We start from the raw sequence: 56,126 nt of genomic DNA, 5'->3' as shown, positions 1-56,126 counted from the left end.
GGTGCGCGGCGGGTGGACCGGCCCTGGGCGCGGGCCATGGCGTAGGCGGCCTGTGGGCCGGTCCACAGCGACGGCAGCAGCACCAGCGACACCGGGATGGCGGTGAGCACGATGAACTGCTGCAGCACGCTGATCTGGCCGGCGCCCATGTACAGCAGGATGCCCGCCATCAGCGCCATGGCGATGCCCCAGAAGGCGCGCACCAGGGTACTGGGGCGGTCGTGGCCGGAGCCCACCACGGCGATGGCATAGCTCATGGAGTCGCCGGTGGTGGCCACGAAGATGGTGGTCAGCACCAGGATCGCCAGCGCCATCAGGGTGCCGCCGGGCAGCGCCTGGGCCACGGTGAGGGTGGCCACGTCGAACTGGAAGTTGTTCAGTGCCTCGGTCAGGTCGATCACCCCGGTCAGCTGGTAGTGGATGCCCGAGCCGCCGAGCAGGGTGAACCAGACGGTGGTGGCGATGGGCGCCATGATGGCCACGGCCAGGATCATCTGGCGGATGGTGCGGCCCCGGGAGATGCGCGCGACGAAGATCGCCATCAGCGGACCATAGCCGATGAACCAGGCGAAGAAGAACACCGTCCACCACTGCATCCACCAGTCGGGGGCGGTCTGGGCGGTCATGGTGGCCATGGTGAAGAAGGAGGTCAGGTAGGTACCGAAGCCCTGGGTGAAGGCATTGGTCAGGAACAGCGTCGGGCCGAAGACGAAGATCACCGCGGCGATGGCCAGCGCCAGGAAGACGTTGAAGCGGCTGAGCAGCTGGATGCCGCGGTGGATGCCGGTGATCGCCGAGGTGACGTAGACCACCGCCAGCGCGACCAGGATGGCCAGTTGGGTGCCGTAGCCCTCGGAGACGCCGAACAGCTCGTGCAGGCCGAAGCTCACCTGGGTGGCCAGAAAGCCGATCGGGCCGACGGTGCCGGCAACCACGGCGATCACGCACAGGGCATCGACCACGCCGCCGAAGGTGCCGCCCATGATCCGTTCGCCGAGCACCGGGTAGAGCAGCGTGCGGGGCTGCAGCGGTTGGCCCTTGTCGTAGTGGGCATGGGCCAGCACCACGGCGGTCAGCGAGCCCAGCACCGCCCAGGCCAGGAACCCCCAGTGCATGAAGGACTGGGCCAGAGCCCCGGCCACGGCCTCGGCCGTGCCGGCCTCGCTGCTGAAGGCCGGCGGGGTGACCACGAAGTGATAGACCGGCTCGCCGGCGGCGAAGAAGACGCCGCCCCCGGCCAGCAGGGTGCACATGATGATCGACAGCCACTTGAAGGTGCTGATCTCCGGGGTGGCGAGGTTGCCGATCCTGGCACTGGCGGCGGGCGAAAAGGCCAAGCCGATGCCGATAAAGAAGGTCAGTAGCAACAGCAGCTGGAAGTAGGACCCCAGGGTGCTGGCGGTCCAGGCGAAGCCGGCGCCGATGGCGTCGGCCACCATCTCGATGTCATACAGCGACAGGGCGACGAAGAGCAGGATGAACCCCACGCTGAGGCTCAGCACGATGGGGTCACCCAGGCGGTGTTCCCGCGGCGCGTCGGCCGTCGGGGTAGCGGTGTTGTGTTGTGTCATGTCGTTGGCCTCTGCTGGCGGCCCCTCGGGAGGGCCTTTGTTCTTATCCGATGGCGTGTCAGGGGCAGGTCAGGCGGCAGCCTCCTCGAGCGCCGCTGCCGGCACCGTGGTGCGTTCCAGCAGCTCGACCCAGTTCTGACCCATGATGCGGCGGATCGATGCCTCGTCGAAGCCGCGCCGACGCAATCCTGCAGCCAGGTTCGGGAAGTCGCGATTATCCCGGAACCAGGACAGGGGGCGGGGCCAGTCCGCGTTGGCCTTGCTGCCCTCGCCGTAGTCCATCTCCTTGGACCAGCGACCGTTGCGCATCCACTCCAGCACCGAGGTCGGTTGCGCCTGGCACAGGTCGGTGCCGATGCCGATATGCTCGATGCCCATCAGGTCGGCGGTGCGGGCGATCATGTCGCAGAAGTCCTCGAGGGTGCAGTCGGGCCCGTTCTTGAGATGGAAGGGGTAGGCGGAGAAGCCCAGCAGGCCGCCCGACTCGGCGATGGCCGCGAGGACCTTGTCCGACTTGTTGCGCCTGGCCGGGTGGAAGGAACTCGGGTTGGCATGGGAGATGATTACCGGACGCTCGGAGAGTTCGACGGCCTCCAGGGTCGACCGCTCCGCGCTGTGGGACATATCGATGACCATGCCCACCCGGTTCATCTCACGGATCACCTGGCGCCCGAAGCGGGTGATACCGCTGTCCTCGGCTTCGTAGCAGCCGCAGGCCAGCAGGCTCTGGTTGTTGTAGGTCAGCTGCATGATCAGCAGCCCCAGGTCGCGCATCACCGCGACCATGTCGATGTCGTCCTCGATGGGCGAGCAATTCTGGGCGCCGAGGAAGATGCCCACCTTGCCGGCCTGGCGGGCACGGGCGATGTCCGCCGCCTGCCGCACCGGCATGATCAGGTCGCCATGCGCCTCGAAGCGGCGGTTCCACTCGCCCAGGCGTGACAGGGTCTCGCGGGTGTTCTCATGATAGGCCAGGGTGGCGTGGACGGCGTCGACGCCACCCTCGCGCATCTGCTCGAAGATCTCCCGGGACCAGTTCGAGTACTGCAGGCCATCGACGGTGAGCATTTCCTTGGACATGGGGCGTCTCCTCAGGCCTTGACGTAGGAGGTCTTGACCACGGTGTAGAACTCGCGAGCGTAGCGGCCCTGTTCCCGGGGGCCGAAGCTGGAGTGCTTGCGGCCGCCGAAGGGCACGTGATAGTCGGTGCCGGCGGTGGCCAGGTTGACCATCACGCAGCCGGTCTCGGCACGGGCCTTGAAGTCGCTGGCGAGCTTCAGCGAATCGGTGATGATGCCCGCGGTGAGGCCGAAGTGGGTGTCGTTGAGGGTGGCGATGGCCTCCTCGTAGTCGCGCACCTTGATCACGCAGGCGATGGGCCCGAAGACCTCCTCGCGGTTGATGGCCATGTTGTTGGTGGTGTCGACGAACAGCGTGGGGGCCATGAAGTAGCCCTCGGTGTCCCGCTCGAGGCGCTCGCCGCCGAAGGCCAGGGTGGCGCCATCGGCCTTCGCTCGCTCGACCCAGGCCAGGTTGGACTCCAGCTGGCGGGCGTCCACGGCGGGGCCGAGATGCACGCCCTCCTCCAGTGCATGGCCGACCCGGATCGTCTCGAGCTTAGCGATCAGCTTGTCGACGAAGGCATCGTGCACGGCCTCGGTGACGATCAGTCGCGAGGAAGCGGTGCACTTCTGGCCGGTGCCGGAATAGGCGCCGGCGAAGGCGGCCTCCACGGCCAGGTCCAGGTCGGCGTCGTCGGCGACGATCAGGGCGTTCTTGGAGCCCATCTCCAGCTGGCACTTGACCAGGTTGCCGGCGGTGGCGGCGGCCACGCGGCGGCCCACGTCCAGCGAGCCGGTGAAGCTCAGGGCCTGGATCTCGGGGCTCGAGATGAGCGCATCGCCGACGCTCGAGCCCGGCCCCATCAGCAGGTTGAAGGTGCCGGCGGGCAGCGCCTGGCGGCTGATGATCTCGGTCAGCGCCCAGGCGCTGGCCGGCACCAGGTTGGCCGGCTTGAAGATCACGGCATTGCCGAAGGCCAGTGCCGGGGCGATCTTCCACACGGCGGTGGCCATGGGGAAGTTCCAGGGGCTGATGATGCCCACCACGCCCACCGGCTCGCGGCGGGTATCGACCTCGATGCCCGGACGCACGGAGTCGACCCGCTCGTCGATCTGGCGCAGCACCTCGGCGGCGTAGTAGTGGAAGAACTGGCCGGAGCGAAAGACCTCGCCCACACCCTCGGCCAGGGCCTTGCCCTCTTCCCGCGCCAGCAGCCGACCCAACTCGTCCTTGCGGGCGATCAGCTCGTCGCCGATGGCCATGAGCACGCCGTAGCGCTGCTCCAGCCCGCTGTGGCGCCACTCGGCCAGGCCGCGCCTGGCGGCGGCGATGGCCTCGCCGACCTGCTCGACGCTGGCCTGGGCATAGTGACCGATCACGTCGCCGGTGTCGGACGGGTTGCGGTTGGCGATGCTGTCCTGGCCCTCGACCCAGGCGCCGTCGATGTAGAGGGAATGAACGTGGGACATGGAAACCTCCTTGATGACGTTGCCGTCATGCTAGGCGAGGGTCCAAGATAAGGATAATCAATAATCAAGATGAATCGATCAGGGTTTCTTACCGACAGGCGAGGAGGGAGGGCATGCTGCCGGAGCTCAAGATCCAGCCGTTGCGCTATGTGCTGGCCATTGTCGATGCTGGCGGCTTTCACGCCGCGGCACGCCAGCTGCATCGCACCCAGCCGGCCGTGTCCATGGCGGTGCGGGAGCTCGAGCAGCGCCTGGGGGAACCGCTGTTCGAGAAGGGCGGCAAGGCCACCCTGACGCCCTTCGGGGCCTACTGCCTGCCGCGCTTCCGCGAGCTGATCACCCAGCACGATCGCCTGAGCCGGGAACTGCTGGCCCAGGTCCACCAGCAGGCCGGGCACGTCGACATGGCCGCGGTCCCGTCGGTTGCCAGCCGCCTGATGCCGCGATTGCTCGGCGACTTCATCCACCGCTACCCCGAGCTCCGGGTCAGTCTCCAGGACGGCAATGCGGAGTTCGTCAGGCGCCTGGTCGCCGGCGGGGAGGTCGAACTGGGGATCACCAGTCTCTGGCAACAGGATGACAGCCTGGCCTTCACGCCGCTGATGCGTGATGCCGTCGGCGTGGTGTGCCGGGATGACCACTCCCTCGCCGGCCGGGACAGCCTGAGCTGGGAGGCGCTGCAGGGACAGGTACTGATCCGCAACGGCACCTCGCGGCTGCTGGAAGGCACCGACGCCGAGCCGCTGCTGGTCGAGAGCGCCTTCGACATCTCCAACATGATCTCGCTGACCGCCATGCTGGTGGCGGGAATCGGCATCACCACCCTGCCGCGCCTGGCCTTCCCCGAGGAGTACGAGCGGCTGCGTTTCATCCCTCTGGTGGATCCCCAGGTCGAGCGCGAGCTGGGCCTGCTGCGCTCGGGGCAGCGCAGCCTGTCGCCGGCGGCCCAGGCCATGGAGGCCTTCGTCATCGAGTCGCTGCGGCCGGGTGCCGCCGCCGGGCCATGAGTCAGGCCAGCGACATCAGGGCGGCCACCAGCCGGTCATCATCGAAGTGGGAGGCGCCTCTCGCGGCGACCAGGGGGGTGTCGATCAGGGTCACGCCCAGCTCGGCCAGGAAGTCGGCATCGAGGTGGCCGGCATAGTCGCCGTGCCGACTGTCGATGAGGATGACGTCGAGCAGGGCAGTGGCGGGACAGTCCTCGCCGGTGTCTCGGCGCAGGGTCTCGAGCAGGGTCGCGACCAGCCCGGGCAGGTCCTTGCCGACCTGTTCGGGGTCATGCCCCGGGTTGGGGATGAACACCTTCGGGCAGGGATTGTCGCGGATGGCCCGGCCGATCCCGGCGGGCAGCAGGTTGGCGAGCACGCTGGAATAGAAGCTGCCGGGGGGGTAGCAGATCAGGTCGGCGGAGGTGATGAGCCGGCGGCTTTCCTCGGGCAGTGTTGCCGTGACCGGAACATGCGCGTCGCCGCTGGCGGAGAGGTCGAGTCGCGCGATGGGGGTGTCCAGCGGCGGGACCTCCTTGCCGGTGATGCGGTGCTGGCCGAGCACCCGGCGGCCATCCGCCAGGGTGGCCGCCAGGTGGTAGTCATGGTCGACGACCGCGCGGACCGTGCCGCGCGCCTGCACCAGCTCGGCGGCCTGGCGGGCCATGGGGGCCAGCTGCCGCCGGCCGGCCAGGTAACCGCCGGCCAGGATCAAGTTGCCGATGCAGGCCCCGCGCAGCTCGAAGGTCGCAGGCATCGCCTCCCGAAAAACGTCGAGCTGGCGGCAGAGCGGCCGGCGCAGGGCGGGGGTGAGGTCGCTGACCAGGACATGGTGGCCGCGGGCAAGTGCCTCCAGGGTGGCCCGCAGGTCCTCCGGCGTCGCTTCCATGGGCAGGCGATGGGCGAAGAGACGGCAGACCTGCGAGTGGTCCGGGGCGGTCTCGTCCGCCAGGGCCATCAGGCGGCTGCGCAGGTCGCCGAGGGCCGGCATGCCGAAGGCATGGCGCAGCATGGCCGAGCTTCCGCCGGAATCGAAGGGCGTCACCAGGTGGACGGTATTGTGGCTGTAGCGCTGCAGCTTGCGTGAGACGCCCGCCAGCGCCGACCCCCCGCTGAAGAACAGCAGCCTGGGCCCCTGTTCCGGGGCTTGCCGGTAGCGTCGGACCCGCAGCGAGTCGGGCACCTGGTCGGTGCGGGGCGGCCGGATTTCCATCATGCATCCTTTCCTTCGGCTGGGTGCCTGCCTGGCTGGCGACGTTATCGCGTCGTGCTGGCCTTGTCGCCTATCGATGCCCGCTTGACCCGCCGTCAACGGAGGAGCCACGCCGGTATGGCAGGATTTGACCGCGAAGACGGCAAGAAGTGACATCCGGCAGTCAGGGTGACCCGTTCGCGACGGGCTCATGGCGCCGACATGGGTAGATTCTACGGCAAGAGCGTGCACCTCTGGCGGGAAAATGACACACGAGAGAAGGCGGGACGTCCCGAGGATGCCATGGCGATGGACGGGCCCCTGGCCTCGGGGGAGCGCGCCGGTAGCCTTGCCGCTGGCTATCATGAGATCACCCGCGACCGATGGTCGACGGCGAGCCATGCGGCGAGGCGCCCCTCCGTCGACGTTGGCGGGGATACCGTGTCACGGCGGGGTGAGGTGATGGCGACGCCGCCGCCCTGTCGAGGACCATCACCCCTTCCATGGAGAGCACCTATGGCTTGGGAGCTGCTGCTGCTGCGCCACGGGAAGTCCGACTGGTCGACACCGATGAGCGACATGGCGCGGCCGCTGAAGAAGCGCGGCAAGCGCGGTGCCCGGCGCATGGGGGCCTGGCTCGCCCGGCAGGGACGGGTACCGGAGCGCATCCTGACCTCGCCCGCCGAGCGTGCCAGGGCCACCGCCGAGAGGTGCGCCGAGGCGATGGGCCTGCCCGGCGACGCCGTGGTGATGGAGGCGAGCCTGTACGAGGCCGGGCCCGAGGCGCTGGCGCAGACGGTGTCGCGCTACCCCGCCACGCTCTCGCGGCTGATGGTGGTCGGCCACAATCCCGGCCTCGAGGCCTTCCTGGTCTGGCTGTTGCCCGAGCCGCCCGCTGTGCCCGACGACGGCAAGCTGCTGCCCACCGCCGGCTTGGCTCGCCTGTCGCTCGACGGGCCCTGGTCGTCGCTCGATGCCGGAAAAGCGCGCCTGGTCGAGATCCGGCGGGTGAGGGAGCTGCCGGGGGATCTGCCCTAGTCGGTTGCGCTCATCGCCCGAGGAGCGGCCCCTTGCCCACGCGGGGTGCTGCGGGAGTTCGCGCGGCAGGAGCGCCTAGTCCGCCGGACCGATGAGGTGCTTGACCTCCAGGTAGCCGGCAAGTCCCCAGGGACCGAGTTCGCGGCCGATGCCGCTGATCCCGAAGCCGCCCCAGCTGGCCTCGGGCATCACCAGCTGCTCGCTGTTGAACCAGACGCTGCCGGCGCGCAGCGCACGGCCGACCCGGCGGGCGCGGTCGGTGCTCCCCGAGATCACGGTGGCGGCGAGACCGAAGGCCGAGTCGTTGGCCAGCGCGATGGCCTCGTCCTCGCTCGCGACGCTTCGGGCGCAGAGCACCGGGCCGAAGATCTCCTCTTTCCAAAGCCGGCTGTCGACGGGCACGTCACGGTACAGTGTCGGGGCGACGAACTCGCCCTGGGCCGGGAGCTCGCGGTGGCGGGCGTCGCGCACCGCCGTGAGGCCCTCCTCGGCGGCAATGGCCAGGTAGCCTTCCACGGCCTGGCGCTGGCGGGCACTGGTCATGGGCCCCATGTCGGTGGCCTCGGCCAGGGGATCGCCCAGGCGGATGGCGTCGATGCGCGTGGCAAGCGCCGCATAGAGTGCCTCGGCCAGCGACGCATGAACGATCAGCCGCGAGGTGGCCGAGCAGATCTGGCCGGAGTTGAAGTAGATGCCGGCCATCACCCAGTCGGCGGCCGCCTCGACGTCGGCATCGTCGAGCACCAGGATCGGCGACTTGCCGCCGAGCTCCAGCGACACCCCCCGGGAGCCCTCGGCGGCGGCGCGCATGACCTTCTCGCCCACCGCGTTGCTGCCGGTGAAGGACAGCTTGTCGACACCGGGGTGGGCGGTGAGCGGCGCGCCGATGCCCTCGCCGTCGCCGTGTACCAAGTTGAGCACCCCGGCCGGCAGGCCGATCTGGAGGGCGATCTCGGCCACCGCCTGCTCGGGCAGCGGCGTCACCTCGGAGGGCTTGAAGACGATCGTGCAGCCGGCGGCCAGCGCCGGGGCGATCTTCCAGGCGCTGGTGACCAGCGGAAAGTTCCAGGGGGTGATCAGGCCCACCACCCCCGCGGGATCCTCGTAGGTGCGGGCCTCGATGCCGGCCATGCCGTGCTCGATGCGGCGCCCCTGGCGCGCCTCGAGCGCCCGGGCCTGGCCGGCGTAGTAGCGGTAGCAGGCGATGGCGTCGTCCAGGTCGATGCCGGCTTCCGCCAGTGCCTTGCCGTTGTTGGTCGCCGAGAGGCGCATCAGCGCCTCGCGGCGCTCGGTGAGGGCGTCGGCAAAGGCCTCGAGATAGGCGGCCCGGCGCTCGCCGCCCAGGGCCTGCCAGGCGGGCAGGGCACGGCGGGCGGCGGCCACCGCGGCGTCGACGTCGGCCGCATCGCCGGCGGTGAGCTCGGCAATCTGGCACTGGCGATAGGGATCGGTGACCGCCAGGCGGCGCCCGGCCCGGCTCTCGATCCACTGGTTGTCGATGAATTGCTTGGTCAATCGTTGCACGGCAAGGCTCCGGTTGGGCCGACCAGCGAGGCCGGCCTCGGGCAAAAAGGGATCAGTCGACGGCGGTCTGCCAGGCGGCGGCATCGATCTCGATCAGCAGGGGGCCATCCGCGGGCCGGGTGGCCAGGGCGTGCGCCAGCTCGGCGGGAGCGGCGACGCGGGTGGCCAGGCAGCCGAAGCCCTGGGCCAGGGTCAGGAAGTCCGGGGCCCGGATGTCGACGCCGAGGCGGGTGACGCCGGCGCTGTCCATGAAGCGGCGGATCTCCTCGTAGCCCTGGTTGTGCCAGAGCAGGATCACCACCGGCAGGCCCTCTTCCACGGCGCAGGCCAGCTCGCTGAGGGTGAACATGATGCCACCGTCGCCGACCAGGGCAACCACCGGCAGGTCGGGGCGAGCCAGGCTGGCCCCCAGGGCCGCCGGCAGGCCGTAGCCGAGGGTGCCGTAGCCGGTGGAGGCGTTGAAGAACCGGCGCGGGGCGGGCTGGGCGACCAGGTGGTTGGCGGCGTAGGTGGTGGCGCAGGAATCGCCGACCAGGATCGCCTCGGGCAGGGCCTCGCGCAGGGTCGCGAACAGCGGGACATAGGCGGCGAAGGCCGGATCCCGTGGCAGGTCCAGGGCCGCGAGGGCGGCCCGAGTGCGGGCGCCCCCGTCGCGGGCCAGGCGCACGCCGGCGAAGCGTGCCGCCAGGGCCTCCAGGGCCTGGTCGGCGTTCGCCACCAGGGCCAGGTCGGCGGCCTGGTTGCGGGCGAGCTGCTGGGCGTCGATATCCACCCGGATCAGCCGGCCGTCCAGATGGAAGCCGTCGTCGAACACCACGTCGTAGTCGGTCTCGCCGAGCTCGGTGCCGATGGCCAGCACCACGTCGGCCTCCCGGGCCAGTGCGCGCACCGCGGGCAGCGAGGCATTGGCGCCCAGGTCGAGGGGATGGTCGCGGCCCAGCAGGCCCTTGGCGTTGATGGTGGTGACGGTGGGCGCGTCCAGGGCCTCGACCAGCGATCTTGCGGCCTGGGGGGCATCCACGCAGCCGCCGCCGAGCAGCACCAGCGGCCGGGCGGCGGTGCCGAGCCAGTCGACGGCCTGGGCCAGCGCCGCCTCGGCCGGGGCGGCTGGCGCCAGGGCGCGGCGTTGCCAGGTGCGGGGGGCGCGTACCGGGGCGTCGAACAGGTCGATGGGGATCTCGATATGCACCGGCCCCGGGCGGGCCCCCTCGAACACCGCGAAGGCTCGGGCCAGGGTCTCCGGCAGGGCGTCCGGGTCGAGCAGCGTCTGGCTGAAGCGGGCGACCCCGGCGATCAGCTGCTGCTGGCTCGGCAGCTCGTGCAGCCGGCCCTGGCCCCGCCCCAGGGTGTCGCGGCGGCTGACGCTGGAGATCACCAGCATCGGCACCGAGTCGGCCAGTGCCTGGCCCATGGCGGTGGCGATGTTGGTCATGCCGGGGCCGGTGATGATGAAGCATACCCCCGGTCGGCCGGTGGCTCGGGCATAGCCGTCGGCCATGAAGCCGGCGCCCTGCTCGTGGCGGGGCGTCACGTGGCGCAGGCCGCTCGCCTCGCCGCCCGCCAGGCCGCGGTAGAGCTCCACGGTGTGCACGCCGGGAATGCCGAACACGGTATCGGTGCCGTAGGTGTCGCGCAGCAGGCGGATCAGCAGTTCGGCGCAGGTCATCGGTGTCTCTCCATTCAGGGGCATGGGGGTGTCCTCAGCCCACCAGCCAGTGGCCCATGACCACGATGATCGGCAGGGTGATGGCGGTGCGCAGCAGGAAGATGGCCACCAGCTCCCAGAGCTTGAGCGGGATCTTGGACTTGAGCAGCAGGGCGCCGATCTCCGACATGTAGATCAGCTGGGTCAGCGACAGGCAGGCAATCACGAAACGCGTCAGCTCGCTCTCGATGTCGCTGGCCAGCACCGCCGGCAGGAACATGTCGGCGAAGCCGACCAGGGTCGCCGGGGCGGCCGCCTCGGCCTCGGGCACCTGCATCCACTCCAGCACCGGCACCATGGGATAGGACAGCCAGGTGAACAGCGGCGTGAACTCGGCCAGCACCAGGGCCACGGTGCCGATGGCGATCACCAGCGGCAGCAGGCCGAAGAAGATGTCGGCGACGTTGAACAGCGCCAGCTTGGCCAGCCTGACCGGCCCCGGGGCCTTCTCGGCGCGGGCCACGGCGACTCCCAGGCTGTAGCGCAGCAGGTTCTGGTTGCCGGTGTTCTCTTCCTGGATCTGGCAGCCTGCCGGCTCGTAGTAGCTGTTCGGCTTGCGTGACAGCGGCGGCAGCCGCGGCACGATGACGGCGGCGACGAGGCCGGCGACGACCACGGTGAGGTAGAAGGGCACGAACAGGTGGTTGATGCCGATGAAGCTGGTCACCAGCAGCGCGAAGGCGATGGAGACGATCGAGAAGTTGGTGGCGATCGCCGAGGCCTCGCGGCGGTTGTAGAAGCCCTGTTCGTACTGCTGGGTGGTGATCAGCACGCCGACGGTGCCGGAGCCCATCCAGGAGGCCGTGGCGTCGATGGCGCTGCGCCCCGGCAGCCCGAAGATGATGCGAAAGGGCGTGCGCACCAGGCTGCCGATGAACTCCATGAAGCCGAAGTCGACCAGGAAGGGCAGCAGGATGGCGGCGAAGAAGAAGAAGGTCAGCAGCACCGGCGCCAGGTCGTTGAGCATCACGCCGCCGGTGAAGGAGGCGGTGATGATCTCGGGGCCGACCTGGAAGTAGGTCATCAGCGCGAACAGGGCGCCGAGCGAGCGCATGATCACCCACAAAGGGGCGACGTCGAACAGGTCGCGCAGCATGCCCTCCCGGGCCCAGCCGGGCCGGGTGAGCTTGACAATGCCGGTCAGCAGCACCGACAGGCACAGCACCAGGGTGGCGATGGCGGGCAGCGCCTCGCCGAGCAGGGCCTTGAGGCCATCGGCCATCAGGCCCATGCCGATGTTGATGGTGTCGCCCGTGGAGAAGGGCACCAGAAACAGCAGCACGCCCAGGATGGACGGAACCAGGAACTTGATCAGCCCGTATGGGCTGAGAGGCGAGCCCTCGGTGTTGATGTTGTCGGCAGAATGCAGATGGGATGACATGGCTACTCACTCGTTGATGTTGTAGTAGTGGTCGGTGGTGCGCGCCCGTGGCCGGACGCTTGTGACGATGCCCGGGGCGCTTCAGTCGCGGCGCTTGACGCCGGGCAGCACGCAGAGCATCTCGTAGAGCAGGGTGGCGCCCATCAGCGCGGTGTTGCCGCTGGGATCATAGGGCGGTGCGACCTCCACCAGGTCGCCGCCGACCACGTTGAGGCCCTCGGCACCGCGGACGATCTCCAAGCCCTGCTGGCCGGTGAGCCCGCCCATCTCGACGGTGCCGGTGCCGGGGGCCACCGAGGGATCGAGGCCATCGATGTCGAAGGAGATGTAGACCGGGGCATCGCCCATCTGCTCGCGTACCTCGGCCATCAGCGGGGCCAGCGACTTGTACCAGCACTGCTCGGCGGTGACGACCCGGAAGCCCTGATCGCGGCACCAGTCGAAATCGTCGGCGGCATAGCCCGTGCCGCGCAGGCCGATCTGCACCACCCGGTTGCTGTCCAGCAGCCCCTCCTCCTGGGCACGGCGGAAGGGGCAGCCGTGTGCGACCTCTTCGCCGAACATGTGTTCGTTGACGTCGGCGTGGGCGTCGATGTGGATCAGCCCGACCGGGCCGTGCTTGCGGGCGATGGCCCGCAGCAGCGGCCAGGTCAGGGTGTGATCGCCGCCGAGCGTCAGCGGCACGCAGCCATGGGACAGCACCTCGTCGTAGAAATCGGTGATGATGTCGAGGTTCTTGGGCAGGTTGAAGGTGTTGATCGGCACATCGCCGATATCGGCAACCTGCAGGCTATCGAAGGGCGCGGCGCGGGTCGCCATGTTGTAGGGGCGCAGCATGCGCGACTCGTCGCGGATCTGGCGCGGCCCGAGGCGGGTGCCGGGGCGATTCGAGGTGCCGATATCCATGGGCACGCCGATGAAGGCGGCGTCCAGGCCGGCGGCACTCGCCTGGGTGGGCAGGCGCATCATGGTGGCGGGACCGCCGAAACGCGGCATCTCGTTGCCGCCCAGGGGTTGATTGAAATCGCTCACGTAAGGCTCCGTCTCGTCTTGGGTGTCCTGTCTTCCCAAGCAGGAAGCGTGCCAGTTTTAACAGGCTGATATGACGCGAGTTTCCCTCTCGTTGATGCAGAAGTGGATCATTGCCTCCCGGGCGGTGATACACTTTTGCATCAATGATCCATTCCTGTATCGGTAGGGCCGCATGGGCGATCTCGACAGCGATATCCTGCGCACCATCATCGATACCGCCCACGACCATTTCTTCGTGGTCGATGCCAGCGGCCGCGTCCTGGACGTGAGTCCGGCCGCGGCGGCGGTCTACGGCATGTCTCGCGAGGACCTGTGCCGAACCAGCGTCCAGGCCCTGGAGGCTCAGGGCGTGCTCAGGCCCTCGGTCAGCCTCGAGGTGATGCGCTCCGGCAAGCCGGCCCAGCTGATGCAGGTGACGGGCACCGGGCGGCGGGTCATCGCCCAGGCTCACCCGGTGTTCCGGGACGGCAGGCTGGCGGCCGTGGTCAGCCGCTCCATGGATCTCACCGACCTGCAGCTGCTGCAGGAGGAATATGCCCTGCTGCAGCGGCGTTTCAGCGATCATCTCCGGCGTAGCGGCGTCGCCGACGAGCCGGGGCTCGAGGCCGAGCTGGACGACCTGGAGGTGCGCAGCGGGATGATGCGCGAGGTCGCGCTGCTGCTCAAGCGGGTGGCGCCGACGGATGCCACGGTGTTGATGCTCGGCGAGTCCGGCGTCGGCAAGACCGCCTTTGCCCGTCAGCTGCATCGCTGGAGCCGGCGCCAGGCCGGCCCCTTTATCGACGTCAATTGCGGGGCGATTCCGGAGAGCCTGTTCGAGTCGGAAATGTTCGGCTACCGGCACGGGGCCTTCAGCGGTGCCGCCCCTGGCGGCAAGGCGGGGCTGATGGAGCAGGCCGAGGGCGGTACCTTGTTCCTCGACGAGATCGGCGAGCTGCCCCTGGCGATGCAGACCAAGCTGCTCAAGGTGATCCAGGACAGCAGCGTCACGCGGCTGGGCGATACCCGGCCGCGGCGCGTCGACTTCCGCCTGGTGGTGGCGACCAACCAGGACCTGGCGCGTCTCGTGGAGACCGGCCAGTTCCGCCTGGACCTCTACTATCGCCTCAATGTCATTCCGGTGACGCTGCCGCCGCTGCGCGAGCGCCGTGAGGATATCCCGGGGCTGGTCGAGCGCCAGCTCCGGCGCCTCAACGATCGCTATGGCCGGGACAAGATCATGGCGCGGGATGTCTGGCAGCACCTGATGGGCCGGGACTGGCCCGGCAACGTGCGTGAACTGGAGAACTGGCTCGAGCGGGCCTGGCTGTCGGCGGCCGACGATGTCATCCGGGTCGAGGCCCCCGCCCGCTATCCGGGCGCCTCGGCTGCACCGGCCGGTGGCGACGCGAGGCGTGCCGCGCGCGATGGCGAGGAGCTGCGCGACGGCGAGTCGCTCAAGGCGGCCCTGGCGCGCACCGAGCGTGCCATCCTGGCCGTGCTTTGCGGCGAGCGCACCTCGACCTACGCCATCGCCGAGCGCCTCGGCATCAGCCAGCCCAGCGTGGTGAGAAAGCTCCGTCAGCATGGCCTGCGGATCGGCCAGGAGGCTTCGCCTGGAGAGTAGCCGGGCGTTGTGCGGACGGCGGGCGCCGCCTACCTTGATGAGGCTCAGCGGCCCCACATGGGGTTGCTCCATGCCAATGCCGACCAGAGGGAACGCCCATGTCCGATCGCCTGCTGCTGACCACCTCGTCCCATCTCGAGGGGTATCGCGTCACCGAGCATCTCGACATCGTCTCGGCGGAGTGCGTGTTCGGGATGAACGTGTTCAAGGACATGTTCGCCGGCCTGCGCGACTTCTTCGGCGGTCGCAACAAGTCCTCCCAGGATGCCCTGCGCGACGCCCGCATCGCCTGCCTGGACGAACTGCGTCGCGAAGCCGAGCGCCTGGGCGCCAATGCCGTGATCGCGGTGGACCTCGACTACAGCGAGATCTCCGGCGGCGGCAAGTCGATGTTGTTCCTGGTAGCCACGGGCACGGCCGTGAAGGTGGCGCGGACCTGACGGGACTTGCAGTGCAGGCGGCCCCGCGATCGCTCGCGGGGCCGCGTAACCGACGACACGTCGCGCTGGATCAGCGTGACAGGGCGGCCACCACGGAGATCTCGACCAGCAGCTCCGGGCTGGCCATGCGGGCCTCCACGCAGGCCCGTGCCGGGGCCTTGCCCTCCGGCACCCAGGCGTCCCAGACGCGATTCATGTCGTCGAAGAGTGCCATGTCCTTGAGGTAGAGGGTCGCAGAGAGCAGGTGCTCGCGGTCGCTGCCGACGCTCTCCAGCAGGGCGTCGACCTTGGCCAGCATGGTCTCGGTCTGGCCGGTGATGTCGGCGTGACGGTCCTCGGCCACCTGGCCGCACAGGTAGACGGTGTCGTGGTGGACGATGGCGCGGCTCATGCGTACGCCGGTCTCGAAGCGTTGCAGGGTCATCTCAGTTCCTCGTCGGGGTGTCGGGTTCGCTCAGGCTGGCCAGTTCCCCCAGGCTGAGCGGCTTGATCGGGGGGCGGATGTGGTAGTAGCCGACCGCATCGACCGGCTCGCTGCACTGGTCGGCGATGACCTGGGAGACGGTCAGGCCGCACAGCCGCCCCTGGCAGGGGCCCATGCCGGCCCGGCAGAAGGCCTTGGCCTGGTTGGGGCCACGGCAGCCGGCATCGGCGATGCGCCGCAGCTCTCCCGCCGTGACTTCCTCGCAGCGGCAGACGATGGTGTCATCCTCGGGTACCAGGAAGCGCCGGGCCGGCTGGTACAGCACATCCAGAAAGGGGCGGATGGCCAGCTGGGGCGCCAGGCGAGTGCGCAGGGGGGCGGCCAGTCGGTCTCGCGCCGCGGCCTCGATGCCACCCAGCTGTTCGGCGATCGCCAGGGCGGCCAGGCGGCCCTCTTCCTCGGCGGCCTGGGCACCGGCAATGCCGCCGGAATCGCCGGCCACGAAGATCCCCGGGCGAGACGTCTCGCCCCAGGCGTCGAGCCGGGGCTGCCAGCATTGCTGGGCCTCATCCCAGTCGTGCGCCAGCTCGAGCGCGCGGGTCAGCTGGACGTTGGGCACCACGCCCTGGTGTACCAGCAGGGTCCGGCACTCGCGCTCGCGGGACTCTCCCGCTTGCCGATAGCGCAGGTGCGTCACGCGCTCCCCGTCGCGGGACAGGGCCTCGAGGCCGTCGACGCCCTTGAGGTGGGGGATGCCGGCGCGGCGAATCTCCCTGAGCAGCCCCAGGCCCTTGGCCAGCAGCCGCGGGTTGCGCAGCGCGCCGGGAAGATGTCGCGCCGCGCGACGCCAGTTGCCGCGCGGTGTGGTATCGAGCAGCGCCTCGACGGTCACACCGGCGCGCGCCAGCTGGGCGGCGATCAGCAGCAGCAGGGGGCCACTGCCGGCCAGCACGATGGGCCCGGGCGGGACCATGGCGCTGCTCTTGAGCAGGATCTGGGCGGCCCCGCCGGTCATCACCCCCGGCAGGGTCCAGCCCGGGAAGGGGACCGGTCGTTCCTGAGCGCCGGTGGCCACCAGCAGCCGCCGGGTGTGGAGCCGCTGGCTGCGACCCTGTCGGGAGACGTCGAGGCTCAGGTCGTCCTCGACGCCCCACACGGTCGTGCCCGGTCGGTAGTCCGTGCCGGCCTGCTCGAAGGCGTGGAGCAGGTCGCGGCCGTGATAGTAATCACCGCCGAGGATGCGCTCGTCCGCCAAGGGAGCGCGTCCGATGGCCCGGTAGATCTGGCCGCCGGCCTCTTCCTGCTCGTCGAGCAGGGCGCAGCGCAGCCCCTGACGGCCGGCTTCCGCGGCAGCGGCCATGCCGGCGGGGCCGGCGCCGATGATGATCAGGTCGTAGTCAGGCGTCGCCATGAGGGCCCTCCCCATGCATGTCGCGCGCGCCGCACTGCCGTCGAATCCGCATACCGTCGCGGACGGCAATCATGCAGCCCTGCTGGTTGGGGGTGCCGTCGATCTCGACCAGGCACTCGAAGCACACGCCCATCAGGCAGTAGGGCGCCCGTGGCGACTCGTCGGCCGGGGTGGTGCGCGAGGGCAGCAGCCCCGCGGCCAGCACCGCGGCCGCGGCGCTGTCGTGCGCCTGCATCTCGACGGGATCGTCCTCGACGAACACCGTCACCTTGGCCTGGGGTCGGCAGGGTAGGCGCTCAAAGGCTGAAACGTTGGGCATGGAACACCTCCAGGGGCAGGTCGGTTTCATCGCGGGCGATCCAGTCCGCCAGGGGCCCCTCGTGCAGGGCTCCCAGGGTCACGCCGCTGTGGCAGGTCACCAGGTAGGCGCCGGGGCACTCCCGTGACGCCTCGTAGATCGGGTAGCCATCCGGGGTCATGACGCGCAACGCCCCCCAGGCGCGCACCATCTTGACGTCGCGCAGCAACGGGAAGAGACGCACGGCGCGGTGGGCGATCTGGGCCATGACGTCCGTGGTGGTGCCGCTGTCGAAGCCGACGTCCTCCTTGGAGTCGCCGATCTGCACGGTGCCTTCGCCGGTCTGGCGGACGTGGCCGGTGGGGTAGTCGAGGAAGTGATGCACGCGCTCGGCGATCAGCACCTGCCCGCGGTTGGGAAACACCGGCGCCGACAGGCCGACCTGGGGGGCGAGCTCGCGATTGCCCAGGCCCGCGGCCAGCACGAGCTTGGCGCATGACCAGACGCCGGCCGGCGTGGTGATCCGGAAGGCCTCGCCCTGCCGGTCGATGTCCTGGACCCGGCCGCCGTTGTCGATCACGCCTCCCTGGGCACGGAAGTGCTCGGTCAGGGCGCGCAGCAGCAGCAGGGGGTTGAGGTGGCCGTCCTCGGGGCACCAGGTGGCGCCGGCGACCTCGTCGCCGATGTCGGGGAAGTAGTCGCGGACCTGGGCGAGATCCAGGGTCTCGAAGGGGTAGTCGCCGCCGGCCGCGTCGCGCATACGGGTCAGCATGCGCGTCCTGGCCTGTAGCTCCTCCTCGGTGAGGCACAGGTAGAGGCCGCCGCGCTGTTCCAGCTGCACGTCGATACCGGTGGTTTCCCGGAGGCGACGGGCCAGGTCCGGCCAGAGACGCGCCGACCGTCGGGTGATCTGGGCATATTCCGGCAGGGTGTCGCCCTTGCCCTGGACCCAGACCAGGCCGAAGTTGCCGCGTGAGGCGCGCAGGGCGATGTCCCCCTCGTCGAGCACCGCGACCTTCAGGCCATGGCGCTGCAGGCCGAGCGCGATGGCCATGCCGACCAGCCCGCCACCTACCAGGCACACGTCGGCCGTACGCGAGCCGCTTGTCGTCGCTTGCGTCATCGTGGATTCCTGCGTGATTTGCGTGTCTCGTGACAGGCCCGGCCGGACAGCCGGGCCCTGATGGATCAACGAATGGCGTCGTCGAGGACGGAGTTGGCCCAGTCGGCACCGATGTCCTCCAGGATGACCGGCCAGACGGTGTCCCGGACGATCTCGGCGTGGGCGGCGATCTGTTCATCGGATACCGGCACAATGGTGGCGCCGGCCTCCTCGAGGAGCTGCTCGTTGCGGGCCTGGTCGGCCTCGGCGCCCTCCCAGCGGGCGGCCTCGAAGCGTTCGGCGGCCTGGCTGAGCGCCTGCTGCTGGGCCTCGTCGAGCTCGTCGTAGATGTCCTGGTTGATCAGCAGGTACCACATCTCGAAGTGGGTGTTAAGCGGCAGGTAGTAGTTGGTGACGTCGCGGAAGGAAGCGTAGTAGCCCTCGGCCCCGGAGCCCATGACGCCATCCACCACGCCCGTCTGCACCGCGGTGAAGGCATCGGAGAAGGGCAGCGGCGAGCCGATGAAGCCGATGTTGTCGGCCATCAGCTGGAAGGACTTCATCGGCGGGACGCGCAGCTTGGCCCCCTTGTCGACGGTGGGATCCGCGGCGTTCTCGACCTCGCTGTTCAGGGCCACGCCCCCGAAGTAGACCGGCCAGGCGGCGAGCACATGGATGTTCTGGTCGGCATAGATGCTCTCGACCTCCTCGCGCATGGAGGCGCCGTCGGCAAAGACCTGCTCAGCGTCCTCCCAGCTCCGGACGAGGTAGGGCAGGTAGGCGAGCTGGAAGCGCTTGTCGGCGCCCGAGGACGGGGGTTGCACGGCCATGTCCACGGCGCCCAGGCCGACACGTTCCTGGACCACGGTGTAATCGCCGAGGGCGTTGGCCGGAAAGAGGCGAACCGTCAGCTCTCCGTCGGTCGCCGTCGAGACATCGTCAGCGAAGGCCTGCGCCGCGGTGTCGATGGCCGTGTCCTGCGGGCGGACATGCGACAGCTTGAGGGTGGTGGCTTCGGCCACCGTGGTCATCGCGGCAGAGAGGGCGACGGCACTGACGAGGGCTTTCATCGAGAAGGTTTTCATTGTTGTCTCCTGCTTGGGACGGGTGGGGGGATGCATCAATAGCCGAACAGGCCGGGAAGGTATTCCGACAGGTCGGGCCAGGCGGACACCAGCACCACCACCGGGATATAGCCGAAGAGAATCAGCGTCATGGCGGGCTTCACCACCTCGGTGAAGCGCACCTTGCCGATCCGCGAACCCAGATAGAGGATGCTGGCATAGGGGGGCGTCACGCCGCCCATGGCGGTGTTGACGCCCATGATGGCGGCAAACTGCACGGAGCTGACGCCGAGGGCTTCCATCAGCGGCAACAGCAGCGGGGCGGTCAGGATGATCGCGGTGATGTCGTTGACGATCATGCCGATGAAGAACAGCAGCAGGTTGACCAGCAGCAGCAAGACGAGCTTGTTGTCGGTGATCTGGAAGATCATGTCGACCAGGGCCTGGGGAATGCTCTCCATGACGTAGATCTGGCTGAGCATCAGGCTGAACAGGATCATGATGAGAATGGCGCCGACGGCCGTGGCCGACTCCTTGCCGGATTCCAGCAGGGTGCCCCAGTTCAGGCCCCGGTAGATCATGAAGCCCACCGGCAAGGCATAGATGACGGCCACGGCGGCGGCCTCGGTGGGCGTCATGATGCCGCCGTAGATGCCGCCCAGGATGATCACGGGCATCAGCAGCGCCGGCAGGGCATGGCCGGTGCGGCGGCTGGCCTCGCCGACCATCTTGTTGAAGGGCAGGGGCTCATCGAGGACCAGGTCGAACTTGCGCGACATGACCATGTTGACCAGGCAGAAGTTGAACATGATCAGCAGGCCCGGCCCCAGGGTGGCGAGGAAGCTGGCCAGGATGGAGGTGTCGGTCACCCAGCCGTAGACGATCATGGTGACGCTGGGCGGAATGAGCAGGCCGAGGATCGACGAGTTGGCGATCAGCGCCGTGGAGTAGGCGCGGGGATAGCCCTTGCGCTCCATTTCCGGAATCAGCAGCGGGCCGATGGCGGCGATGCCGGTGAGGCCGCTGCCGGAGATGGCGCCGATGATGGCGCAGCTCACGGCAGCCACGGCCCCCAGGCCGCCGCGGATACGCCCGACGAAGACATTGACGAACTGCAGCAGGCTGCCGGCGATGCCGCTGACGCTCATCAGGGTCCCGGCGAAGACGAACAGCGGGATGGCCAGCAGCACAGGATTGGTCAGCTGGCTGAAGCCCCAGACCATCATGCCGCGCATGGTGGCTTCGCCGACCAGGGTCATCACCATCAGGGCGGCGCCGAAGCAGAACGGCAGGGGGACGCCGAGGGTCAGCAGCAGGATCAGGACAGCAAAGGCCAGCAGGGCGATCTCAATCATGGGACTTGTCCTTCTGCGAATCGGTGAGTACCTGGAACTCGTGCACCTCGGAGGTCTCCGGATAATCGGGGTCCTCGGGGGCATGGTCCGGGTGCTGGCGGAAGCCGAACAGGAAGCCGAGATTGCGCACCAGGTGCCAGAGCGTGAAGGCGATCATCAGCACCAGGCCGATGAACAGGGCCGATTCATAGATGATCGTGGGCAGGTAGAGGGTGGGCGTCTCCTTGTCGACGCGCAGCACATAGGCGAAGTAGTCCCAGGCCCACAGGGTGAGCCAGATCGAGACGGTGATGCTGATGGTGTCGGCGATGGCCTGCAGCACCGCGCGTGCGCGATCGGTCTTGAGGAAGATGTCGAGGACATTGGCCCGGATCTGGGTGTCCTCGCGGGAGGCATTGACGCTGCCAAGGATGTAGAGCCAGATCGTCGGGATCACGGCGACCTCCTCGAGTCCCATGACGGGCGTCTCGAAGAGGTAGCGGGTCACGACCTGGATGAACTGGGCGGCCGCGACCGTGCTGATCAGCAGGGTGAGCGTATAGCGAAAGAGTCGTTCCATAAGGCCTGTCTCGCTTGTTGTGGTTGTAAGCCGGGGCCGTGGCTTGCAGGGCTATCTTGGGAGCGGCGCTATATAACATCAAATCGTTTGTTTGTATGATTTGATAATACGATGTTGTTAACTTGGGGGTGCCATGGCCAAACTGACCTACCGCCAGATCGAGGCCTTCCGGGCGGTGATGATCAGCGGCACGACCAGCGGGGCGGCCGATATCCTCTGCGTGTCCCAGCCGGCCATCAGTCGCCTGCTGGCGGACTTCGAGGAAACGGTCGGCGTGACGATGTTCGAGCGCCGTCGACGTCGTCTCCATCCGACGCCCGAGGCCCGGTTCTTCTTCGAGGAGGTCGAACGCGCCTTCGTCTCGCTGGAGCAGCTCTCGCGCGCCGCGGAGGAGTTGCGGGAGTTTCATCTGGGCTCGCTGAGAGTCGCCTCCATGCCGGCGGCCTCGGTCGAGTTCCTGCCGGCCCTCGCGGATCGCTTCAGCCAGGCGCATCCGGGGGTGTCGGTCACCCTTCAGGTACGCAGTACCCAGCAGGTGGTCGATCTGGTGGCCAGCCAGCAGTTCGACCTGGGCGTGATTTCCGGGATTGCCCTCGACGATCCCGCGGTGGAGGAGCGCACCCTGGCCGACAGTCGTCTGGTCTGCGCGCTGCCGCCGGGGCATCCCTTGTCGGAGCGAGAGGTGGTGAGGCCGGCTGACCTGGAGGGTGAGGTGTTCGTTTCACTAGGCTCCGAGCAGAGCATCCGCCACACCATCGACGGGGTGTTCGAGAACGCCGGCGTCAAGCGTCAGCTGCTGATCGACACCCAGCTGCATTACGCCGCCTGTGCCTTCGTGCTGGCGGGTAGCGGGGTATCGCTGGTCGACCCCATCACGGCCTGGCACTATCGTCGCCTCGGCCTGGTCGTCAAGCGCTTCGAGCCACGGGTGGCCTACCGCTACAGCGTGATCTTCCCCAGGCAGCGGGGCCAGTCCGGCTTGACCAAGTCCTTCCTCGGGTTGCTGGGCGAGGCGCTGGATGACCTGCAGGCGGAATCCAGAGGCCTGTTCGAGCGGGTAGGGCGCTGATGGCAGCCCCGGCAAAGGGGCGGCGAAAACGAAAAAGGCCCTGCAGGGATCTGCAGGGCCTTACGGAATCCGGTGGTCGGAGTAGCAGGATTCGAACCTACGACCTCTGCCTCCCGAAGGCAGCGCTCTACCAAGCTGAGCTATACTCCGATATGTTGGGCTGTCGCCTCAACGGAGACGTATTATACGTGTCCGCTGTGGCGATGCAAGTCCTGTGTCGCATCTCCCGCTGATTCTCAGGTGCGCCGCTCCACGGCGAGGCGGGCCAGTTCGGCCATGCTGTCGCGAAAGGGGGAGTCGGGCAGCAGATCGAGCTGGGCCAGGGCCTTGGCCGACATCTCCTCGGCGCGGGCACGGGTGTAGTCGAGCGCCCCGGTGTCGTTGACGATGGCCAGCACCTCGTCGAGGCGGTCCAGGCCGCCCTGACGGATGGCGCGGCGCACCATCTTGGCCTGGTCGGGGGTGCCCACGGCCATGGCCTGGATCAGCGGCAGGGTCGGCTTGCCCTCGGCCAGGTCGTCGCCCACGTTCTTGCCCATGGCCTCGGCGTCGCCCTGGTAGTCGAGGAGGTCGTCGATCAGCTGGAAGGCCAGGCCCAGGTAGCGGCCATAGGCCTGCAGGGCGGCCTCCTGCTCCGGCGTGGCGTCGGCGATGATCGCGCCGCTGTGGGAGGCGGCCTCGAAGAGCATGGCGGTCTTGCCCTGGATGGTCTCGAAGTAGGCGGCCTCGTCGACGTCGGGGTTGCCGACGTTGGTCAGCTGCTGGACCTCGCCCTCGGCGATGGTGCAGGTCGCCGCCGAGAGCACTTCCATGATCTTCATCGAGCCCACGTCCACCATCATCTGGAAGGAGCGGGAGTAGAGGAAGTCGCCGACCAGTACCGAGGGGGCATTGCCCCAGGCGTCGTTGGCGGTGGCCTTGCCGCGCCGCATGTGGGACTCGTCCACCACGTCGTCATGCAGCAGGGTCGAGGTGTGCATGAACTCGATCAGGGTGGCCAGCGTGACATGCCGGTCGCCCTGGTAGCCCAGCGCGCGGGCGGCCAGCAGCACCAGCAGCGGACGCAGTCGCTTGCCACCACTGCCGATGATGTATTGCCCGATGGTCTCCACCAGCGGCACCCGTGAGGCCAGCTGCGTCAGGATGGTCCGGTTGACGGCGGCGAAGTCCTCGGCGACTACCGCATGGATGGGCGAGGCGGGGATGGCGGCGTCTAGCTGTGGCGACGAAGGGGTGGCTGGCATGGAGGTGGCATCGACAAGAATAAGGTGGGAGCCGGAGCGGGGCGTCTTCGCCTGCCGCGCTGGCCTGGGATTGCCGGTCATGCTATGGGGCCCCCCGGGGGGCGTCAAGGCAAGCGCCGTCCGGCCGGGTTCCAGGGCGGGCCAGCCGGCGCGCGGGACGGGTTGCGGGTTGTGTGGCGAGGGCGTCGCGGTTATAATCCGCGGCCCACTCATCTCGCTCCCTGTCAGATGGTTGCCGGAAGGGGCGCCACTCGAAGCAGGCCGAAGAAGAGCCAACCCCGATGAGTACCGGAGAGACAAGCATGTACGCAGTTATCAAGAGCGGTGGCAAGCAGTACCGCGTTCAGGAAGGCCAGACTCTCAAGCTCGAGAAGCTGGAAGTGCCGACCGGCGACACCATCGAGTTCGATGAGGTCCTGCTGGTGGGCAGCGATGACGACGTCAAGGTCGGCGCCCCGACCGTCGATGGTGCCAAGGTGGCCGCCGAGGTCGTCGCCCACGGCCGTGGCGACAAGGTCAACATCATCAAGTTCCGTCGTCGCAAGCACAGCATGAAGCGTCAGGGCCACCGTCAGTGGTTCACTGAAGTCAAGATCACCGGGATCTCCGCGTAAGCGTCAGTTCCCCTGAACGAGCGAGGTATTTGCAATGGCTCATAAGAAGGCAGCGGGCTCCACACGTAACGGTCGCGATTCCGAATCCAAGCGCCTTGGCGTGAAGCTGTTCGGCGGTCAGGCCGTGACCCCGGGCAACATCATCGTCCGTCAGCGTGGCACCAAGTTCCACGCCGGCACCGGCGTGGGCATCGGCAAGGACCACACCCTGTTCGCCCTGGACGAAGGCGTGGTCAAGTTCGAGACCAAGGGCCCGAAAAACCGCAAGTTCGTGAGCGTCGTCTCCGCCTGAGACCGCCCGGACCTGTAGCGAGAAGGCCCCGCCATGGCGGGGCCTTCTTGTATCATGGCGGCATGCACCGCCAGGAGAGTGACAGATGCAGTTCGTCGACGAAGCCTCGATCATCGTGGAAGCCGGCAAGGGCGGCAACGGCTGCCTGAGCTTCCGCCGCGAGAAGTACGTGCCCAAGGGTGGCCCCGACGGTGGGGATGGCGGCCATGGCGGCAGCGTCTACCTGATCGGTGACGATGCCCTCAACACCCTCATCGACTTCAAGTACCAGCGCTTCTACAAGGCGCAGAACGGCCAGCCCGGCCAGGGCCGGCAGATGAGCGGGCGAGCCGGCGATGACCTGCATGTCAAGGTGCCCGTCGGCACCACGGTGATCGACGAGGACACCCTCGAGGTGATCGCCGACGTCACCGAGATCGGCCAGGTCGTGCTGGTGGCCCAGGGCGGCCGCCGGGGGCTTGGCAACATCCACTTCAAGTCCTCCACCAACCGGGCGCCGCGCCGCACCACGCCGGGCACCGAGGGCGAGCGGCGCAACCTGCGCTTCGAGATGAAGGTGATGGCCGACGTCGGCCTGCTGGGCCTGCCCAACGCCGGCAAGTCGACGTTGATCCGCTCGGTCTCGGCGGCCAAGCCCAAGGTGGCCAACTACCCCTTCACCACCCTGGTGCCCAACCTCGGCGTGGTGAAGCTCGGCCAGCACGAGCACTTCGTGATGGCCGACATCCCCGGGCTGATCGAGGGGGCCTCCGACGGTGCGGGCCTGGGGCTACGCTTCCTCAAGCACCTGACCCGCACCCGGCTGCTGTTCCACGTCGTCGACGTGGCGCCCTTCGACGAGTCCGACCCGGTGGCGGCCGTCGAGGCCATCGTCCACGAGCTGGGACAGTTCTCGCCGACGCTGGCCGAGCGCCCGCGCTGGCTGGTGCTCAACAAGCTCGACCTGCTGCCGGCGGAGGAGCGCGAGGCGGTGGCCGACGAGATCGTGCGGCGCCTGGGCTGGGAAGGCCCGGTGTTTCGTGTCTCGGCGATCAGTGGCGAGGGCACCGAGGCCCTGGTGCAGGCGGCCTATCGCTGGCTGACCGAGCAGCGCCAGCTGGAGAACGAGGACGAGGAGGCCGCCGAGCGCGAGCGCGAGATGCGCCGTCGCATGGAGGACGAGGCCGTTGCGCGCACCGAGGCCCGCCTGGGTCGCAAGCGCAAGCGTGACGACGAGGATGACGACGACTTCGACGACGATGATTATGATGTCGAGGTCGAATACGCCCCTTGAGGGCCAAAGGGAAGCGGTAGCCACGGTCGAGTCGAGGGAAGGATAGTGAGCAACGAGCAGGTGCCCGGCCGCGAGGCCCTCAAGGCCATGCGGCGGGTGGTGGTGAAGATCGGCAGTGCCTTGCTGACCAACGATGGCCGCGGCCTCGACGAGGCCGCGATTGGCGGCTGGGTCGACCAGATCGCCGAGCTGCACCGGCGCGGCGTGGAGGTGGTGCTGGTGTCGTCCGGGGCCGTGGCCGCGGGCATGGTGCGGCTCGGCTGGCAAGTGCGCCCCTCGGCGGTGCATGCCCTGCAGGCCGCCGCCGCGGTGGGCCAGAACGGCCTCACCGAGTGCTACGAGGGGCATTTCGCCCGCCACGGCCTGATTACCGCCCAGGTCCTGCTGACCCATGACGACCTCTCGAACCGCAAGCGCTACCTCAATGCCCGCTCGGCGCTGCGTACCCTGGTCGACATGCGGGTGGTGCCGGTGGTCAACGAGAATGACACCGTGGTCACCGATGAGATCCGCTTCGGCGACAACGACACCCTCGGCGCCCTGGTGGCCAACCTGCTGGAGGCTGACGCCCTGGTCATCCTCACCGACCAGGAAGGGCTCTTCGATGCCGACCCGCGCCACGACCCTCATGCCCAACTGATCGCCGAGGGACGCGCCGACGACGCCCGGCTGGCGGCGGTGGCCGGCGGCGGCGGGTCGCTGGGGCGAGGCGGCATGGCGACCAAGGTGCGGGCGGCCCGGCTGGCGGCCCGCTCCGGTGCGGTCACCGTCATCGCCAGTGGCCGCCAGTCGGCCGTGCTGCAGCGGCTGGCCGACGGCGAGCGGCTGGGCACCCTGCTGACCCCCGAGCAAGCCCCGATGGCGGCGCGCAAGCGCTGGCTGGCGGGCCAGCTCCAGGTGCGCGGCAGCCTGACCCTGGATGCCGGGGCGGTGAAGGTGCTGCGCGGCAGCGGCTCGAGCCTGCTGCCGGTGGGGGTCAAGGCGCTGTCCGGCGACTTCGTTCGCGGTGATATGGTGCTCTGCGTCGACGAGGCCGGGCAGCGGGTGGCCAAGGGGCTGGTCAACTACGGCGCCGACGAGGCACAGCGCCTGCTGGGCCAGCCCAGCCACCGCATTGAGGCCATCCTCGGCTACATGGAGGCCCCGGAGCTGATCCATCGCGACAACCTGGTGGTGCTCTAGGCCAGTCATGACGCGGCCTCGGCCGTGGCAAGGCTGGCAAGCCGCCGGGGCGCGTGATAGGATACGCCATCCTCTCAGACACGGCCCGTAGCGACTGCGTCCCCGAGCCGCAGTCGGCCGGATGGCCAAGCCAACGGGGATTTCTCGATTTCCCTGTTGGATCAAACCGTTATCAAAAACCGCCCGAGTCGGCGGTGACAACTTTCTCCAAGGAGACAGTCAGTGGCTAACAGCAAGCAAGCCCGCAAGCGCGCCCGTCAGGCAGAAGGCCGTCGTGTCCTGAAGGCGAGCCAGCGCAGCATGGTCCGCACCTACATCAAGCGCGTCATCAAAGCCATCAATGGCGGTGACCACGCCCAGGCCATGGACGCCTTCAAGGCGGCGCAGCCGGTCATCGACCGCATCGCCGACAAGGACGTGCTGTCCAAGAAGAAGGCCGCCCGCCTGAAGAGCCGCCTGAACAAGCGCATCAAGGCCCTGGCAGCGTAAGCGCGCCGGACGCCTTAATGGATGCCCGTGCCTGATGCGGGCATGCCATCGAAAAACCGGCTGCGGCCGGTTTTTTTGTGCCCGATGATATCCCCACAGGTGGCAAGGAAGAGCGCGGTGACCGATCCCAACCCTCAGCAAGCCTCCGACAGCGACCCGACGCCGTCCGATGCGTCGCCCCGCACCGTCGCCCCCCGGGGCGGCGGGCTGATGCGCTCGGGAATGATCGTCAGTGCCATGACCATGCTCTCCCGGGTGATGGGCCTGGCCCGGGACGTGGTGATCGCCGCCCTGTTCGGGGCCGGCCAGGGCGCGGATGCCTTCTTCGTCGCCTTCAAGGTGCCCAACTTCCTGCGCCGGCTGTTCGCCGAAGGCGCCTTCAACCAGGCCTTCGTGCCGGTACTTTCGGAGTATGCCACCCGGCGTACCCGGGAGGAGGTGCGCGAGCTGCTCGATGCCGTGGCCGGCAGCCTCGCCGGCGTACTGCTGCTGATCACGGCACTGGCCATGCTGGCGGCGCCCTGGCTGGTGTGGGCCTTCGCGCCGGGCTTCGGGCGCGACCCCGAGAAGCTGGCGCTCACCGCCGACATGCTGCGCCTGACCTTCCCCTACCTGCTGCTGATCTCGATGACCGCCTTCGCCGGCAGCGTGCTCAACACCTGGAACCGCTTCGCGGTGCCGGCCTTTACCCCGGTGCTGCTCAACCTGTCGCTGATCGGGGCGGCGCTGGCGCTGACGCCGCTGATGAGCGAGCCGGCCCTGGGGCTGGCCTGGGGCGTGCTGATTGCCGGCGCGGCCCAGCTGCTCTTCCAGGTGCCGTTCCTGGCCCGGCTGGGACTGCTGCCGCGTCCCTGGCCGCACTTCGCCCACGAAGGGGTGCGGCAAATCCTGCGCCTGATGGCGCCGGCCCTGTTCGGGGTCTCGGTGTCCCAGATCAACCTGCTGCTGGATACCGTGCTGGCCTCGCTGCTGGCGGCGGGCAGCGTGTCCTGGCTGTACTACTCGGACCGCCTGGTGGAGTTGCCCCTGGGGGTGTTCGGCATCGCCATCGGCACGGTGATCCTGCCCGCGCTGTCCAAGCGCCACGCCGAGCAGTCCGGTGAGCACTTCGCCGCCATGCTGGACTGGGCGCTGCGCGCGGTGCTGCTGCTGGGCCTGCCGGCGGCCCTGGCGCTGGTGGTGCTGGCCGAGCCGCTGCTGATCACCCTGTTCCATTACGGCGCCATGACCGACCATGACATCGCCATGGCGGCGATGAGCCTGCGCGCCTATGCGGTGGGGCTGGTGGCCTTCATGCTGATCAAGGTGCTGGCCCCGGGATTCTTCGCCCGTCAGGACACCAAGACGCCGGTGAAGGTCGGCATCATCGCCATGGTCGCCAACATGGTCTTCAATCTGATCCTGATCTGGCCGCTGGCCCATGCCGGCCTGGCGCTGGCCACTGCGCTCTCGGCCTTTCTCAATGCCGGCCTGCTGGGCTACCTGCTGCACAAGCAGGGTGTGCTGGTGTTTCAGCCCGGCTGGCGGCGCTATGCGGTGCAGCTCGTTGGTGGCTGCGCGGTGATGGGGCTGGGGCTGGGCTGGCTATCACCCGACTGGCAGGCCTGGCTTGGCTGGGCGCTGTGGGAGCGGGTCGGTTGGCTGGCGCTGCTGGTGGCGGCCGGCGCGCTGGTCTACTTCGCCTGGCTGGCCGCCTTCGGCGTCCGGCTGCGCCATTTCCGGATGCAAGGCTAGCCGCTTCCTTCGCCTTTCAGGCCTGCCAGGAGTGTCTATGCTGGCTGAGGTAATGACATCGGAGGGCGCGGCATGGACGAATCGCAGGGCAGTCGTCGTATCGATGGTGGCACCGTCCGCCTGCTGGTCATCGTGCTGTTGGGGGCGGTGCTGATCACCATTCCCTGGCTGACCCATAACCGCCTGGTGGACAGCGAGGAGCGTGTGGCGGCGGCCTGGGCGGACGTCGAGAGCACCCTGCAGCGCCGGGCCGATCTGGTGCCGAACCTGGTGCGCAGTGTCCAGCAGCACATGACCTACGAGAGCGAGACGCTGGTGCGGCTGGTTCGCGAGCGCGCCGACGCCCTGAGCGACGCCCTGGTGACCGCCCGGGGCGGTGGGGACCCTGCGCGGTTTGCCGGACTGGAAGCGGCTCTCTCCCGGGAGCTGGCACGCCTGATGCGCCAGGCCGGCGAGCATCCCGCGCTGCGCAGCGGTGATCAATTCCTGCGTCTGCAGGCCCAACTGGAAGGGAGCGAGAACCGCATCAATGTGGCTCGCCTGCGTTACAACGCGGCGGTGCGCGACTACAACGGCGCCCTGCGCGGCTTCATCGGGCGCTGGGTGGCGGGCTCGCTGGGGCTGGCCCCCCGTGACTACTTCGAGGCGCGGCCAGGGGCGGAGGAGCCGGTCCCCGTGGCGTTTGAATAGGCGGGGGCGACGCATGATTGACCTTCCCGGGGCGAATGGCCTGCTGGTCGGACTTGGCCTTCTGCTGCTGAGCTGGCGGCTGGCCCGGTCGGGGCTACGCCTGCCCGGATGGCTGGCGGTGCTGGCCGGTGTGCTGGTGGTGGGCGGTCTCTGGTGGGCAGGTGGGCCTGAGCGGACAGCAGATAGCCTTGCGCGAGTGGAAGACAGGATCGACCTGCTTGACGAAGCGGAACGCCAACGCCTGGCGGAATATCACGCCTTCCTGGCGGCCGACCACGATATCGACTATCGAGTGGTGATCGACCGCGAGCTGGGCGATCTCGATCGCTTTGCTGTCGACTATGTGCGTCGTCATGGCGTCGGAGGTGACCAAGGCCGGGGGCTGCTGCTGGCGCTGGACGTGTCGGCCGACCAGGTGCGCCTGGAGGTGGGATATGGCCTGGAGGGGCAGTTCGTCGATGCCTTCGTCGCCTACCTGGAGGCGCGCCAGATGACCGAGTTCTTCACCGTAGGGCGGGTCGCCGATGGTATCCTGGCCAGCACCGAGCTGATCGTGGCCCAGGCCCAGCGGGTCGAGGGCGATCTGGTGCCGGCCATCGCCGGCAGTGGCGGTGCCGGGGCGCGTCTGCCGGCGCGTCTCGGCGAGGGGCGAGCGATGCCCCGCGAGGCCCAGGTGACGTTCGCCGAGGGAGGCTCACCTCGTGACGTGCTGGCGGCCTATCGGCGCGCCATGGCGGAGCGCAACGACAACCCCGAACTCGTGATCTACAGCCTCGCCACCCGCAAGATGCTGGTGGACTGGGTGATGACCCCGGCGCAGATGGACACGATGGCGCGCAGCCTGGCCGACTGTCCCGTGGCGCGTGAGCTGACCGATGTCGGGAAGCGACGTGCCGTGCTGCTGGCGCCCCTGGCCGAGCGCCAGTGCCCGCCTTACTTCCTGGTTCAGGAGAAGGGCGTCTGGCGGCTCGACCTGGACACTATGATGCAGGCCGTGCGCTTTGGTCGCGACAACAGCTGGCGGCTGGAGCGCGAGGCACTTGGCCCGTATGGCTTCGGATTCGTCGGGATCCGCTTCGACTCCCGGGGCTTTCCGCAGACACCGTAGGCAGATGCATGCCGATGACCAAGGCGCGTCGGCTGTCAAGGGGCCGCCGGTCCGTTATAATCGATCCCTTTACCCACTCGCGATGACGCCCATGCAAGTGATTCGAGGACTGCACAACCTGCGCGACGAGCATCGTGGCTGCGTGGCGACCATCGGCAACTTCGATGGCGTCCATCGCGGCCACCAGGCGATCCTCGATCAGCTGCGCGAGCGCGCCCGCAGGCTGTCGCTGCCGGTTACCGTGGTAGTCTTCGAGCCCCAGCCCCGCGAGTTCTTTGCCGGCGACCAGGCTCCCCCGCGGCTGACCCGGCTGCGCGACAAGGTCGAGCTGCTGGCCGAGCTCGGCGCCGACCGGGTGCTCTGCCTGCCGTTCAACGACGCCCTGCGCGGCCTCACCGCGCGGGAGTTCATCGACCTGGTGCTGGTCCGCGGGCTCGGCGTGCGCCACCTGGTGGTGGGCGACGACTTCCGCTTCGGCTGCGATCGCCGCGGCGACTTCCCGCTGCTGGAGGCGGTGGGCGCCGAGCAGGGCTTCGGGGTCGAGCACACCCGGACCTTCCTGCTGGATGACGAGCGGGTTTCCAGTTCCCGGGTGCGCACCCTGCTGGCCAGCGGCAACTTCGCCCAGGCCGCGCGCATGCTGGGACGCCCCTACCGCCTCGGGGGGCGGGTGGTGCGCGACCGCCAGCTCGGCCGCACCATCGGCGTGCCTACCGCCAACCTGCCCCAGCCCATCCGCTCGCTGGCCCTGCAGGGCGTCTACGCGGTGACCGCCGAGCTGCCCGACGGGCACCATGCCGAGGGCGTGGCCAACATCGGCTGGCGGCCCACGGTCGGCAGCCATCGGCCGGTACTCGAGGTCCACCTGTTCGACTTCGATGGCGACCTCTACGGCCAGCGCCTCTCGGTGCTGCCCTGCGCCAAGCTTCGCGGCGAGGTGAAGTTCGAGAGCCTCGACGAGCTGAAGGCGCAGATCCGCACCGACCAGGCGCGTGCCCGGCGCTTCTTCGCCGACACCGCCGGCGACCCCCTTCCTCTGGCATCGGCGCCGCTGGCGCGCGAGGCCGTGACTTCCGATTCCTCGGCGGGGTTTCCCGCCGACCACGACGACGGCTGACCCCCAGGATATGAGCGACTACAAGCACACTCTGAATCTGCCAGAAACCGAGTTCCCGATGCGCGGCATGCTGCCCAAGCGCGAGCCCGCCCGGGTGGCGCAGTGGCAGGAGATGGACCTCTACCACCGCCTGCGCGAGGCGCGTCGCGGCCGCGAGCTGTTCGTGCTCCACGATGGCCCTCCCTACGCCAACGGCAGCATTCACATCGGTCACGCCGTCAACAAGATCCTCAAGGACATCATCGTCAAGTCGAAGAATCTGGCGGGCTTCGACGCGCCCTATGTGCCGGGCTGGGACTGCCACGGCCTGCCCATCGAGCACAAGGTGGAGACCACCCACGGCAAGCACCTGGAGCCGGCCAGGGCTCGCGAACTGTGTCGCGAGTACGCCGCCGAGCAGATCCAGGGGCAGCTGTCCGACTTCGTGCGCCTGGGCGTGATCGGCGACTGGGACAACCCCTACCGCTCCATGGACTATGCCAACGAGGCCGGCGAGATCCGCGCCCTGGCCGAGATGGTCGAGGGCGGCTACGTGTTCAAGGGACTCAAGCCGGTGAACTGGTGCTTCGACTGCGGCTCGGCCCTGGCCGAGGCCGAGGTGGAGTACGCCGACAAGCAGTCGGATGCCATCGACGTGGCCTTCCCTTGCGCGGAAGATGACCGGCTGGCTGCCGCCTTCGGCCTCGAGGCGCTGGCCAAGCCCGCCGCCGTGGTGATCTGGACCACCACCCCCTGGACCATTCCGGCCAACCAGGCGCTCAACGTGCATCCGGAGTTCACCTATGCCCTGGTGGACGCCGGGGAGCGCCTGCTGCTGCTCGCCGAGGAGCTGGTTGAGTCATGCCTTTCGCGCTTCGGGCTCGAGGGCGAGATCATCGCCACCGCCACCGGGGAGCGCCTGGACGGCATCGAGTTCGCGCATCCCTTCTACGAGCGCCGCTCGCCGGTGTATCTCGCCGACTACGTGGAATCCGAGGTCGGCAGCACCGGCATCGTCCACTCGGCGCCGGCCTACGGCGTGGACGACTTCGTGACCTGCCGCGCCCACGGCATGGCGTTCAGCGAGATCGAGAGCCCGGTGCAGGGCAACGGCGTCTATGTGGACGACCTGCCGTTCTTCGGCGGTCAGATGATCTGGAAGGCCAACCTGCAGATCGTCGCCAAGCTCGACGAGGTGGGCGCGCTGATGGCCCACAAGACCATCACCCACAGCTACATGCACTGCTGGCGCCACAAGACCCCGGTGATCTACCGCGCCACCGCCCAGTGGTTCGTGGGCATGGATCTGGCCGGCAATGACGGTCGGACCCTGCGCGACAAGGCGCTGGCGGGCATCGAGGCCACCACCTTCACCCCGGCCTGGGGCAAGGCGCGCCTGCATGCGATGATCGCCAACCGCCCCGACTGGTGCATCTCCCGCCAGCGCAACTGGGGGGTGCCGATCCCCTTCTTCCTGCACAAGGCCACCGGCGAGCTGCACCCGCGCACCGTGGCGCTGATGGAGGAGGCCGCCCAGCGCGTCGAGCGCGAGGGCATCGACGCCTGGTTCCGCCTCGACCCCGCCGAGCTGCTGGGCGAGGAGGCCGCCGACTACGACAAGGTCACCGATACCCTGGACGTCTGGTTCGACTCCGGCACCACCCATCGCCACGTGCTGCGCGGCTCGCACCCCCATGGCCACGAGCAGGGCCCGCGGGCGGACCTCTACCTGGAAGGCTCGGACCAGCACCGCGGCTGGTTCCACTCCTCGCTGCTCACCGGCAGCGCCATGGATGGCCATCCCCCTTACCGCGGCCTGCTGACCCACGGCTTCACCGTGGACGCCCACGGCCGCAAGATGTCCAAGTCCATGGGCAACGTGGTGGCGCCCCAGGAGGTCATGGACAAGCTCGGTGCCGACATCCTGCGCCTGTGGGTCGCCTCCACCGACTACGGCGGCGAGATGGCGGTCTCCGACGAGATCCTCAAGCGCACCGCCGACGTCTACCGGCGAATCCGCAATACCTCGCGCTTCCTGCTGGCCAACCTCAACGGCTTCGACCCCGAGCGCGACGGCCTGGCCTTCGATGATCTGCTGGCCCTGGACCAGTGGGTGGTCGACCGGGCCGCCCAGCTGCAGGCGCGCATCGAGACGGCCTATGCGGAGTACCGCTTCCTCGACGTCTACCAGCAGGTGCACGGCTTCTGTGCTCGGGAGCTGGGCGGCTTCTACCTGGACGTCATCAAGGATCGCCAGTACACCACCCAGGCCGATTCCGTGGCCCGGCGCAGCGCCCAGACCGCCCTCTACCACGTCATCCAGGCGCTGGTGCGCTGGGTCGCGCCGATCCTGTCCTTCACCGCCGAGGAGATCTTCGAGCACATCCCCGGCAAGCGCGGCGACAGCGTATTGCTCGAGGAGTACTACACGGGGCTCGGTACCCTGACCGCGGATGCCGACCTGGGCCGCGGGTTCTGGGAGCAGGTGCTGGAGGTCAAGCAGGCCGTCAACAAGTGCCTGGAGGAGGCCCGCAACGCCAAGACCATCAAGGGCAGTCTGGCCGCCGAGGTCACCCTCTACGTTGACGAGCCGCTGCAGGCGACGCTGGCCAAGCTCGGCGACGAGCTGCGCTTCGTGATGCTGACCAGCGAGGTCCACCTGGCGCCGCTGGCCGAGGGCGGTAGCGCCGAGGCCACCGAACTCGAGGGCCTGAGGGTCGCCGTGGCGGCCAGCCCCCACGCGAAGTGCGAGCGCTGCTGGCACCACCGCGAGGATGTGGGCCGCCATGCCGGGCATGACGACCTGTGCGGCCGCTGCGTGAGCAACCTGCCGGACGGTCCCGGCGAGACCCGTCACTATGCATGAGGGGACCAGCATGCCGGAGACCCCGAAGGGCGCCGCCAAGGCGGCGCCCATGCACAAGCCGTTGCGCTGGCTGTGGCTCGCCGTGGCCGTGGTGGCCCTGGACCTGGGCACCAAGGCCCTGGCCTCGAGCCTGCTGGCCTATGCCCAGCCGGTGGTGGTGCTGCCCTTCTTCAACCTGACCCTGCTGCACAACACCGGCGCGGCCTTCAGCTTCCTGGCCGACCACCCCGGCTGGCAGCGCTGGCTCTTCGCCGCCATCGCGGTGGGGGCCAGCGTGGGGCTGACGGTGTGGATGCGCCGCCTGAGGGCCGACGAGAAACTGCTCGGCGCCGCCCTGGCACTGATCATCGGCGGCGCCCTGGGCAACCTCTACGACCGGCTGGTGCACGGCTATGTGGTGGACTTCCTGTCCTTTCATGTCGCCGGCTGGTACTACCCGGCTTTCAACGTGGCGGACATCGGCATCACTCTGGGTGCCATCGGGCTGATCTGGGAGTCGGTGTTCGGCGAACGTCGCCGAGCCCGACGCGGCCACTGAGGAACCCGCGCCGCGCCGCGTCATCCAAGCCACCAGCCCCTACGCGACCTTCATCACAGCTTCGAGAGAGCACATGAGCGACCAACACGCACAAGGCCACCGCATCGACGAGGGCATGGAAGTCACCCTGCACTTCACCCTCAAACTGGAGGATGGCACCGAGGTGGACTCCACCCGCGACAAGGCGCCGGCCACCTTCCAGGTCGGCGACGGCAACCTGCCGCCGGGCTTCGAGCAGCCGCTCAAGGGCATGAGGACCGGCGAGTCGGGTAGCTTCGAGATCAGCCCCGAGCATGGCTTTGGCCAGCACAACCCTCAGAACATTCAGGTGCTCAAGCGCGAGGAGTTCGACAGCGATACCCCCGAGGTGGGCATGGTGATGTCCTTCGCCGATGCCGCCGGCGGCGAGCTCCCCGGGGTGATCAAGAGTGTCGACGACGAGCAGGTCGAGGTGGACTTCAATCACCCCCTGGCCGGGCGTACCCTGACCTTCGAGGTCGAAGTGCTGGACGTGAAGCCCGCCACGACCCATTGATCGAACGATGCCCGAGCATCAAGGCAAGGCAACCATGCAAATCAAGCTGGCAAATCCCCGTGGCTTCTGCGCCGGCGTCGACCGCGCCATCGATATCGTCAACAGCGCGCTGGACGTCTTCGACCCGCCCATCTACGTGCGCCACGAGGTGGTGCATAACCGCTTCGTGGTCGACAGCCTGCGCGAGCGAGGCGCGGTCTTCGTCGAGGAGCTGCACGAGGTGCCGGACGACGTCATCGTCATCTTCTCGGCTCACGGCGTCTCCCGGGCCGTCCAGGAAGAGGCCGAGCGGCGTGGGCTGAAGGTCTTCGACGCCACCTGCCCGCTGGTCACCAAGGTCCATATGGAGGTGCTGCGCTACGCGCGGCGCGGCCAGGAGTGCATCCTCATCGGCCACGAGGGACACCCGGAGGTGGAAGGCACCATGGGGCGTTACGATACTTCCCATGGCGGCCGAATCTATCTGGTCGAAGACGAGGACGACGTGGCGCGCCTCGAGGTCAAGGACCCGAGCCGCCTGGCCTTCGTGACCCAGACCACGCTCTCCATGGATGACACCGCCAGGGTGATCGATGCCCTCCGCGAGCGCTTCCCCGAGATCGGCGGGCCGCGCAAGGACGACATCTGCTATGCGACCCAGAACCGCCAGGACGCCGTGCGCGAGCTCGCGGCCGGCTGCGACCTGGTGCTGGTGGTGGGCAGCCCCAACAGCTCCAACTCCAACCGCCTGCGCGAGTTGTCCGAGCGCGTCGGCACGCCTGCCTACCTGGTCGACAGTGCCGAGCAGGTCGATCCGGCCTGGCTGGAGGGCGTGAACGCGGTGGGGGTCACCGCCGGCGCCAGTGCCCCCGAGGTGCTGGTGAAGGGCGTGATCGAGCGGCTCCAGGCGCTGGGCGCCAGTGCGCCGGAGGAGCTCGCGGGCCGCGAGGAGACCATCACCTTCTCCATGCCCCGCGAACTCCGTGAACGGGTGATCGCCAGCGATTAGGCCTGTGCTACCGCGTCTGCGGCGCTCAGCGAGCGCCTCAGCCTTTGGTACGGCCAAGAAAACCGGGCAGGCGCCCGGTTTTTTTGTGACCATTGGCTGTCGGAAACGACAGTCCTGATACATACTGATACAAATCGTGACGTAAGCAGGGGAGATGCGCCGCGTGACCATGACTCGCACACGCCGCCGGACGAAGGGCCCTGAAGGCCATGCCCGGCGCCAGGCCGGCTTCACGCTGATCGAGCTGATGATCGTGGTGGCCGTGATCGGGATTCTGGCATCAATCGCTTATCCTCGATATACGGGATACGTGGAGCGGGCCAGAGTCTCCGATGGGCAGTCGGGATTGATGCAGGCAGCTCAGGAAATGGAAAGATGTTACACAATACATGGTACCTATAAGCAAAGCTGTCTTGTGACAACCGAGTCTCCAGAAGGTGCTTATAGCACAATTGGGCTTGTTGGCACTCCTTGGACGGATGGGGAAAGTGCAACGTTTATAGTGAAAGCAATCAGCCCCGCCAAGCCAGTGACCAGTGGTTGTGAAACGCTGTGGGTGAAGAGTGATGGAACTCAAGGCTCGGGTGCTGATATGAGTGACGGGGCCGGTGATGCCAATGACTGCTGGTAAATGTTTCTCCAGAGGTCAAGGGTTCACCTTGATTGAGCTGCTAGTGACGATAGCAGTTATTGCTATTATGGCCACTGTTGCTGTTCCAAATTTTCAGGGATTTGTGGAGAGAAATCGCCAGGCCGCCGAATTCAACAAGGTGCTCTCCGGCTTCCATTATGCGAGAAGTGAGGCCGTAAAAACACGCGACGATGTAACTGTTAGTATAGATAGCTCGTCTGGTAGTTGGGTCATAAGTGTTATAGCGAGCGGTTCTCCTATCCGCGTCATTGAGTCGAAGGATGGTAGGCTAAGCGTAGATGATATTGAAGTGGATTTTAATGCCCTTGGTCGCTTAAAGAGATGTGAAGATGGAGAGGGCGCAGCTGTTTCGCCCTGCGTTGTCTCTGTAGGTGACTCTGGGATAGAAGTCAATGCCGCTGGTAACATTGATAAGGCAGGCTGATATGAAGGGTGGTTACATTTTTGGCTCACGAGGCTTCACGCTAATTGAGGCGCTGGTCGCTCTACTGGTACTTACAGTCGGGTTGCTTGGCTTGGCCATGATGCAAGTTAAAGCTATGAAAAGTTCACATGCGGCCTATCAGCGATCCATTGCCACCATAGCAGCACAGGATATGGTTGAGAGACTGTGGGTAGAACTCGGGCGGCGCGCACCAGCTTCAACCGTTTGCCCTGAGGGAACCGCTACTGTCGCTGGAAGCTCTCCATCTGAAACTATATTGGATCAATGGCATAACGAGTGGGTTGACGCTATTCCTGGATTGATAAAGGACAGTGACACCTCTACGGGTACAATTGTTAAGGATGGCTCAATTGCCTGCAAGTACGTAATTACGGTTGAATGGACAGATGACAGGTTTGGAGATGAAGAAGTCTCAAATATTGTCTATGTGGCGAGTCTGCTCGGTACAGATTCTTAGGTTGTGCTTGCTGAGTGAGGGATGGGTAGATGCACAGATCCAAGTCAACGAGCCAAAGAGGGTTTTCACTCGTCGAGTTGATGGTGGCGTTGGTGGTGGGGTTGCTCATCACCCTGGGAGCATTCCAGCTCTTCCTGACGGGAAAGCAGGCATTCAATCACGAGTTGGCGATGGCAGAGCGTCAGGCTTCGTTGAGGTTCTTAGTTGATTCCATATCGTATAATATACGAAGTGCATCTTATACGGATTTTGTCGATGGCGAAGGTAATGTGCTGAGCGATAGTGATGAATTGATCCTTTCTTTTGAAAAGGATAATTCTATCTGCCCTTCCGATGATGTTTATCAAGTAAAGTACTTTGCCAGTGACGGTTCTATAAAGATGAGTCAATCCTGTGGTGGTGCGGCTTTTGGTTCTGCCGACTCCATAGTTCTTGGTGTTGGTGCAATCAATTTTTATTACTTTGACTCGGCTCTTGGTGTCAGGGTTCAAGTGACCATGCATGACGATCAAGGTCGGTTGCCCGATGAAGTGTTTAACTTTCGTGTCGCCAATCGCTCTGCTGTGGGCAAAGCGCTAGAGTTGTGGGGTGAGGAGAGCTAATTATGAAGAGCCAGAAAGGTATGGCCCTTATCGTCAGCCTTATCGTTCTTGTTGTGGCTGCTTTGCTTGGATTGTCAAGCTATCAGTCTTCTCAGCTTGAGGAGCGTATGGCGGGTAATCACAGGTTTTCCGTCAGTGCTCTACAGGCTGCTGAAGTTGGCATTAATAAGATGCTGGGCTCGGTAGTAGCATATTCCTACTCTCCTGGAAGTGAGTTCTGTGATGATATGGGGGGGGCGCTTTCGGCTACTGGGTTCACTTCAGAGGGGGCGGGCTACACATTTAGTGACGATGTCGCAGGTGGTGACCTGGATGTTTCCTATAAGGCGTATATGGAATGTGGTGGTTCTGGACATGTGCTTGGCTTCAGTCGTGGGGCCGTTTTTAACTCTGATGGTGATGAGCTGTCTGCAAGGCGTGTAAGGGTTGAAATAGTTCCCCCTGGCTATGATTATATAAATAGTATGTTAGGTAATGGGATAAATCTTACTGGGAACTCTACGATTGTTGGCGATGTTCATTCTAATACAGACGTGACACTCAGTCTGCAGGCAACAGGGAATCCTGAGGATCGTGTCGTATCAGAAGGTTCGATTACGTCAACGGGGGACATGAATATCGATGGTTCTGATTCGCCAGATGCCGGTGAATGTACAGATGTCGTCTGTGCGGCCAGTGGGGTGCCTGCGCGGGACATTCCCTCAGCACAGGATCGAATCGATAAAGCGAAGAAGTTGCTATTGGAGGATGAGGGGATTCTGACATTGTCTGCATATACAGGAGACAATCCTACCAATCCCGATAATCCGCCGGAGTACGACCCTATAATCAATCCACTTGATGAAGAGGGAAATTCGATCACGGTGGATAATGATGAAATCAAGATATTGCCACATGATGCCAACGGTGATTGTGATATTGACGCGGCTGGTGAGTTCGCTCCAGTTGCTGTCACGCCAGATGATGGTCCTGGGATGGGGAGTAAAATATATCACTGCCCTGGAGTTCTCACAGTGACGGGTGACTTTGGTGGGGTGACAATAATGGCGGAAGGTGGTTTTGTTCACAATGGAGCCATCTCGATTGGCGATACAGGTGAGATAGATACATTTGTGGTTTCCGGCGGCAATATTGAACTGAACGGTGGGACCGGGACCGAGACATATGCTGCGTTTCTTTCAGAAGGTGATTTTATACAGAACGGTGATTCAAAGGTATACGGTACAATCGTAGCAACAGGCTCGATTACCGCTAACGGTGGTATGGACTTCGAGGCTCGTGAAACAGGAAAGATTCTTGTCCCTGTTTCAGGACATTTAGACGGTTGGGTGGAGCTTGAAGATCCTGCCGACGACGCTAATATAACGAGCTGAGTTTTCGGAAAGTCTGGCTGGGATTATACCCCCGTCAGCAGGTCGAGCTTTGTCCTTTGGCTCTCGTTCGCCCTAGGTTGTTGAGTATGATGGCCGCACTTTCCCCTTTCTGGCTGCAAATATCGAAAGTGCCGTTATATCCCTGCGACCGCCCCAGTGAGCTATAGCGCACTGGGCGGTCGCTTCTGTTGAAGCTGACGTCCACCGTCTCCGAGGCATGCAATACGCGCAGGACAGGGATATCGATTAGGTCACCTCCAACTGCCTCGCCTTCCACGATGACCCAGTCCTGATCCCAATCATCGAAGGTGCAGGTCTCATAGGGTGGCCCCGAACTGGCACAGACGGCGATGGTGGTGCGCCGCATCACGGCGGTATTCCGTGCCAGCGCCAAGGCTGTCTTGATTCGCATCACCTCGGCGGCGACCTCGTTTCGGGCGGCAAACTGCTGGAAACTGGGAACGCCCCAGGTGGCCATGAGGATCACCACGGCGAGCGCCACCAGCAACTCGATCAGGGTCAGGCCCCGCTGGGCGGGCTTTGCCATGGCCGGTGGCCTGCCGGTAAGCTGAAGGCCGTCGGCGGTCTCCTGTCCCATGCCTCACCTCCCTGCGCATGTGCGATGCCAAGGGTGTTCCTTCAAGCTAGACAGGTGCCGTGCCCTCTCCGTAAGCGATAGCGGACACGTCTCGTGAGTGATTTTCTCGTTGTGGGCGGTGGCGTCATCGGCATGATGACGACGCTGCAACTGGCCGATGCCGGCCATTCGGTGACCCTTCTCGAACGCGGCCAGTGCGGACGCGAGGCCTCCTGGGCCGGCGGCGGCATCGTCTCGCCACTGTATCCCTGGCGCTACAGCGCGCCCATCTCGCGCCTCTCCACCTGGTCGGAGGGCTTCTATCCGGAACTGGCCCTGCGCCTGCTGGAGGAAACCGGCATCGACCCGGAGTATCGCCAGAAGGGCCTGTTCTACCTGCGTGTCGACGACGAGGTGCGGGCCATGGACTGGGCCCGCGAGGTCGGCAAGCCCCTGGAGCGGGTTTCCGGCGACTTCCTCTATGCCAAGGAGCCCGAAGCAGCGCCGGGCTGCCGCGGGGCGCTGTGGATGCCGACGCTCGGCAGCATCCGCAACCCGCGGCTGACCCGCGCCCTGCGCCGCCGCCTGGCCGAGATGGATCGCGTGTCGCTGCGGGAAGGCTGCGAGGTCACGGGGCTGCGCCTCGCGGGGGGACGCATCTCGGGGGTGGACACCATGGAGGGCACCGTCGGCGGGGAACAGGTCATCGTCTGCGGCGGCGCCTGGGCGGCCGGCCTGCTGGCACCGCTGGGGGTGTCGCTGTCGGTGCGGCCGGTGAAGGGGCAGATGATCCTCTTCAAGGCCCCGCCGGGGCTGGTCAGCCGGGTGGTGCTGATGGACGGGCGCTACGTGATCCCCCGGGCCGACGGCCGGGTGCTGGCGGGGTCGACCCTGGAGGAGGCGGGGTTCGACAAGTCCGTGTCCGGCGAGGCCCGCGAGTCCCTCTGGCACTCGGCGACGCGGATCGTCCCGGCCCTGGCCGAGTGCGAGGTGGAACATCACTGGGCGGGATTGCGCCCGGGCTCACCGGACGGGGTGCCCTTCATCGGGGCGCTGCCGGGCGTCGACAACCTGCATGTGAATGCCGGCCACTACCGCAATGGCCTGGTGCTGGCGCCGGCCTCGACACACCTGCTGGTCGATGAGCTGCTGGGGCGTGAGCCGATCGTCGATCCGGCGCCCTACCGGCTGGCGGGGCGAGTGACGGCCTGACGACTCATGGGCAGGGCAGGGTCAATCCCCGTGCTGCTGCTCTTCCAGGTACTTGTTGCGGTGGTCGGGCGAGCAGAACCACTGGCCCCTCTCCCGCAGGGCCTCGTCCTCCGGGAGGTGCACTTGGCACCAGGCGCAGCGCACCATCTGGTTGGCCTGGGGACTGCCCTGGGCGGCTTCCTCGCGATCGAGCTTCCACTCGCGATACATGCGATACAGCTTCAGGCCGGCGAAGAACAGCACGGCGAAGATGATCAGGCGAATCAGCAACAGGTTCATCCTTACGTGACTCCCTGGGTGGGGTCGGCCGCCTTTGCCACTCGACCGCCCTTGCGGGACAATGAAGGTATCAACGGATTCTCGAGAGATTTCTACGCCCATGCAAGACCTGACGCTGGTGATGGCTCAGCTGGACCCGCTGGTCGGGGATATTCCCGGCAACACCGACCGAGCCATCGAGACGGTACGCGAGGCGCGCATCGAGCATGGTGCCGACATCGTGGTGCTGCCGGAGCTCTTCCTCACCGGCTATCCGCCGGAGGACCTGCTGCTGCGCCCCTCCATGGAGACCCGCCTGCGACATGCCCGGGCCCATATGGCCGAGAAGATGGTGCGCGACGTCATGGTGATCGTCGGCTACCCGGGGCGTCGCGAGGGGCGCAACTGGAACCTGGCCGGGGTGCTCTACAACGGCGAGTGGCTCGACGAGTACGCCAAGCAGGCCCTGCCCAACTACGAGGTCTTCGACGAGCAGCGCTACTTCGCGGTCGGCAGCGAGCCGCTGGTGGTCGAGCACAAGGGGGCCAAGCTGGGCATCCTGATCTGCGAGGACATCTGGGCCGAGGCCCCGGTGCGCCAGGCGCGGGAGGCCGGTGCCGAGATCCTCGTCACCCTCAATGCCTCGCCCTATCACCAGGACAAGCCGGCCGAGCGCCTGGCGCTGCTCGAGCAGCGAGCGTCGGAGGTCGCGCTGCCCATCGTCTACGTCAACCAGATCGGTGGCCAGGACGAGCTGGTCTTCGACGGCGGCTCGGCCTGTGTCGACGCCCAGGGGGAGCTGCGGGTGCAGGCACCGCACTGGGCAGTGGGCCTGATGCCGGTCCAGTTCATCCGCGAAAAGGGCCGCTGGATTCCCCAGGCCGGGGAGACCGACCCCGAGGTGGCGCCGGAGGAGAACCTCTATTGCGCGCTGGTGACCGGGCTTCGCGACTACGTCAACAAGAGCGGCTTCGAGGGCGTGGTGCTGGGGCTGTCCGGGGGCATCGATTCGGCCCTGTCGCTGGCCATCGCCGTGGACGCCCTGGGGCCGCAGCGTGTCCATGCGGTGATGATGCCGTATCACTACACCGCCGACATCTCCAAGCAGGATGCCGCCGAGCAGGCCAGGATGCTGGGGGTCGCCTACGAGGTGCTGCCCATCGAGACGATGGTCGAGGCCTTCATGGAGACCCTGGCCGACAGCTTTGCCGGCACCGAGCGCGATACCACCGAGGAGAACCTGCAGTCGCGCTGCCGCGGGGTGCTGCTGATGGCGATTTCCAACAAGAAGGGCCTGATGGTGCTGACCACCGGCAACAAGAGCGAGATGGCGGTGGGCTATGCCACGCTCTATGGCGACATGGTGGGCGGCTACAACGCCATCAAGGACGTCTACAAGACCTGGGTCTATCGCCTGGCCCGCTGGCGCAACACCCAGTCGCCGGCAATCCCCGAGCGAGTCATCGAACGGCCGCCCTCCGCTGAGCTCGCCCCGGACCAGCAGGACAGCGACTCGCTGCCCGACTACGACACCCTGGATGCGATCCTGGTGCGCTATATCGAAGGCGACATGAGCGCCGAGGCGATCATCGCCGCGGGCTTCGAGCGGGACGACGTCTACCAGGTGGTGCGGCTGGTCGACCGCTGCGAATACAAGCGGCGCCAGGCGCCGGTGGGTGTGCGGGTCACCCGGCGAGGCTTCGGCCGCGACCGCCGCTACCCCATCGTCAACGGCTGGCAGCCCGGGGAATAGCAAAGCCCCACGCCCTGAGCTTGACGCTACAAGAAAGCGCCCCATCAGCATCGCTGATGGGGCGCTTCGGTTGGCGTGATCGAAGGGCCTGGCGCTTGGCGCGGGTCAGGCCGAGAGGGCCGGCGCGTCCACGTAGCGGGGATCGAAGCTGCGGCCGTTGAGTCGCTCGTGGTCCGGCGCGTTCTCGATCAGGACCTTCAGGGTCTCCCGGGCGCGGTCGGTCATCTTCAGGCCCATATAGCCCTCGACCATCACCGCCAGGGCGTCCCGGGTGCCGTCGGCGTGGGGATAGTTCTCGACGACCCAGCGACCCCGCTCGACGGCGGCCAGGTAGGCCCCCTTGCGCAGGTAGAAGTCGGCGACCTGCAGTTCGTGGCGGGCCAGCAGGTTGCGCAGGTAGACGATGCGCTGGCGGGCATCCGCGGCATACTGGCTGTCGGGGAAGCGCTGGATCAGCTCGCGGAAGTCGGAATAGGCGTCGCGGCTCGCGCCCAGGTCGCGCTTGGAGATATCGATCAGGCGCAGGGCCTCGAGACTGAAGCGGCCGGCTTGCCAGGCCGCCAGGCCGCGCATGTAGTAGGCATAGTCGACCTGGGGGTGGTCCGGATGCAGGCGGATGAAGCGGCTGGCCGCGGCCCGGGCACTCTCCCAGTCATCGGTCTCGTAGTAGGCGTAGATCAGTTCCAGCTGGGCCTGCTCCGCGGTATCGCCGAAGGGGAAGCGGGTGTCGATGGCCTCGAGCCGGTTGATGGCGGTGGTATAGCGGCCGCTTTCCAGCGCGGCGCGGCCTTCCTCGTAGAGCTCGCGCTCCTGCAGGTCGGGGGCCTCCTCGTCGCCGGTGCTGGCACAGCCGGCCAGCAGGGTAGTCGCCAGCAGCATGGCGGCCAGGCGAGTACCGGTCGTGATAACGCGCATCGTGATCCTCGTGTCAAACAACCCTGGGCGGCCGTGCTAGAATCGGCCAGGAATCGCCCACTATAAAGCACCTTGCGGTAAAACGCAGTCATCGCGCTGGCCGTGACGACCGAGTGCTGCGGGCGTCGCCACCCTCCAGACGGACCCATCGACGAGCCCATGTCCCAGACCCTCGAAGCCCAGCATCGCGTTCCCGAGCGCATGGCTGGCCTGCGCCTCGACCAGGCCGCCGCCGAACTCTTCGCCGACTTCTCCCGGGAGCGTCTCAAGGGATGGATCAAGGACGGTGCCCTGACCGTTGACGGCAGCCCCGCCAAGCCCAAGGACAAGGTCTACGGGGGCGAGGCGCTGGCGCTGGCCGCCGAGATCGAGGACGACGCCCGCTTCGAGCCCGAGGACATGCCCCTTGATGTGGTGTTCGAGGATGACCAGGTGCTGGTGGTCAACAAGCCGCCCGGCCTGGTGGTGCACCCGGCCGCCGGCAACCCGGACGGCACGCTGCTCAATGGCCTGCTGCACCACTGTCCCGACCTGGCGGCGATCCCCCGGGCCGGCATCGTCCACCGCCTGGACAAGGACACCAGCGGCCTGATGGTGGTGGCCAAGACGCTGCCCGCGCAGACCGCCCTGGTGGAGCAGTTGCAGGCGCGCACCGTGTCCCGGGAGTACGACGCCGTGGTGGTCGGGGTGATGACCGCCGGCGGCACCGTCGATGCGCCCATCGGCCGCCATCCCCGGGATCGCAAGCGCCAGGCGGTGAACGCCTCCGGCAAGCCGGCGATGACCCACTACCGGGTGGTGGAGCGCTTCCGTGCCCATACGCATGTGCGTTGTCGCCTTGAGACCGGGCGGACTCACCAGATCCGCGTGCACCTGGCGCACCTGCGTTATCCGCTGATCGGCGACCCGGTGTATGGCGGTCGCCTGAAGCTGCCCGCCGGGGCGGGGGAGACGCTCAAGGAGGTGCTGCGCGAGTTTCCCCGCCAGGCGCTTCACGCCCGCAAGCTGGCCTTCGTGCATCCCGGCAGCGGCGAGACCCTGACGTTCCGTGCGGCCCTGCCCGACGACCTGCTGATGCTGCTCGACTTCCTGCGCGACGATTGCGAGACGATGCGATGAGCGATGCCCTCGATCTGCGCCCGACGCTGATCCACCCCGACTGGCCGGCCCCGCCCTCGGTGGGGGCCTTCGTCACCACGCGCGAGACCGGCCCCAGCCAGGGCGACTTCGCCGCCTTCAATCCCGCCCTGCACGTGGGGGATAACCCGGCCCATGTGGCGCTGTGCCGGCGCCAGCTGCACAAGGAGGTGGGCGACAATCGCCCGTTGCTGTGGCTCGACCAGGTGCATGGGGCCCGGGTCCAGCAGGACTATTCGGGAGAGGTGCCCGAGGCCGACGCCTCGGTGGCCCTGGACCGCGGCCATGCCTGCGTGGTGCTGACCGCCGACTGCCTGCCGGTGTTCTTCTGCGACCGGGCCGGCCAGCGCGTCGGGGTGGCCCATGCCGGCTGGCGCGGCCTCGCCGGTGGGGTGCTCGAGGCCACGGTGGCGGCCATGGGAGTGCCGGCCGAGGCCCAGATGGCCTGGCTCGGACCGGCCATCTCCAACGCCCAGTTCGAGGTGGGGCCAGAGGTACGCCAGGCCTTCGTCGCGGTGCACCCGGAGGCCCTGGAGGCCTTCGATCCCAGCCCCTACCGGCTCGGCCACTACATGGCCGATCTCTACAAGCTGGCGCGCCTGCGTCTCGAGCGACTGGGTCTGGCCCACATCAGCGGCGGCCATTTCTGCACCGCCTGCGAGCCGCGCTTCTACTCCCACCGCCGGGACGATGGCGTGACCGGCCGCATGGCCAGCATGATCTGGTTGCGCTGAGCTAACCGTCAGTCGCGAGGTTCGAGAGGCGAGGTTCGAGCAACCCCACAGTCGATGCCGCGGTGGAGCCGAGAAACCGGCCGGAGGTTATCCTGTCCTGTCCTGGCCCCTCGCCTCCTCGCCCCCTCGCCCCTTGATCCAAGTCAACCCCGCCCTTGCTTGCGCTGGCCGGCACCTTGAAAGCCGGCCACGCTGACTCCATTGAAGATCTCAAGACGAATGAAACCGGGTCAGGCGGTGCGTCCGAACGCGCCGCTACCCCGATGGAGGAAAGCGAATGCGATTCGACAAGTTCACCGCCAAGCTGCAGAACGCCGTGGCCGATGCCCAGTCCCTGGCGGTGGGGCACGGACATAACCAGCTCGAGCCGGGCCACCTGCTGCTGGCGTTGCTGGATGCCACCGATACCGGCGTCAAGGCGCTGGTGCAGAAGGCGGGCGGCGACGCGGCCAGGCTGCGTGACGCCCTGGTGGGCCACCTGGACGAGCTGCCCAAGGTGGCCGATTTCGACGGCGAGGTGCAGCCCTCCCGTGACCTCGTGAAGCTGTTCAACCTCACCGACCGCGAGGCCCAGAAGCGTGGCGACCAGTTCATCGCCAGCGAGCTGGTGTTGCTCGCCGCGCTGGAGATGCGTCATGCGGTGAGCAAGTTGCTCGGCCAGGCCGGCCTGACGCGCCAGTCCCTGGAGACCGCCATCAACAGCGTGCGCGGTGGCGAGAAGGTCGATGACCCCAACGCCGAGGAGCAGCGCGAGGCTCTGGACAAGTACACCCTGGACCTCACCGAGCGGGCCACCAGCGGCAAGCTCGACCCGGTGATCGGCCGGGACGATGAGATCCGCCGCACCATCCAGGTGCTGCAGCGGCGCACCAAGAACAACCCGGTGCTGATCGGTGAGCCCGGCGTGGGCAAGACCGCCATCGTCGAGGGCCTGGCCCAGCGCATCGTCGACGGCGAGGTGCCGGAGGGCCTCAAGGACAAGCGCGTGCTGTCGCTGGACATGGGCGCGCTGCTCGCCGGGGCCAAGTTCCGTGGCGAGTTCGAGGAGCGCCTCAAGGCGGTACTTAAGGAGCTGGCCCAGGAAGAGGGCCAGGTCATCCTGTTCATCGACGAGCTGCATACCATGGTCGGCGCCGGCAAGGCCGAGGGCGCCATGGACGCCGGCAACATGCTCAAGCCGGCCCTGGCCCGTGGCGAGCTGCATTGCGTCGGTGCCACCACCCTGGACGAGTACCGCAAGTACATCGAGAAGGACGCGGCCCTCGAGCGCCGCTTCCAGAAGGTGCTGGTCGACGAGCCCAGCGAGGAAGACACCGTGGCCATCCTGCGTGGCCTCAAGGAGCGCTACGAGGTGCACCACGGCGTCGATATTACCGACGGGGCGATCATCGCCGCCGCCAAGCTGTCGACCCGCTACATCACCGACCGCCAGTTGCCCGACAAGGCCATCGACCTGATCGACGAGGCCTGCTCGCGGATCCGCATGGAGCTGGACTCCAAGCCGGAGGAGATGGATCGCCTCGACCGCCGGCTGATCCAGCTGAAGATGGAGCGCGAGCACCTCAAGAAGGAGACCGACGAGGCCTCCCGCAAGCGCCTGGAGAGCCTCGAGGAGCAGATCGGCGAGCTGGAGCGCGAGTACGCCGACCTCGACGAGATCTGGAAGGCCGAGAAGGCCAGCATCCAGGGGGCGGCCCAGTTCAAGGACGAGCTCGACAAGGCACGCATCGACCTCGAGCAGGCGCGCCGGCAGGGCGACCTGGGGCGGATGTCCGAGCTGCAGTACGGGGTGATCCCGGAGCTCGAGAAGAAGATCGCCGAGAGCAGCGAGGCCGAGGCCGATACTTCAACGCACAAGCTGCTGCGCTCCAATGTCACCGAGGAGGAGATTGCCGAGGTGGTATCGCGCTGGACCGGCATTCCGGTGGCCAAGATGCTCGAGGGCGAGCGCGACAAGCTGCTGCGCATGGAGGAGGCCCTGCACGAGCGGGTGATCGGCCAGGACGAGGCGGTCACCGCCGTGTCGAACGCCGTGCGTCGCTCCCGTGCCGGGCTCGCCGACCCCCACCGGCCCAACGGCTCCTTCCTGTTCCTCGGCCCGACCGGGGTGGGCAAGACCGAGCTCTGCAAGTCGCTGGCCAACTTCCTCTTCGACACCGAAGAGGCCATGGTGCGCATCGACATGTCCGAGTTCATGGAGAAGCACTCGGTGGCCCGCTTGATCGGCGCGCCCCCCGGCTACGTCGGCTATGAGGAGGGCGGCTACCTGACCGAGGCCGTGCGCCGCAAGCCCTACTCGGTGCTGCTGCTCGACGAGGTGGAGAAGGCCCATCACGATGTCTTCAACATCCTGCTGCAGGTGCTGGAGGACGGTCGCCTCACCGACGGCCAGGGCCGCACGGTGGACTTCCGCAACACCGTCATCGTGATGACCTCCAACATGGGCTCGGACATCATCCAGCGCATGGGCGGCGACGACAGCGACTATCAGCAGATGAAGGACATGGTGATGGAGGTGGTGGGCAGCCACTTCCGCCCCGAGCTGATCAACCGCATCGACGAGGTGGTGGTGTTCCACGCCTTGGGCCAGGAACAGATCCAGGCCATCGCCGATATCCAGCTCGATCGCCTGCGCGCGCGCCTGGCCGAGCACGACCTGGGACTCGAGGTCTCCAGCGAGGCCATGGCCCAGCTGGCGGTGGTGGGCTTCGATCCGGTATTCGGCGCCCGGCCGCTCAAGCGGGCGATCCAGAGCCGGCTCGAGAACCCGCTGGCTCAGGACCTGTTGGCCGGCCGCTTCTCACCCGGCGACGTCATCCGCGTCGAGGTCGAGGACGACCAGCTGGTCTTCCGCTGCTGACGTCACTCGCCCCGCCGGCTGGCGCCTGGCGCGGGCGATCGTGGAACGGGCCGTGATGGCCCTCGGCCCGCCGGGTGCATGCCCGGCGGGTCTTTTCGTGTTGGCCGGTGAGGCTCGGGTGTGTCCCCGAATCCGCGACAGGTGGCCCGGGGGCAGGCCGGTCAAGCCGCCTCGCGACCAGGCCGCGCGCCGCGGGTGATAGACTTTAGTCGTGATCGGCGGGGCGGAACGGCCATGTCCCCCGGGAATTCGCCGTTGCGGCGGGGGTGGTGGTTGACACTCTTCGGGGGCTATTGGAATCTTGTCGGTTCCTGACTTACGGGCGCGGACGCTAGCGGGCAATCCCCCATTCCCGCGCGAAGGGTAGGCCATGGGCCTCTACCCGCCGAAGGACTTCCGGGTCCGGGCCAACCGCCCGACCTGGCCAACGCCCCGACGCGGTGATCCGCCGTGATGAGAGTGCTGGCCCCACCAGGGCCCAAATACGCCAGGGTTTGGCATCAGGTGCCGGCATGTTCCGGCAGCGGCATACCGCCGCACTCGACCCCGCATCCCGAGAGGGGATGCGGATCGCACTCGAGACCTCCAGGGGAGAAACATCTGTGGAATTGCTTTCCGGCGCGGACATGATCGCCCGCTTCCTTCAGGACGAGGGCGTCGAATACATCTATGGCTATCCAGGCGGCGCGGCGCTGCACATCTATGACGCCCTGTTCCGTCAGGACAAGGTCAAGCACATCCTGGTGCGCCACGAACAGGCCGCCACCCATGCCGCCGACGGCTACGCCCGGGCCTCCGGCAAGCCCGGCACGGTGCTGGTGACCTCCGGCCCCGGCGCCACCAATGCCGTCACCGGCATCGCCACCGCCTACATGGACTCGATTCCCATGGTGGTGCTGTGCGGCCAGGTGATGAGCCATCTGATCGGCGACGACGCCTTCCAGGAAACCGACATCATCGGCGTGACCCGCCCCATCGTGAAGCACAGCTTCTCGATCAAGCACCCGACCGAGATTCCGGAAGTCCTCAAGAAGGCCTACTACCTGGCCTCGACCGGGCGTCCGGGCCCGGTGGTGGTGGACATTCCCAAGGACATGACCACACCGACCGAGCGCTACGAGTACGTCTATCCGAAGAAGGTCAAGCTGCGCTCCTACAACCCGGTCGCCCGCGGCCATACCGGCCAGATCAAGAAGGCCGTGGAGCTGATGCTCAAGGCCCGGCGCCCGGTGTTCTATACCGGCGGGGGCGTGGTGACGGGACGGGCCTGCGAGGGGCTGACCGACATGGTGAAGCGCCTGGGCTATCCGATCACCACCACGCTGATGGGCATCGGCGCCTATCCGCAGAGCGACCAGCAGTGCCTCGGCTGGCTCGGCATGCACGGCTCCTACGAGTCGAACATGGCGATGCACCACGCCGACCTGATCATCGCCATCGGGGCGCGCTTCGACGACCGGGTGACCAACAACACCTCCAAGTTCTGCCCCACGGCCAAGATCATCCACGTCGACATCGACCCGAGCTCCGTCTCCAAGACCGTACGTGCCGATGTGCCCATCGTCGGTCCCGCCCAGAGCGTGATCAACGAGATGATCAGCCTGCTGCAGGGCAAGGAGATTGCCAATCCCGACGCGCTCGAGGAATGGTGGCAGACCATCGAGGGCTGGCGCGAGGAGCGCCGTGGCAAGCTCTACGAGCCGTCCAGGCCCGGCGAGACGATCAAGCCCCAGGAGGTCATCGAGGCGATCTGCCGCCAGACCCGCGGCGAGGCCTACGTGACCACCGACGTGGGTCAGCACCAGATGTTCGCGGCCCAGTACTACAAGTTCGACAAGCCCAATCGCTTCATCACCTCCGGCGGCCTCGGCACCATGGGCTTCGGCTTCCCGGCGGCCATGGGCATCAAGCAGAACTTCCCGGACGAGCAGGTGGTCTGCGTGACCGGCGAGGGCAGCTTCCAGATGATGATGCAGGAGCTGTCGACCTGTAAGCAGTTCGGCGGCGGCGTGAAGATCGTCAACCTGAACAACGCCTCGCTGGGCATGGTGCGCCAGTGGCAAGACCTCAACTACAAGTCCCGGCATGCCCACTCCTACATGGAGTCGCTGCCCGACTTCCAGAAACTCATCGAGTCGTATGGCTTCACCGCCCTGAAGGTGCAGACGATGGAGGAGCTCGAGCCGGCACTGGAACGTACCTTTGCCGACAAGGACGAGCTGGTGTTCCTCGATGTGGCCGTGGATCCCCACGAGCACGTCTATCCGATGCAGGTGCCCCTGGGCTCCATGCGTGACATGCTGCTTTCCAAGACGGAGCGGACCTGATGCGCCATATCATCTCGATTCTGATGGAAAACGAACCGGGCGCTCTGTCACGCGTGGTGGGGCTGTTTTCCCAGCGCAACTTCAACATCGAAACGCTCAACGTGGCGCCCACCGAGGACGAGACCCTGTCGCGGCTGACCGTGACCACCGTGGGGGACGACCGGGTGATCGAGCAGATCACCAAGCACCTCAACAAGCTGATCGACGTGGTCAAGCTGGTGGACCTCACCGAGGGCAGCCATATCGAGCGCGAACTGATGCTGGTGAAGGTCAAGGCTCTCGGGGCCGCCCGCGACGAGGTCAAGCGCACGGTGGACATCTTCCGCGCGCAGGTCGTCGACGTGACGCCGAGCCTCTACACCGTGCAGATCACCGGCGACGCCGAAAAGCTCGATGCCTTCCTCCAGGCCATGGCGCCGGTGGGCATCCTGGAAGTGGCGCGGACCGGGGTGTCGGGGATTGCCCGGGGGGACAAGGTGCTATCCCTTTGACCCGGCACCTGGCCGGTCGACGTGCAAGCCGCCCTTCGGGGCGGCTTTTTCGTGGCCGGTCAGCCGCGCTCCTCGACCTCGTCCCACAGGGCGTTGATCAGCGGGCTCTTCAGGCGACGGTTGAGCACGCACAGGCCCACATCGTAGTGGGGCAGTTCGGGTTTGACCGGCAGGATGCGCACGCGCTCCACCAGCGGGCTCGCGTCCAGCACGATGCGCGGCACCACGCCGACCCCGAACCCCAGCCCCACCATGCTGACGATGGCCTCGTGCCCGGCAACCTGAGCATAGATCCGTGGCGTCACCCCGAGAGCCTTGAACCAGGTGTCGCTGACCTCGCGGGACAACCCCGATTCAGAGAGCACCATGGGCACGTCTTGCCACTGTGCGGCACTGGGGCTCTGTGGGTCGGGTGGCACCCAGGGGGCGCCGTCCCGGGGGGCGATAAACACCAGCGGCGAGCGGGTCAGCGACTTGAAGGCCAGGGCCTCGGGAAGCTGGCGGGGACGGGAGGTGATCGCCATGTCCTCGTCGCCGCCCAGCACCCGGGGCATCGACTGGGCCGGGTCGCCGGTGTGCAGCTTGAGCTCGATGCCCGGGTAGCGGGTGCGGAACTCGCTGAGCAGGTCATAGAGGAAGCTGTAGCTGGCGGTCACCGAGCAGTAGATGCTGATTTCGCCGCTGAGGGTGAGTGCCTCGCTCATCAGCGACTGACGCATCTGCTCCCACTGCTCCAGGGTGTCCCGGGCATAGGCGTGAAAGGTCTGCCCATGGCGGGTCAGCACCACATGGCGGTTGTCGCGCTCGAAGAGCCTAACGCCCAGGCTCTCCTCGAGCTGGCGGATCGAGCGGGAGAGGGTCGACGGGCTGACGTGGCAGGCCTCGCTGGCGCGGCCGAAATGCAGGGTGTCGGCCAGGGTCAGGAAGTGCTGGAGGGGGCGCATGTCCATGGGTTGATTATTTCACAATCTGGGATGTGGTATTGCAAATATAGCGTTTTACGCAATGCTGGGCCTGGCGTAGAGTCGAGACATCGCGGGTGAGATACCCGAAGCAAGACGCCCAGCGCCGCGATAGACGGCGCGGGTGGCCATCGACGCTGACACCGATCATTCCATTATCTCTACAGGAGCACCCTCATGCGCGTTTACTACGACAAGGACTGCGATCTCTCCCTCATCCAGGGCAAGCAGGTGGCCATCGTGGGCTACGGCTCCCAGGGCCACGCCCATGCCAACAACCTGAAGGAGTCCGGCGTCGACGTCACCGTCGCGCTGCGTCCGGGGTCCTCCTCCGCGGCCAAGGCCGAGGCCGCCGGCCTCAAGGTGGCCTCCGTGGAAGATGCCGCCAAGGCGGCCGACGTGCTGATGGTGCTGGCGCCGGACGAGAACCAGAAGGCCATCTACGAGCAGCAGATCGCGCCGAACCTGAAGCAGGGAGCCACCCTGGCGTTCGCCCACGGCTTCAACATCCATTACAACCAGGTCGAGCCGCGCGCCGACCTGGACGTGATCATGATCGCCCCCAAGGCGCCGGGTCACACCGTGCGCTCCGAGTTCGTGCGTGGCGGCGGTATCCCGGACCTGATCGCCATCCACCAGGATGCTTCCGGTGGCGCCAAGGAACTGGCCCTGTCCTACGCCGCCGCCATCGGCGGTGGTCGCAGCGGCATCATCGAGACCACTTTCAAGGATGAGACCGAGACCGATCTGTTCGGCGAGCAGGCGGTGCTCTGCGGCGGCGCGGTCGAGCTGGTCAAGGCCGGCTTCGAGACCCTCACCGAGGCCGGTTATGAGCCCGAGATGGCCTACTTCGAGTGCCTGCATGAGCTCAAGCTGATCGTCGACCTGATGTACGAGGGCGGCATCGCCAACATGAACTACTCCATCTCCAACAACGCGGAGTATGGCGAGTACGTGACCGGCGGTGAGGTCATCAACGACCAGTCTCGCGAGGCCATGCGCAATGCCCTGAAGCGTATCCAGACGGGCGAGTACGCCAAGATGTTCATCAACGAGGGTAACAGCAACTACCCGTCGATGACCGCGCGCCGCCGGCTCAATGCCGAGCACCCCATCGAGCAGGTTGGCGAGAAGCTCCGCGCCATGATGCCGTGGATCGCCGCCAACCAGCTGGTCGACAAGTCCAAGAACTGATCGATCTACGCCAGTAGTATCGACGAGGGCGCGGCTTGCCGCGCCCTCGTTGCGTTCGGCCATTGCGATGGCCGGTGAGTCATCGCCGCCCGAGTGTGTAGAATGGGAGCAACCCCAAGCCGCAACGGATGTGACCGATGAGCCAGGACCCCCGCAACAGCGAGAACGAGACGCACGAGGCAAGCGATGATGACCTGGCCGCGACGTTCGTCCGCGAATCGGAGGTGGTCGAAGAGGCCCTGGAAGACGGCAAGAAGGTGCGTCGCAAGGGCATCTACCTGCTGCCCAACCTGTTCACGACCTCGGCGTTGTTCTCCGGGTTCTTCGCCGTGGTCGCCGCCATCAATGGTGACTTCACCGCCGCCTCGATCGCCATCTTCATCGCCATGGTGCTGGATGGCCTGGATGGCCGCGTGGCACGCCTGACCAACACCCAGAGCGCCTTCGGCGCCGAGTACGACAGCCTCTCTGACATGCTGTCCTTTGGCGTGGCGCCGGGGCTCGTGGCCTTCACTTGGATCCTTCAGGATGTCGGCAAGACCGGCTGGGTAGTGGCCTTTCTCTATGTGGCCTGCGCCGCCCTGCGCCTGGCACGCTTCAACGTGCAGCTCGGCAGCGTCGACAAGAAGTGGTTCATCGGTCTGCCGAGTCCCTCGGCGGCGGCGGTGGTCGCCGCCAGTGTCTGGACCTTTCACAGCTTCGATGCCGATGCATTCGGCTTCAAGCTGCTGATGCTGTTCGTCGTGGGGGCCGCCGGTATCCTGATGGTCAGCAACATCCGCTACTACAGTTTCAAGGACGTCGACCTCAAGGGTCCGGTCCCCTTCGTCATGCTGCTGGCCATCGTGCTCGGCTTCGTGGTCATCTCCATCGAGCCCTCGGTCATGCTGCTGCTGCTGTTCGGCACCTACGTGGCCTCCGGGCCGGTGCTGGCGGTATTGCGCAAGTTGCGCAAGACGCCCTGATCCGGCTACCTTGCCGCGGCCCATGAACGCCCGCCCCTGGCGGGCGTTCGCGTCTCTGGCCGGTCGCGCGATTATCCACAACGGGTCGCTGACGAGCGGATGTGGATAACGCGGGCCGCGCCGCCGGAAGATTTTCTTCACAGAGGGCTTGCGTCACCCCCGGAGAATCCGTAAAGTACGCATCCGCTGCCGGCGACGGGCAACGTTGCAGGCGGTGATGAGTGGCAGAAGTGCTTGTTTCTTCGAGGGTTTTTTGAAAAGACCCGGTTGACAGG

Annotated in this window: 52 protein-coding genes and 1 tRNA gene (1 of these 53 running past the window's edge); 32 read left to right on the top strand and 21 right to left on the bottom strand. The window is 66.9% G+C overall.

Going from position 1 to position 56,126, the window contains the following annotated elements:
• The 3 genes from EKG36_RS13940 to EKG36_RS13930 all read right to left on the bottom strand — a co-directional run.
• A protein-coding gene (locus tag EKG36_RS13940; protein WP_126485124.1) for a BCCT family transporter crosses the window boundary here: on the bottom strand, positions 1-1,571 show its 5' portion. It extends 19 nt beyond the left edge of the window; 1,571 of the gene's 1,590 nt are visible here — the first part of the coding sequence; it begins with the start codon at positions 1,569-1,571; the stop codon falls past the left edge of the window.
• A 69-nt stretch (positions 1,572-1,640) separates the two neighbouring features.
• The gene (locus tag EKG36_RS13935; RefSeq protein WP_185827562.1) at positions 1,641-2,651 is read right to left on the bottom strand and encodes a dipeptidase; all 1,011 of its coding nucleotides are present in this window, start codon (positions 2,649-2,651) and stop codon (positions 1,641-1,643) included.
• An 11-nt stretch (positions 2,652-2,662) separates the two neighbouring features.
• Positions 2,663-4,102 carry an aldehyde dehydrogenase family protein gene (locus tag EKG36_RS13930; protein ID WP_126485122.1) on the bottom strand — a complete coding sequence of 480 codons (1,440 nt, stop codon included), beginning with the start codon at positions 4,100-4,102 and terminating at the stop codon, positions 2,663-2,665.
• 113 nt (positions 4,103-4,215) lie between these two features.
• Between EKG36_RS13930 and EKG36_RS13925 the strand changes: the two genes are divergently transcribed.
• Positions 4,216-5,109, top strand: coding sequence for a LysR family transcriptional regulator (locus tag EKG36_RS13925; protein ID WP_126485120.1), 894 nt, complete (start codon positions 4,216-4,218; stop codon positions 5,107-5,109).
• A gap of 1 nt (position 5,110) precedes the next feature.
• Here EKG36_RS13925 and EKG36_RS13920 read toward each other — a convergent pair whose 3' ends face one another.
• Complete coding sequence (locus tag EKG36_RS13920) at positions 5,111-6,304, bottom strand: GAK system CofD-like protein (protein WP_246007517.1); 1,194 nt, start codon at positions 6,302-6,304, stop codon at positions 5,111-5,113.
• 492 nt (positions 6,305-6,796) lie between these two features.
• Between EKG36_RS13920 and EKG36_RS13915 the strand changes: the two genes are divergently transcribed.
• Positions 6,797-7,318, top strand: a complete 522-nt coding sequence (locus EKG36_RS13915; RefSeq protein WP_126485118.1) for a SixA phosphatase family protein — start codon at positions 6,797-6,799, stop codon at positions 7,316-7,318.
• A gap of 75 nt (positions 7,319-7,393) precedes the next feature.
• On the opposite strand, the gene EKG36_RS13910 is transcribed toward EKG36_RS13915, so the two are convergent.
• The 4 genes from EKG36_RS13910 to speB form a co-directional block, all read right to left on the bottom strand.
• On the bottom strand, positions 7,394-8,842 hold the full coding sequence (locus EKG36_RS13910; RefSeq protein WP_126485116.1) for an aldehyde dehydrogenase family protein: 1,449 nt from the start codon (positions 8,840-8,842) through the stop codon (positions 7,394-7,396).
• Positions 8,843-8,894: 52 nt separating this feature from the next.
• Positions 8,895-10,532: a 5-guanidino-2-oxopentanoate decarboxylase gene (locus EKG36_RS13905; RefSeq protein ID WP_246007516.1), complete on the bottom strand. Its 1,638-nt coding sequence runs from the start codon at positions 10,530-10,532 to the stop codon at positions 8,895-8,897.
• 10 nt (positions 10,533-10,542) lie between these two features.
• A complete protein-coding gene (locus EKG36_RS13900) occupies positions 10,543-11,928 on the bottom strand; it encodes a YjiH family protein (RefSeq protein ID WP_126485114.1) in 1,386 nt (461 codons plus the stop codon).
• Between the two features lie 81 nt (positions 11,929-12,009).
• Positions 12,010-12,960, bottom strand: a complete 951-nt coding sequence (gene speB / locus EKG36_RS13895) for an agmatinase (RefSeq protein ID WP_126485112.1) — start codon at positions 12,958-12,960, stop codon at positions 12,010-12,012.
• A gap of 172 nt (positions 12,961-13,132) precedes the next feature.
• On the opposite strand from speB, the gene EKG36_RS13890 reads away from it, so the two are divergent.
• Both EKG36_RS13890 and EKG36_RS13885 read left to right on the top strand, forming a co-directional pair.
• Complete coding sequence (locus EKG36_RS13890) at positions 13,133-14,566, top strand: sigma-54 interaction domain-containing protein (RefSeq protein WP_126485110.1); 1,434 nt, start codon at positions 13,133-13,135, stop codon at positions 14,564-14,566.
• Between the two features lie 98 nt (positions 14,567-14,664).
• A complete protein-coding gene (locus tag EKG36_RS13885) occupies positions 14,665-15,006 on the top strand; it encodes a YbjQ family protein (RefSeq protein WP_185827561.1) in 342 nt (113 codons plus the stop codon).
• 70 nt (positions 15,007-15,076) lie between these two features.
• Here the strand turns inward: EKG36_RS13885 and EKG36_RS13880 are convergent, their stop codons facing one another.
• The 7 genes from EKG36_RS13880 to EKG36_RS13850 form a co-directional block, all read right to left on the bottom strand.
• Complete coding sequence (locus EKG36_RS13880) at positions 15,077-15,430, bottom strand: RidA family protein (RefSeq protein WP_126485107.1); 354 nt, start codon at positions 15,428-15,430, stop codon at positions 15,077-15,079.
• Between the two features lies 1 nt (position 15,431).
• Positions 15,432-16,841, bottom strand: coding sequence for an FAD/NAD(P)-dependent oxidoreductase (locus tag EKG36_RS13875; RefSeq protein WP_126485105.1), 1,410 nt, complete (start codon positions 16,839-16,841; stop codon positions 15,432-15,434).
• Positions 16,828-17,160 (bottom strand): (2Fe-2S)-binding protein, encoded by a 333-nt coding sequence (locus EKG36_RS13870; protein WP_126485103.1) that lies wholly within the window; start codon positions 17,158-17,160, stop codon positions 16,828-16,830. Before EKG36_RS13870 ends, EKG36_RS13875 begins: the two co-directional genes overlap by 14 nt.
• Entirely contained in the window at positions 17,138-18,262 is a 1,125-nt protein-coding gene (locus EKG36_RS13865; protein ID WP_126485101.1) for an NAD(P)/FAD-dependent oxidoreductase, read from the bottom strand. Before EKG36_RS13865 ends, EKG36_RS13870 begins: the two co-directional genes overlap by 23 nt.
• 65 nt (positions 18,263-18,327) lie before the next feature.
• Positions 18,328-19,326 carry a TRAP transporter substrate-binding protein DctP gene (gene dctP / locus EKG36_RS13860; protein WP_126485099.1) on the bottom strand — a complete coding sequence of 333 codons (999 nt, stop codon included), beginning with the start codon at positions 19,324-19,326 and terminating at the stop codon, positions 18,328-18,330.
• Between the two features lie 35 nt (positions 19,327-19,361).
• Entirely contained in the window at positions 19,362-20,660 is a 1,299-nt protein-coding gene (locus EKG36_RS13855; protein ID WP_126485097.1) for a TRAP transporter large permease, read from the bottom strand.
• Positions 20,653-21,219: a TRAP transporter small permease gene (locus EKG36_RS13850; protein ID WP_126485095.1), complete on the bottom strand. Its 567-nt coding sequence runs from the start codon at positions 21,217-21,219 to the stop codon at positions 20,653-20,655. Before EKG36_RS13850 ends, EKG36_RS13855 begins: the two co-directional genes overlap by 8 nt.
• A gap of 133 nt (positions 21,220-21,352) precedes the next feature.
• Between EKG36_RS13850 and EKG36_RS13845 the strand changes: the two genes are divergently transcribed.
• Positions 21,353-22,288 (top strand): LysR substrate-binding domain-containing protein, encoded by a 936-nt coding sequence (locus EKG36_RS13845; protein WP_126485093.1) that lies wholly within the window; start codon positions 21,353-21,355, stop codon positions 22,286-22,288.
• A 73-nt stretch (positions 22,289-22,361) separates the two neighbouring features.
• Here the strand turns inward: EKG36_RS13845 and EKG36_RS13840 are convergent.
• Both EKG36_RS13840 and ispB read right to left on the bottom strand, forming a co-directional pair.
• Positions 22,362-22,438, bottom strand: a tRNA-Pro gene (locus EKG36_RS13840).
• Positions 22,439-22,524: 86 nt separating this feature from the next.
• The gene (gene ispB, locus EKG36_RS13835) at positions 22,525-23,532 is read right to left on the bottom strand and encodes an octaprenyl diphosphate synthase (RefSeq protein WP_126485091.1); all 1,008 of its coding nucleotides are present in this window, start codon (positions 23,530-23,532) and stop codon (positions 22,525-22,527) included.
• A gap of 302 nt (positions 23,533-23,834) precedes the next feature.
• Here ispB and rplU point away from each other — a divergent pair, with 302 nt between their 5' ends.
• From rplU to EKG36_RS13745, 18 genes are all read left to right on the top strand, one after another.
• Complete coding sequence (gene rplU / locus EKG36_RS13830; protein WP_126485089.1) at positions 23,835-24,146, top strand: 50S ribosomal protein L21; 312 nt, start codon at positions 23,835-23,837, stop codon at positions 24,144-24,146.
• Positions 24,147-24,180: 34 nt separating this feature from the next.
• Positions 24,181-24,438: a 50S ribosomal protein L27 gene (gene rpmA / locus EKG36_RS13825; RefSeq protein WP_097790539.1), complete on the top strand. Its 258-nt coding sequence runs from the start codon at positions 24,181-24,183 to the stop codon at positions 24,436-24,438.
• A gap of 85 nt (positions 24,439-24,523) precedes the next feature.
• A complete protein-coding gene (gene cgtA, locus EKG36_RS13820; RefSeq protein WP_126485087.1) occupies positions 24,524-25,711 on the top strand; it encodes an Obg family GTPase CgtA in 1,188 nt (395 codons plus the stop codon).
• Positions 25,712-25,798: 87 nt separating this feature from the next.
• Positions 25,799-26,893 (top strand): glutamate 5-kinase, encoded by a 1,095-nt coding sequence (gene proB, locus EKG36_RS13815; RefSeq protein WP_185827563.1) that lies wholly within the window; start codon positions 25,799-25,801, stop codon positions 26,891-26,893.
• Between the two features lie 222 nt (positions 26,894-27,115).
• On the top strand, positions 27,116-27,382 hold the full coding sequence (gene rpsT / locus EKG36_RS13810) for a 30S ribosomal protein S20 (RefSeq protein ID WP_126485083.1): 267 nt from the start codon (positions 27,116-27,118) through the stop codon (positions 27,380-27,382).
• Between the two features lie 210 nt (positions 27,383-27,592).
• A complete protein-coding gene (murJ, locus tag EKG36_RS13805) occupies positions 27,593-29,116 on the top strand; it encodes a murein biosynthesis integral membrane protein MurJ (RefSeq protein WP_126485279.1) in 1,524 nt (507 codons plus the stop codon).
• Between the two features lie 72 nt (positions 29,117-29,188).
• Positions 29,189-29,806: a LemA family protein gene (locus tag EKG36_RS13800; RefSeq protein ID WP_126485081.1), complete on the top strand. Its 618-nt coding sequence runs from the start codon at positions 29,189-29,191 to the stop codon at positions 29,804-29,806.
• Between the two features lie 13 nt (positions 29,807-29,819).
• On the top strand, positions 29,820-30,914 hold the full coding sequence (locus tag EKG36_RS13795; RefSeq protein ID WP_126485079.1) for a TPM domain-containing protein: 1,095 nt from the start codon (positions 29,820-29,822) through the stop codon (positions 30,912-30,914).
• A 91-nt stretch (positions 30,915-31,005) separates the two neighbouring features.
• On the top strand, positions 31,006-32,031 hold the full coding sequence (gene ribF / locus EKG36_RS13790; protein ID WP_126485077.1) for a bifunctional riboflavin kinase/FAD synthetase: 1,026 nt from the start codon (positions 31,006-31,008) through the stop codon (positions 32,029-32,031).
• 10 nt (positions 32,032-32,041) lie between these two features.
• Positions 32,042-34,876, top strand: a complete 2,835-nt coding sequence (gene ileS, locus EKG36_RS13785; protein ID WP_126485075.1) for an isoleucine--tRNA ligase — start codon at positions 32,042-32,044, stop codon at positions 34,874-34,876.
• Between the two features lie 10 nt (positions 34,877-34,886).
• On the top strand, positions 34,887-35,414 hold the full coding sequence (lspA, locus tag EKG36_RS13780) for a signal peptidase II (RefSeq protein WP_126485073.1): 528 nt from the start codon (positions 34,887-34,889) through the stop codon (positions 35,412-35,414).
• A 73-nt stretch (positions 35,415-35,487) separates the two neighbouring features.
• Positions 35,488-35,949 carry an FKBP-type peptidyl-prolyl cis-trans isomerase gene (gene fkpB / locus EKG36_RS13775; RefSeq protein ID WP_126485071.1) on the top strand — a complete coding sequence of 154 codons (462 nt, stop codon included), beginning with the start codon at positions 35,488-35,490 and terminating at the stop codon, positions 35,947-35,949.
• A 34-nt stretch (positions 35,950-35,983) separates the two neighbouring features.
• A complete protein-coding gene (ispH, locus tag EKG36_RS13770; RefSeq protein ID WP_246007515.1) occupies positions 35,984-36,937 on the top strand; it encodes a 4-hydroxy-3-methylbut-2-enyl diphosphate reductase in 954 nt (317 codons plus the stop codon).
• A gap of 169 nt (positions 36,938-37,106) precedes the next feature.
• Entirely contained in the window at positions 37,107-37,568 is a 462-nt protein-coding gene (locus EKG36_RS20965) for a type IV pilin protein (RefSeq protein ID WP_126485277.1), read from the top strand.
• The gene (locus tag EKG36_RS13760) at positions 37,555-38,013 is read left to right on the top strand and encodes a pilus assembly FimT family protein (protein ID WP_185827560.1); all 459 of its coding nucleotides are present in this window, start codon (positions 37,555-37,557) and stop codon (positions 38,011-38,013) included. The genes EKG36_RS20965 and EKG36_RS13760 overlap by 14 nt, the downstream gene beginning before the upstream one ends.
• Complete coding sequence (gene pilV / locus EKG36_RS13755; RefSeq protein ID WP_246007514.1) at positions 37,982-38,491, top strand: type IV pilus modification protein PilV; 510 nt, start codon at positions 37,982-37,984, stop codon at positions 38,489-38,491. Before EKG36_RS13760 ends, pilV begins: the two co-directional genes overlap by 32 nt.
• 29 nt (positions 38,492-38,520) lie before the next feature.
• Complete coding sequence (locus EKG36_RS13750) at positions 38,521-39,093, top strand: PilW family protein (protein WP_126485066.1); 573 nt, start codon at positions 38,521-38,523, stop codon at positions 39,091-39,093.
• 2 nt (positions 39,094-39,095) lie between these two features.
• Positions 39,096-40,466: a pilus assembly PilX family protein gene (locus EKG36_RS13745; protein ID WP_126485064.1), complete on the top strand. Its 1,371-nt coding sequence runs from the start codon at positions 39,096-39,098 to the stop codon at positions 40,464-40,466.
• Positions 40,467-40,500: 34 nt separating this feature from the next.
• Here the strand turns inward: EKG36_RS13745 and EKG36_RS13740 are convergent, their stop codons facing one another.
• Positions 40,501-41,064, bottom strand: coding sequence for a GspH/FimT family pseudopilin (locus tag EKG36_RS13740; RefSeq protein WP_126485062.1), 564 nt, complete (start codon positions 41,062-41,064; stop codon positions 40,501-40,503).
• Positions 41,065-41,157: 93 nt separating this feature from the next.
• On the opposite strand from EKG36_RS13740, the gene thiO reads away from it, so the two are divergent.
• Positions 41,158-42,255, top strand: a complete 1,098-nt coding sequence (gene thiO / locus EKG36_RS13735) for a glycine oxidase ThiO (RefSeq protein ID WP_126485060.1) — start codon at positions 41,158-41,160, stop codon at positions 42,253-42,255.
• A 21-nt stretch (positions 42,256-42,276) separates the two neighbouring features.
• Here the strand turns inward: thiO and EKG36_RS13730 are convergent, their stop codons facing one another.
• Positions 42,277-42,534, bottom strand: coding sequence for a PP0621 family protein (locus tag EKG36_RS13730; protein WP_126485058.1), 258 nt, complete (start codon positions 42,532-42,534; stop codon positions 42,277-42,279).
• 100 nt (positions 42,535-42,634) lie between these two features.
• Between EKG36_RS13730 and EKG36_RS13725 the strand changes: the two genes are divergently transcribed.
• Positions 42,635-44,266 (top strand): NAD+ synthase, encoded by a 1,632-nt coding sequence (locus EKG36_RS13725; protein WP_126485056.1) that lies wholly within the window; start codon positions 42,635-42,637, stop codon positions 44,264-44,266.
• 105 nt (positions 44,267-44,371) lie between these two features.
• Here EKG36_RS13725 and EKG36_RS13720 read toward each other — a convergent pair whose 3' ends face one another.
• Entirely contained in the window at positions 44,372-45,181 is an 810-nt protein-coding gene (locus EKG36_RS13720) for an outer membrane protein assembly factor BamD (RefSeq protein ID WP_126485054.1), read from the bottom strand.
• 159 nt (positions 45,182-45,340) lie between these two features.
• Here EKG36_RS13720 and rluD point away from each other — a divergent pair, with 159 nt between their 5' ends.
• From rluD to ilvN, 5 genes are all read left to right on the top strand, one after another.
• Positions 45,341-46,300 carry a 23S rRNA pseudouridine(1911/1915/1917) synthase RluD gene (gene rluD, locus EKG36_RS13715; RefSeq protein ID WP_126485052.1) on the top strand — a complete coding sequence of 320 codons (960 nt, stop codon included), beginning with the start codon at positions 45,341-45,343 and terminating at the stop codon, positions 46,298-46,300.
• Positions 46,297-47,052, top strand: coding sequence for a peptidoglycan editing factor PgeF (gene pgeF, locus EKG36_RS13710; protein WP_126485050.1), 756 nt, complete (start codon positions 46,297-46,299; stop codon positions 47,050-47,052). Before rluD ends, pgeF begins: the two co-directional genes overlap by 4 nt.
• Positions 47,053-47,329: 277 nt before the next feature.
• Complete coding sequence (gene clpB, locus EKG36_RS13705) at positions 47,330-49,912, top strand: ATP-dependent chaperone ClpB (protein ID WP_126485048.1); 2,583 nt, start codon at positions 47,330-47,332, stop codon at positions 49,910-49,912.
• A gap of 602 nt (positions 49,913-50,514) precedes the next feature.
• Positions 50,515-52,239, top strand: coding sequence for an acetolactate synthase 3 large subunit (locus EKG36_RS13700; protein WP_126485046.1), 1,725 nt, complete (start codon positions 50,515-50,517; stop codon positions 52,237-52,239).
• Complete coding sequence (ilvN, locus tag EKG36_RS13695) at positions 52,239-52,730, top strand: acetolactate synthase small subunit (RefSeq protein WP_126485044.1); 492 nt, start codon at positions 52,239-52,241, stop codon at positions 52,728-52,730. Before EKG36_RS13700 ends, ilvN begins: the two co-directional genes overlap by 1 nt.
• A 59-nt stretch (positions 52,731-52,789) precedes the next feature.
• Here the strand turns inward: ilvN and ilvY are convergent, their stop codons facing one another.
• A complete protein-coding gene (gene ilvY / locus EKG36_RS13690) occupies positions 52,790-53,680 on the bottom strand; it encodes an HTH-type transcriptional activator IlvY (protein WP_126485042.1) in 891 nt (296 codons plus the stop codon).
• 189 nt (positions 53,681-53,869) lie between these two features.
• Between ilvY and ilvC the strand changes: the two genes are divergently transcribed.
• The gene (gene ilvC / locus EKG36_RS13685; RefSeq protein WP_126485040.1) at positions 53,870-54,886 is read left to right on the top strand and encodes a ketol-acid reductoisomerase; all 1,017 of its coding nucleotides are present in this window, start codon (positions 53,870-53,872) and stop codon (positions 54,884-54,886) included.
• Between the two features lie 137 nt (positions 54,887-55,023).
• Complete coding sequence (gene pssA, locus EKG36_RS13680; RefSeq protein WP_126485038.1) at positions 55,024-55,851, top strand: CDP-diacylglycerol--serine O-phosphatidyltransferase; 828 nt, start codon at positions 55,024-55,026, stop codon at positions 55,849-55,851.
• The last annotated feature ends 275 nt before the right edge of the window (positions 55,852-56,126 follow it).

The organism is Halomonas nitroreducens (assembly GCF_003966155.1).
Taxonomy (GTDB): domain Bacteria; phylum Pseudomonadota; class Gammaproteobacteria; order Pseudomonadales; family Halomonadaceae; genus Halomonas; species Halomonas nitroreducens.
The sequence above is the reverse complement of the archived record's forward strand: the minus strand, read 5'-3'. Positions and strand labels throughout refer to the sequence as shown.

Excerpts from the sequence above, each read along its gene's own strand:
- ilvN (WP_126485044.1), top strand. The coding sequence starts at position 52,239 with ATGCGCCATATCATCTCGATTCTGATGGAAAACGAACCGGGCGCTCTG.
- ispB (WP_126485091.1), bottom strand. The coding sequence starts at position 23,532 with ATGCCAGCCACCCCTTCGTCGCCACAGCTAGACGCCGCCATCCCCGCC.
- pilV (WP_246007514.1), top strand. The coding sequence starts at position 37,982 with ATGCCGCTGGTAACATTGATAAGGCAGGCTGATATGAAGGGTGGTTAC.
- dctP (WP_126485099.1), bottom strand. The coding sequence starts at position 19,326 with ATGAAAACCTTCTCGATGAAAGCCCTCGTCAGTGCCGTCGCCCTCTCT.
- rpmA (WP_097790539.1), top strand. The coding sequence starts at position 24,181 with ATGGCTCATAAGAAGGCAGCGGGCTCCACACGTAACGGTCGCGATTCC.
- EKG36_RS13875 (WP_126485105.1), bottom strand. The coding sequence starts at position 16,841 with ATGGCGACGCCTGACTACGACCTGATCATCATCGGCGCCGGCCCCGCC.
- EKG36_RS13760 (WP_185827560.1), top strand. The coding sequence starts at position 37,555 with ATGACTGCTGGTAAATGTTTCTCCAGAGGTCAAGGGTTCACCTTGATT.
- ileS (WP_126485075.1), top strand. The coding sequence starts at position 32,042 with ATGAGCGACTACAAGCACACTCTGAATCTGCCAGAAACCGAGTTCCCG.
- rluD (WP_126485052.1), top strand. The coding sequence starts at position 45,341 with ATGTCCCAGACCCTCGAAGCCCAGCATCGCGTTCCCGAGCGCATGGCT.
- ilvC (WP_126485040.1), top strand. The coding sequence starts at position 53,870 with ATGCGCGTTTACTACGACAAGGACTGCGATCTCTCCCTCATCCAGGGC.
- EKG36_RS13865 (WP_126485101.1), bottom strand. The coding sequence starts at position 18,262 with ATGACGCAAGCGACGACAAGCGGCTCGCGTACGGCCGACGTGTGCCTG.
- ilvY (WP_126485042.1), bottom strand. The coding sequence starts at position 53,680 with ATGGACATGCGCCCCCTCCAGCACTTCCTGACCCTGGCCGACACCCTG.
- EKG36_RS13890 (WP_126485110.1), top strand. The coding sequence starts at position 13,133 with ATGGGCGATCTCGACAGCGATATCCTGCGCACCATCATCGATACCGCC.
- EKG36_RS13850 (WP_126485095.1), bottom strand. The coding sequence starts at position 21,219 with ATGGAACGACTCTTTCGCTATACGCTCACCCTGCTGATCAGCACGGTC.
- EKG36_RS13720 (WP_126485054.1), bottom strand. The coding sequence starts at position 45,181 with ATGCGCGTTATCACGACCGGTACTCGCCTGGCCGCCATGCTGCTGGCG.
- ispH (WP_246007515.1), top strand. The coding sequence starts at position 35,984 with ATGCAAATCAAGCTGGCAAATCCCCGTGGCTTCTGCGCCGGCGTCGAC.
- EKG36_RS13915 (WP_126485118.1), top strand. The coding sequence starts at position 6,797 with ATGGCTTGGGAGCTGCTGCTGCTGCGCCACGGGAAGTCCGACTGGTCG.
- EKG36_RS13930 (WP_126485122.1), bottom strand. The coding sequence starts at position 4,102 with ATGTCCCACGTTCATTCCCTCTACATCGACGGCGCCTGGGTCGAGGGC.
- EKG36_RS13740 (WP_126485062.1), bottom strand. The coding sequence starts at position 41,064 with ATGGGACAGGAGACCGCCGACGGCCTTCAGCTTACCGGCAGGCCACCG.
- EKG36_RS13870 (WP_126485103.1), bottom strand. The coding sequence starts at position 17,160 with ATGCCCAACGTTTCAGCCTTTGAGCGCCTACCCTGCCGACCCCAGGCC.
- ribF (WP_126485077.1), top strand. The coding sequence starts at position 31,006 with ATGCAAGTGATTCGAGGACTGCACAACCTGCGCGACGAGCATCGTGGC.
- EKG36_RS13880 (WP_126485107.1), bottom strand. The coding sequence starts at position 15,430 with ATGACCCTGCAACGCTTCGAGACCGGCGTACGCATGAGCCGCGCCATC.
- murJ (WP_126485279.1), top strand. The coding sequence starts at position 27,593 with ATGCGCTCGGGAATGATCGTCAGTGCCATGACCATGCTCTCCCGGGTG.
- EKG36_RS13730 (WP_126485058.1), bottom strand. The coding sequence starts at position 42,534 with ATGAACCTGTTGCTGATTCGCCTGATCATCTTCGCCGTGCTGTTCTTC.
- EKG36_RS20965 (WP_126485277.1), top strand. The coding sequence starts at position 37,107 with ATGACTCGCACACGCCGCCGGACGAAGGGCCCTGAAGGCCATGCCCGG.
- pssA (WP_126485038.1), top strand. The coding sequence starts at position 55,024 with ATGAGCCAGGACCCCCGCAACAGCGAGAACGAGACGCACGAGGCAAGC.
- rplU (WP_126485089.1), top strand. The coding sequence starts at position 23,835 with ATGTACGCAGTTATCAAGAGCGGTGGCAAGCAGTACCGCGTTCAGGAA.
- cgtA (WP_126485087.1), top strand. The coding sequence starts at position 24,524 with ATGCAGTTCGTCGACGAAGCCTCGATCATCGTGGAAGCCGGCAAGGGC.
- EKG36_RS13905 (WP_246007516.1), bottom strand. The coding sequence starts at position 10,532 with ATGCCCCTGAATGGAGAGACACCGATGACCTGCGCCGAACTGCTGATC.
- EKG36_RS13935 (WP_185827562.1), bottom strand. The coding sequence starts at position 2,651 with ATGTCCAAGGAAATGCTCACCGTCGATGGCCTGCAGTACTCGAACTGG.
- EKG36_RS13795 (WP_126485079.1), top strand. The coding sequence starts at position 29,820 with ATGATTGACCTTCCCGGGGCGAATGGCCTGCTGGTCGGACTTGGCCTT.
- fkpB (WP_126485071.1), top strand. The coding sequence starts at position 35,488 with ATGAGCGACCAACACGCACAAGGCCACCGCATCGACGAGGGCATGGAA.
- EKG36_RS13800 (WP_126485081.1), top strand. The coding sequence starts at position 29,189 with ATGGACGAATCGCAGGGCAGTCGTCGTATCGATGGTGGCACCGTCCGC.
- lspA (WP_126485073.1), top strand. The coding sequence starts at position 34,887 with ATGCCGGAGACCCCGAAGGGCGCCGCCAAGGCGGCGCCCATGCACAAG.
- EKG36_RS13885 (WP_185827561.1), top strand. The coding sequence starts at position 14,665 with ATGTCCGATCGCCTGCTGCTGACCACCTCGTCCCATCTCGAGGGGTAT.
- proB (WP_185827563.1), top strand. The coding sequence starts at position 25,799 with ATGCGGCGGGTGGTGGTGAAGATCGGCAGTGCCTTGCTGACCAACGAT.
- pgeF (WP_126485050.1), top strand. The coding sequence starts at position 46,297 with ATGAGCGATGCCCTCGATCTGCGCCCGACGCTGATCCACCCCGACTGG.
- EKG36_RS13725 (WP_126485056.1), top strand. The coding sequence starts at position 42,635 with ATGCAAGACCTGACGCTGGTGATGGCTCAGCTGGACCCGCTGGTCGGG.
- EKG36_RS13920 (WP_246007517.1), bottom strand. The coding sequence starts at position 6,304 with ATGATGGAAATCCGGCCGCCCCGCACCGACCAGGTGCCCGACTCGCTG.
- EKG36_RS13845 (WP_126485093.1), top strand. The coding sequence starts at position 21,353 with ATGGCCAAACTGACCTACCGCCAGATCGAGGCCTTCCGGGCGGTGATG.
- EKG36_RS13745 (WP_126485064.1), top strand. The coding sequence starts at position 39,096 with ATGAAGAGCCAGAAAGGTATGGCCCTTATCGTCAGCCTTATCGTTCTT.
- EKG36_RS13900 (WP_126485114.1), bottom strand. The coding sequence starts at position 11,928 with ATGTCATCCCATCTGCATTCTGCCGACAACATCAACACCGAGGGCTCG.
- EKG36_RS13855 (WP_126485097.1), bottom strand. The coding sequence starts at position 20,660 with ATGATTGAGATCGCCCTGCTGGCCTTTGCTGTCCTGATCCTGCTGCTG.
- EKG36_RS13925 (WP_126485120.1), top strand. The coding sequence starts at position 4,216 with ATGCTGCCGGAGCTCAAGATCCAGCCGTTGCGCTATGTGCTGGCCATT.
- clpB (WP_126485048.1), top strand. The coding sequence starts at position 47,330 with ATGCGATTCGACAAGTTCACCGCCAAGCTGCAGAACGCCGTGGCCGAT.
- EKG36_RS13750 (WP_126485066.1), top strand. The coding sequence starts at position 38,521 with ATGCACAGATCCAAGTCAACGAGCCAAAGAGGGTTTTCACTCGTCGAG.